Genomic DNA, 57,198 nt, shown 5'->3' on the forward strand with positions numbered 1-57,198 from the left:
GGTGCTGATGGGCCTGCTGCTGGTCTGGCGCCACAGCGCCAATATCAAGAAGCTGATGAATGGCACCGAAAGCCGTCTGGGCCAGAAAGCGGCCGTGGCACCGCCCGCCGGCAGCAGCAAGAAACACCCGCATGGTCCCGAGGCAGCCCATGCCCACGGCCATTCGCACAAGCATCCCAAAAAGAAGGAAAGGCAAGCAACCAAATGACGACGATCCAACGATTTGATGTCGGCGCCCGCATGTCCGAGATGGCCGTGCACAACGGCGTGGTCTACCTGGCCGGCCAGGTGCCCGAAGACGCCAGCCAGGACATCACCGGCCAGACGGCCCAGGTGCTGGCCATGATCGACGCTCTGTTGGCTCGTGCCGGCAGCGACAAGAGCAAGATCCTGCGTGCGCAGATCTACATCGCCGACCTGGCCGATTTCCCCGGCATGAACGCCGCCTGGGACGCGTGGGTGGTACCCGGCCACACGCCGCCGCGCGCCACGGTCGAGGCCAAGCTGGCCCGGCCGGAGTGGAAGGTCGAGATTGTTGTGACTGCTGCGGTTTGAGCGGCCATTCTCAAGACAACAAGAAGGCGGGGTCGAAATGAGTCGACGCCGCCTTTTTTCTTTTGGGGCTGTGGCCTGGCGCGAGCTCTGGCCGCTGCTGGCGATCGTCGCCGTGGTGTGGGGGCTGAGCACTTGGGCCCGCCAAGGCCTGCATGAGGGCCAGGCGCAAAGCCTCCGGGAGAGGGCAAAGCCGGGCGATATCGTGATGCTGTCCAGCCGCAGCTGTGCCTACTGCAGCCAGGCACGCGAGTGGTTTGAAGCGGAGCGCATTCCCTACGCCGAGTGCTTCATCGAGAGCAATGCGCAGTGCGCGCAGCGTTTCCGGGAGACCCTGGCACAAGGCACGCCCACCTTCCTGGTCCGAGGTCAGGTCATCGTGGGTCTGGATCGGGCGCGGATGGTGGCGCTGCTGGAGCAGGCGGGGGCTGTGCAGCGCTAGCTTTGTCGCTGGCACCGGTGTGTGCGAACTCAGGCGGCCCGCAAGCATGCGGGCCGTCCTGAACGAGGCAGGCAAAGCCGCGCAGGCGGCCATACAAGACCTTCAGCCGTCCCGCAAGCATGCGGGCCGTCCTGAGTTAGCCACAAGGTCCTGCGCAGGCAGGACCTTGTGCGCGAACTCAGTCCTCGCTGCTGAAGACGAGTTTGACTTCGTGGCTTTGCTTTTCGCCGTTGCCTTCGAAGCGCCACTCCATCAGGGCTTCGGTCACGGCGCGGTCAAAGATGCGCGGCGGTTCGGATTCCAGGATCTGCACATCGATGACCTTGCCGTCGGGGCCGATGTTCATCTTGGCCTTGACCGAGCCGGTCTTGATGTTCTTCTTGGTTGCAGCCGCGGGGAACTCAGGCGGCACCTTCTTCAGGACCTTGGGGGAGGCCGTGGCGCTGGTCGCGATCAGGAGGGCGCCGAGCAGGCCAGCCGATGCGCGCAGCATCTGGGTGAGCAGCGTGGGTCGATTCGAAGGGGTCATGTCTTTCCTCTGCTGTGGTCTTGAAATGAGTGGCAAAACTGGGTGTCGCTCTGCACTCAGTGATGGGTGCGGAAGAAGCCGACCGCTTCCAGCAAGCGCGAGGAACTGCTGGTCAGCGCTTCGGTCGAGTGGCTCAGCTCACTCACCAGGCTGGCGTTCTGCTGGGTGCTGCGATCGAGTTCGTTCATGGCGTTGTTGACGATGCCGACGCCCGCAGCCTGTTCCTGGGCCGAGTGCGAAATTTCCTCGATCAGCTGGCCCATGTCGTTGACTTCGTTGACCACGCTGCTGATGGTTACGCCGGCGTTGTTCACCAGATCGGTGCCGGTTTCCACCTTGACCGTGGATTCTTGGATCAGCACCTTGATTTCCTTGGCGGCGGAGGCGGCGCGCGAAGCCAGGGCGCGCACTTCCGAGGCCACCACGGCGAAACCGCGGCCATGCTCGCCGGCGCGCGCCGCTTCCACGGCAGCGTTCAGGGCCAGGATGTTGGTCTGGAAGGCGATGCCGTCGATCACGCCGATGATGTCGCCGATCTTGCGCGAGCTGGCGCTGATCTCTTCCATCGTCGCCACCACCTGGGCCACGGCCTTGCCGCCGGCGCTGGCTGAATTGCGGGCCTTGCTGGCAATGCCGGCCGCCTTGCGGGTCAGTTCGCTGGCGCCGCTGAGGTTGGCGGCGATCTGCTCCACCGATGCGGCGGTGGTCTGCAGGCTGGAGGCCGAGCGCGCCGTGCGATCGGACAGATCGTTGTTGCCGCTGGCAATCTGGCTGGAGCTCTGGGCCACATCGGCGGCGGCCGCGCTGACGCTGCTGACCACGCCAGACAGCGCCTCCTGCATGCCTTGCATCACTTCCAGCATCTGCCCCAGTTCATCACTGCCGGCGGCGCCCACGCTGTGCGTGAGGTCGCCATTGCGGATGGCGTCGGCCGCGGCCTGGGCCTGTTTGACCGGGTTGATGATGGAGCGCGAGATCGCCAGGCCGCCAGCGCCTCCGATCACCACGGCGGCGATCACCAGCACCACGGTCACCAGCACCGAATTGCGGGCCAGCTCGCCACCGGCCACGGCCAGATCATGGGCGTTCTCGAACTGCATATCCACCAGGCCCTTCAGGCCGTCCTGATAGGCTTGTTGGGCCGGGCGCACATCGGTGATCAGACTCTCGCGCGCCTCATCAGGGCTGCCGTCCTGCTGCACCTTGCGGAACTTGTTGACCGAGGCAAAGAACTTGGCCTGGGCTTCCTTGACCTTCTCGACCTGAGCGGTTTCTTCACTGCCGTCCAGACTGCTTTGCAGGCTGGAGAGCTGTTTCTCGCTCTCCTGCACGGCGCCGTCGATCGCAGCTTTCTGCTTTTTGATCTGGCGGGCTTCGTCCAGCAGCAGCAGATCGCGTGCGGCGCGGGCGATCACATTGACATTGCCTTCCAGCGAGTTCGCTGCGGCGATCTTGACCAGGCTCTGATTGGCCGTGGTGTCCAGATCCTTGGCCAGGCGGTTGGCGCTGTAAGCGCCATAGCTGCCGATGATGATCAGCAAGACGATCAAGACGGCATAGCTCAAACCCAAGCGCTGGCTGATACGCAGTTTTGAGAGAAGACTCATGGCGGGCGCTTTCTTCCTAATGACAACAAACATCCACGGCTGACGCTGCCACCCTGTTATTTCTTGTGTGTGCAGCCTACCCGTGGATCTTCGGCAGGCTGCTGGAAGACTTAAGGATCATCGCAAAGCCCATCCGGCGGTCACGTTAAAAAAGCCCCAGACTTGCCGCATTTCCGCGCCCCTGGCGCAGCAATTCCGGGTTTTCGTGACTCATGTCGATGATGGTCGTGGGCTCTCGCGCGCAGGCGCCGGCGTCCAGGATGACCTGAAGCTGCTTGTCCAGGCGATCGGAGATCTCTTGCGCGTCATTCAGCGGCTCGCTGTCGCCGGGCGCGATCAAGGTGGTCGCCAGCAGGGGCTGGCCGAAGATGGCCAGCAGGTCCTGGGTCACCCGGTGATCGGGCACGCGCAGGCCGATGGTGCGGCGCGAAGGGTGGGAGAGGCGGCGCGGCACTTCCTTGGTCGCCTCCAGGATGAAGGTGAAGGGCCCCGGTGTCGCCATCTTGAGCAGGCGGTACTGGCGGTTGTCCACGCGCGCATAACTGGCCAACTCGCTGAGGTCGCGGCAGAGCAGGGTCAGGTGGTGCTTGTCGTCGACGCCGCGAATGCGCCGCAGCGCTTCGGCCGCCGCCTTGTCGTCCAGATGGCAGACCAGGGCGTAGCTGGAGTCGGTGGGGATGGCGGCGATGCCGCCGCCGTGCAGGATTTGCGCCACCTGCTTGAGGAAGCGGGGCTGCGGGTTGTCCGGGTGAACTTCGAAGAACTGAGCCATGGGCCATTGTGGCGCTGGCTCCAGCGCGCGTGCGCGGGGCGGTGCGAAAAAGACACGCGCGTCCCGCGGCCAGGGTTCACACCCTCACTGCGGCGGATGCACCCGGTCCGCCAGCTCCAGCCAGATCGGCTGCAGGCGGCCGGACAGGGCGTCCAGGCGGCCGAGGTCGATGCGGCTCTCGTCGGGTGAATGGAAATCGGAGCCGCGCGAGGCCAGCAGGCCGAACTCCAGCGCCGTCTCGGTGTACTTGGCGGCCTCAGCGGCCGTGTGGCTGCCGGTCACCACCTCGACGCCGCGGCCGCCATGGGCGATGAACTCGGTGAAGAGGGCGTACTCCTCGGTGGGCGTGAAGCCATAGCGCGCCGGGTGGGCGATCACAGCCATGCCGCCGGCCTCGCGCAGCCAGCGCACGGCGTCGCCCAGGCCGGCCCAGCGGTGTTCGACATAACCGGGCTTGCCCTCGGTGAGGAAGCGGCGGAACACCTCGCTGATGTCGCTGCAATGGCCGGCTTCCACCAGGAAACGGGCGAAATGGGTGCGCGAGATCAGCTCCGGGTTGCCCACATACTGCAGCGCACCTTCGAAGGCGCCGGGGATGCCCACGGCTGCCAGACCGGCCGCCATCTCTCGGGCACGCGGCTCGCGGCCGCCGCGGGTGGCGCGCAAACCCTGGATCAAGGCCTCGTTGTGGTGGTCAAAACCGAGGCCGACGATGTGCACCACGCGGCCTGCGAAGCTGACCGAAATCTCCACCCCGGTCAGGTAGGCCAGGCCCAGGGCCTGGGCGGCTTCCAGCGCGCGCTGCTGGCCGCCCACCTCGTCGTGGTCGGTCAGGGCCCAGAGCTCGACGCCATTGGCCTTGGCCCGCGCCGCCAGTTCCTCGGGCTGCAAGGTGCCGTCGGACACCCGCGAGTGGCAATGCAGATCGGCATTGCTGAGGTGGTGGAGGGCCCACTGGTGGACGGGTTGGCAGTCGAGGTTTGGATTCACCGGGCCATTTTAGGCGCCGGCCTCTTCCGTCATCGCCTCGACGATCATCTGCACCCGCTGCTGACCCTGGTATTCGTCCAGGCTCAGGCGGTAGGCCAAGAGGCCGCGCTCGGGCACCGGCTCGATGTGGCCGAACCAGATCGCATCGCGCAGGGCACCCCCCTGGCGCAGGCGCAGCTTGAGGTGACGCTCGCCGACGATGCGCTGCGAGATCACCTCGACCCGGTCGCAGAACAGCGGCGCTTCGAAAGCCTGGCCCCAGACCTGGGCGTCCAGGGCGCGCACGGTGTCGGCGGTGAACAGCTCCGGGGCCAGGGGGCCATCGGTGCGCAAGGTGCGGGTCAGGGCGGCAGCATCCAGCCATTCGGCCGCCACATCTTGCAAAGCCTGGTCGAAGCGCTCGAAGCCGTCGTCGGCCAGGGTGCAGCCGGCCGCCATGGCGTGGCCGCCGAACTTCTTGAGCAGCTCGGGGTGCCGCTTGCTGACCAGGTCCAGGGCGTCGCGCAGATGAAAGCCTGGGATGGAGCGGCCCGAGCCCTTGAGTTGACCGTCGGCGCCACGGGCGAAGACGAAAGTGGGCCGGTGGATGCGGTCCTTGAGGCGCGAGGCAATGATGCCGACCACGCCCTCGTGGAACTCGGGTTCGAACAGGGCCAGGGCGGCGGGGGGCTCACCCTTGAGGCGCGGGTCTTGCATCAGTTCGTCGAGCTTGAACTCGGCCTGCTCGCGCATATCGGCTTCGATCTCGCGCCGCTCGCGGTTGATGGCGTCGAGCTGACGCGCCAGTTCCAGGGCGCGGGTCGGATCGTCGCTGAGCAGGCATTCGATGCCCAGGGTCATGTCCGAGAGCCGGCCGGCGGCATTGATGCGCGGGCCCAGGGCAAAGCCGAGGTCGAAGGCATTGGCGCGGCTGCAGTCGCGGCCGGCGGCGGTGAACAAGGCAGCGATGCCGGGCTGCACCCGGCCGGCGCGCATGCGCTTGAGCCCTTGCGCGACCAGGCGGCGGTTGTTGGCGTCGAGCTTGACCACATCGGCCACCGTGCCCAGGGCCACCAGGTCCAGCAGGCCGTCGAGCTTGGGCTGTGGCGCGTTGTCGTAGCGGCCGCGCTGGCGCAGCTCGCTGCGCAGGGCCAGCAGCACATAAAAAGCCACGCCCACGCCAGCCAGGTTCTTGCTGGCAAAGCCGCAGCCGGGCTGGCTGGGGTTGACCAGGGCGTCGGCCGCGGGCAGCTCGATCCGGCCTTCGACCATGGCGGGCAGGTGGTGGTCGGTCACCAGCACGCGCAGGCCCAGGGCCTTGGCATGGGCCACGCCGGCCATGCTGGCAATGCCGTTGTCCACGGTCATCAAGAGCTGCGGCCGTTGCGGCAGGGCCAGCTCGACGATGGCCGGCGTCAGGCCGTAGCCATGGATGGCGCGGTCGGGCACCACGTAGCAGAGCTGCTCGGGCGCCGCGCCCAGCAGGGCCAGGCCGCGCAGGGCCACGGTGCAGGCGGTGGCGCCGTCGCAGTCGTAATCGGCGACCAGGCAAATGCGCTGGCGCTGCTCGATGCAGTCGGCCAGCAGGCGCGCGGCCTCCTGGATGCCTTTCAAATCCTCGGGGGGCAGTAAGCGGGCCAGGCCGTCGTCCAGCTCCTCGGCCGAGCTGACGCCGCGCGAGGCGAACAGGCGCGCCAGCAGGGGCGCAACGCCGGCTTGTTCCAGCGCCCAGGCGGTGCGAGGCGGCACCTCGCGCGTCAGCAGGCGGGGCGCGTTCACAGGGCCCCCAGCAGTTCGGTGGTGTTGGCGCGCGGTGGGCTCAGGCGCTGCCACAGGCCTTGCAGGGCGCCGATGTGGCGCAGGCTGTAGCACTGCGCGAAGCGCTCGCCACACAGGGTCAGGCGCAGCGAGGGGTGGGACTTGCGCGCCAGGTCGAGCGCGCGCGCCACCGGGCCGGCGTCCAGGGCCACCCAGGCTTCCGACCAGGCGGCCCAGTCACCCGCCAGCAAAGGCGCGCGCAGGCGCTCGTCCAATTGCAGCTGCGCGGGCAGTTCGCCGCCCTCGGCGCGGCCGCAGCCGCTGATCCAGACCGAATTGACGGCCAGCACGCCGCGCTGCTCGCGTGCCTGGTTGAGCGGGTGTTCGTGCAGCAGCATCTGGATCTCGTTTTGCAGGCGGCGCAGCAGGCGGGCCTCGGGCATCCAGGCCGCCACATTGCGGGCCAGGATGCGGTCCAGGCTGGCGCTGGCCAGGCCTTGCAGGCTGGCGTGGCCGATCAGCCAGGTCTGGCTGTCCACCCAGTGCGCCGCCCAGCCCTCCTGGCTGGGCCAGAGCTCGGCCAGGGCCTCGAAGAGGGCGCGCGAATCGAATTCGCTGAGCTGCAGGTCCTCGGGGTTGTAGGCGGTGATGTGGTCGGCGCCCACGGCCAGATGCAGGGGCGTCAGGCGTGCCCAGGCCAGGCGCTCGTCCAGCCCCAGGCTGCGGGCCAGCCAGGCGGCGGTGGGCAGCTCGCCCGGCGCGGCCTGGCTGCCGCGCAGCTGGGCCAGGGCCAGTTCCTGCGGGGTGTTGAGGCTGTACTCGTCCTCGCCGATGGCCGCGCCGTCAAGGCTCAGGCGGCCCAGCAGTTCGCTCAAATGGGGCAGGTTCAGCTCGCCCAGGCTGTGCTGGCAGGCCTCGCCCAGGGCGCTGGCGTGGGGAATCATCAGATGCATGGGCGTGATTATCGAGGCGCGGGCGCGCCGCTGCCGCAGGGCTGGCGTCATGGAAGCGTCACAGGCCTGCCATGGCCGCGACATGGGCCCGGTCGAGACTGCCCGCCATGCCGCACGACCCCGCCACCTCCCGCGCAGACTGGGCCTTGGCCGCCCACCCTCCCGAGGCCGAGGAAGGCCCGGCGGAGCCGCCCAGCCGGCGCTACCGCACGGTCTGGATCTCGGACCTGCACCTGGGCACGCCGGGCTGCCAGGCGGTGGCGCTGCTGGAGTTCTTGCGCGAGGTGGAGTGCGAGCAGCTCTTCCTGGTGGGCGACATCATCGATGGCTGGCAGCTGCGCCGCAGCTGGTACTGGCCGCAGGCCCACAACGATGTGGTGCAAAAGCTGCTGCGCAAGGCGCGCAAGGGCTGCCGCGTGGTCTTCATTCCCGGCAACCACGATGAGTTTGCGCGCAAATACCTGGGCCACAACTTCGGCGGCATCGAAGTGGCCAAGGAATGGGTGCATGAGACGGCCGATGGCCGCAAGCTCTGGATCACCCACGGTGATCTGTTCGACGGCGTGATCCAGTGCGCCAAGTGGCTGGCCCATGTGGGCGACACCTTGTACGAGCTGACGCTCAAGCTCAACCGCCACCTCAACAGCCTGCGCGCCCGCCTGGGCCTGCCCTACTGGAGCTTGTCCAAGTACCTGAAGCTCAAGGTCAAGCGGGCGGTCAGTTTCATTTCCGATTTCGAGGTGGCGGTGGCGCGCGAGGCGCGCAAGCGCGGCGTGCACGGCGTGGTGTGCGGCCACATCCACCATGCCGAGTTGCGCGAGATCGACGGCATCCTCTACGCCAACGACGGCGACTGGGTCGAGAGCCTGACCGCCCTGGTCGAGCATGCCGACGGGCAGCTGGAAATCCTCGACTGGAGCGCCCACAGCACGGTGCTGGCCGGCCGCAGCGTGGCCCCGCCGCGCACGGAGCTGGCGCCGCAGGGGCGCTAGCCGAACATGCCTGCACGGCAGGGCTGCTGGCGTAGTCCGTTCGGCTCACGGAACTGTCATATTTCATCCATAGAATGAATCGATGACCGTTCCTCAAGTGCCAGTCCAGCTGCTCAATCGCGAGCAGGCCATTCTTGAATTCAACCGGCGCGTGCTGGCCCAGGCCCAGCGCGCCGACGTGCCCTTGTTGGAGCAGCTGCGCTACATCTGCATCGTCTCGTCCAACCTCGATGAGTTTTTCGAGGTGCGTTTCGCTGACATGCTGGACGCCGCGCGCGACCCCGAGAGCCTGGTCAATAACCGCGATGTCGAGCGGGTGGGGCGTGCCGCCCACGCCCTGATCGACGAGCAGTACTCGGTCTTCAACGACCTGGTCATGCCGGCCTTGCGTGCGCAGCGCATCGTCGTGCTCAACCATGCCGACCGCAACGAGGCGCAGCGCCAGTGGGTGGCCAAGTTCTTCGAGCGCGAGGTGCGGCCGCTGCTGGTGCCGGTGGGTCTGGACCCGGCCCACCCCTTCCCGCAGGTGGCCAACAAATCCCTGCACTTCATTGCCCGGCTCTCGGGCAAGGATGCCTTCGGCCGCGACAACCGCATCGCCATCGTCAAGGTGCCGCGCGTGCTGCCGCGGGTGATCAAGCTGCCGGCCTCCATCAGCGATGGCCAGCAGGCCTTTGTGCTGCTGACCAGCGTGATCCGCGCGCATCTGGAAGAGCTGTTTTCGGGCCGCAAGGTCGAAGCGTTTTCGCAGTTCCGCGTCACCCGCGACTCCGACCTCGAGGTCGATGAGGAAGAGGTGGCCAATCTGCGCCACGCCCTGCGCTCGGGTCTGACCACGCGCCACTTCGGCCGGGCCGTGCGCCTGGAGGTGGTGAACACCTGCCCGGCCGAGTTGTCGCAGTTCCTGCTGGAGCAGTTCGGCCTGCCGGCGGCGGCCCTGTACCGGGTCAACGGCCCCGTCAATCTGGTGCGTCTGAACGAGCTGATCGACCAGACCGAAGCGCCTGAGCTGCGCTTCGCCGACCATGAGCCGATCTGGCCCCAGGGCCGCCTGCCGCGCCAGAAATCGCTGTTCGACCGCCTGCGCAAGGGCGATGTGCTCTTGCACCACCCCTTCGAGAGCTTCGATCCGGTGGTGGAGTTCCTGCGCCAGGCCGTGGAGGACCCGGACGTGCTGGCCATCAAGCAGACCATCTACCGCACCGGCAGCAAGTCGGTGCTGATGGATCTGCTGATCGAGGCGGCGCGGCGGGGCAAGGAAGTGATGGCCGTGGTGGAGCTCAAGGCCCGCTTCGACGAAGAGGCCAATATCAACTGGGCCGAGCGGCTGGAGGCCGTGGGTGCGCAGGTGGTTTACGGCATCGTCGGCTACAAGACCCATGCCAAGCTGCTGCTGGTGACGCGCCGCGAGGGCGCCAGGTTCCGGCGTTATGCCCATCTGTCCACCGGCAACTACAACCCGCGCACGGCACGTTTTTACACCGATCTCGGTTATCTCACGGCCGACCCGGAGCTGACCTCGGACGCCGATGCGGTGTTCCGCCAGCTCGCCTCGCTGGGCAAGATCAAGCCGCCCAAGCGCTTGCTGCTGGCGCCCTTCAATATGCACAGCCGCATGTTGGAGTACCTGGCTCAGGTGGAGCAGGCGGCGCTGGCCGGCAAGCCCGCCCGGGTGGTGATCAAGATCAATGCGCTGACCGATCTGGAGTTGATCCAGACCTTGCTGCGCGTCTCGCAAGCCGGGGTCAAGGTGGACCTGATCGTGCGCGGCGCCTGCATGCTGCCGCCGGGTCTGCCCGGTGTCAGCGACAACATCGTCGTGCGCTCGGTGGTGGGGCGCTTCCTGGAACACACCCGCATCTGCTACTTCCGCTGGGGCCCTGGCGAGGAAGATGAGGCGCTCTACCTCTCCAGCGCCGACTGGATGAGCCGGAATATGTTCCGTCGCATCGAGGTGGCCTGGCCGGTGGTCGACGCCCGCCTGCGCCAGCGCGTCATCGACGAGGGCCTGCTGCCTTATCTGCATGACAGCCTGGACGCCTGGCAGCTCGGCCCCGATGGCCGCTCCAGCCGCATCTCCGACCAGGGCTGCAGCGCCCAGCAGGCGCTGATGAAGCGCTATCAGTCCGACAACTGAGCAGGTGGAGCGCGGGCCGTGGATCTGATTCTCTGGCGCCATGCCGAGGCCGAGTTGCTGCCCGAGGGCGGCACGGATGTGGCCCGTCGGCTCACGCCCAAGGGTGAACGCCAGGCTCAGCGCATGGCCGCCTGGCTGAACAGCCGCCTGGCCGAGAACTGCCGGGTGATCGCCAGCCCGGCGGTGCGCACGCATCGCACCGCCCTGGCCCTGGGGCGCGATCTGCAGCTGCTGCCGGCCTTGCTGCCCGATGCGCAGCCGCAGGCACTGCTGGGGGCGGCGGGCTGGTCAGTGACGGGCCCGGGCCCGGGCGCCGACGCAGCCCCGGTGCTGCTGGTCGGTCATCAACCAACCCTGGGCCGCGTGGCCGCGCTCTTGCTGAGCGCGCAGGATCAGGCCTGGGCGGTCAAGAAAGGGGCCATCTGGTGGCTACGAGCGCGGGAGCGCAACGGCCGCCCTGAGGTGACCCTGCACACGGTGCTGGCGCCCGATCAGCTCTGAGCCGATCAGGCGCGGGCGTTGCCCGGCGGTCTCAGGCCAGCAGCAATTCCAGCACCCCCGAGCGGGCCCAGGCCTGCGCTTCTTCCTGCAGCAGGTAGAGCGCACGCGGCTGGGTGTTGGGCAGGGCCTTGGGCAGGCTCAAGGTGATCTGGCGGCCGTCTCGGCGAAGGCTCAGGGCCTTGGGCTCGGTCACGCCGCGGGCATGGCAGGCGATCACCGCCAGGCGCAGGCTCAAGAGTTGCCAGAGCAGGCTTTCGTCGCTCATCTGCGCTTCCAGCTTGCGCAGGCCGCCCCGCTGGCCCAGGGCCAGATCGGCCAGGCGACGCAGCTGGTCCTGCGAGAAACCGGCCGCGTCCACATGGGAGAGCAGGTAAGCGCTGTGGCGGTGGTGGTCGTGGTGCGAGACCATCATGCCAATCTCATGCAAGGCGGCGGCCCAGGCCAGCTCGCGCTGCAGGGCTCGGCTGGCGCGCGGTGCCAGCTGCTTGTGCAGACGCAGGGCCAGGTCTTGCACGCGGGCAGCCTGGGGCAGGTCGACGCTGAAGCGCTTTTGCAGCGCGGCGACCGAGGCCTCGCGCATGTCCAGCACGGTGGCGCCCTCGCCGGCGCGTTCGGTTTCCAGGCGTTCGACCAGGTCGAAGATCACGCCCTGGCGCAGCGCGCCCTTGGCTGGCCGCAGCTCGGGGATGCCGAATTGGGTCAGCAAGGTGTAGAGGATGCACAGGCCGCCGCCGACCACGGCGCGGCGGTCTTCCTTGAGGCCGGGCAGGTCCAGGCGGTCCATGCTGCCGGCTTCCAGCGCGCGCTCGATGCACCAGCGCAGGGCTTCGGGCGTGATGCGGCCATCGGTCTGGCCGCTGGCCGCCAGGATTTGCGCCACCGCGCCCACGGTGCCCGAGGAGCCCAGGGCCTCCTGCCACATGGTGGGTTTGAACAGGGCGAAGGCTTCTTCCAACTCAGCGCCGGCCGCGACCTGGGCAGCGCGGAAGGCCTCGGGCGTGAACTGGCCGTCAGGGAAAAAGCGCAGCGACAGGCTGACGCTGCCCACCTGGAAGGATTCGGCCGTCAGCGGCTTGCGGCCCCGGCCCAGAATCATCTCGGTCGAGCGGCCGCCGATGTCGATCACCAGGCGCGGCAGGTTGGAGGGCTGCAGGCGTGCGACGCCGGCGAAGATCAGGCGTGCTTCTTCGCGGCCCGAGATCACCTCGATCGGGTAGCCCAGGGCTTCGCGGGCGCGGGCCAGGAAGGCATTGCGGTTGCGCGCTTCGCGCAGGGTCTGGGTGGCGACGGCGCGCACACGCGCGGCCGGGAAGCCCTCCAGGCGGCTGGCGAAACGGCGCAGGCAGTCCAGGCCGCGCTGCATGGCCGCCTCGGTCAGCATGCCTTCGCTGTCCAGGCCGGCACCAAGGCGCACGGTCTCTTTCAAGTACTCCAAGCGCTTGTACTGGCCGCGCGGCAGGTGGGCGATCTCCAGGCGGAAGCTGTTGGAGCCCATGTCGATGGCGGCAAGCGGGGCGGTGGCCGGCGGCGAGAACTCGGCGGCGCGGGGTGCGGCAGGAAAATTCATGGCGGCATTGTCGGCGCAAATCGAGGCAGCTCTGTGTCGGCGTGCCATCGGTGTGGCGCTGCGTGGCGCGGCGTGGGGATCATGGCGCTTGACAGGCTTGCTAAGATGAAAGCCAGAGCTCAGGTGGCGGCCGTCCAGGCCGGGCCACCGTAGCTGCAGGGAGGCTGTCTCAGCCTCCCCTTTGTTTTTATGACCGGTTGTGGGCGGGCGCTTGTCTCGCGCCGCGGCCGGTGTGGGCACCCGCCGGCACCCACCACCTGGAATGACATGACTCTGTTTTATATCGTGCTGGCCACTTTCAGCGGCGGCCTGCTCTCGGTGCTGATCGCGGCCAGTGTGACCGTCACCTTGCTGGGGAGGGTGGTGAAGCATCTGGTGGGTCTGTCCACCGGCGTGCTGCTGGGCACAGCCTTGCTCCATGTCTTGCCCGAGGCGTTTGAGAGCCAGGCCAGCCCGCATGCCTTGTTCATGACCCTGCTGGGCGGCCTGCTGTTCTTCTTCCTGCTGGAGAAGGCCGAGCTCTATCGCCACAACCACCACCACGAGGGCGATGGTCACCACCACCATCACCATTTCGATGTAGAGCAGGCGGGGCGCGGCGGCCTGAGCGTGCTGGTGGGCGACAGCATCCACAATTTCTGTGACGGCATCATCATCGCGGCGGCCTTTCTGGCCGACCCGCATCTGGGCCTGGTCACCTCGCTGGCCATCATTGCGCATGAGATCCCGCAAGAGGTGGGCGACTACATCGTGCTGCTCAACGCGGGCTTCTCGCGCGGCAAGGCGCTCTTGTTCAATGCCATCTCGGGCCTGTCGGCGGTGCTGGGCGGGGTGCTGGGCTATTTTGTGGTCGGCCCCTGGGAGAGCTTGTTCCCCTTCCTGCTGGTGGCGGCCAGCAGCAGCTTCATTTACGTGGCGGTGGCTGACTTGATCCCGCAACTGCAGCGCCGTTTGCCGCTGCGCGAGACCTGGCTGCAGCTCTTGTGGCTGAGCGCCGGTTTGGCGATTCCGCTGGTGGTGGTGGCGGTGTCAGGCCATCACTGAGGGTCATCACGGAGGTCGAGCGCGATCTCGCGCGCCCGTGAAAAAGGCCGGTGCTGCGCTTTGCAGCCCGGCCTTTGATTTTTTGTGCGAGGGTGAGCGTTCAGCGAACCACCAGCACCGGCACCGTGCAGTGGGTCAGCACCTTCTGGGTCTCGCTGCCCAGCAGCAGCGCTTGCACGCCGCGGCGGCCATGCGAGGCCATGACGACCAGATCGCAGTTGTTTTTGCCCGCGTGTTCGATGATGGCCTCCCAGGCGTGCAAGGCTTCAAGGGTGTGGCCCTCGTGGGGCACGCCGTCCGCCTCGGCCAGAGTCAGCACGGCCTTGACGCGGGCGCTGGCGATGCGCTCCTGCGCGTCGAAGAACTCCTGCGGCGGCGTCGGCTGCATTTCCGACACGGCGCTGTAGGGGAAGGGCTCCTTGACGCTCAGGGCGTAGATCTTGGCGCCATGCACCTTGGCGAGGGCGATGGCCGTGTGGATGGCCTTGGTGGAAATGTCAGAACCGTCAGTGGGCACCAGAATGCGCTTGAACATGGCAAACCTCCGTTGTTGTGGGGTTCAGTTTCAGGGCAGGACCGCCCGCCCATCTTGCGCTATGTCAAGTGAAATGCCCAGTCAGGTTTTCAGCCCTGGGCCACCGGCCGGCTTGGGTCCGAGGACCATTCGCTCCAGGAGCCGGGGTAAAGGCGCGAGCCGCTCAAGCCAGCATGCTCCATGGCCAGCAGGTTGTGGCAGGCGGTGACGCCCGAGCCGCACTGATGCACCACCTCCGCCGGGGCGAACGGCGCCAGCAGGCTGTGGAACTCCTGGCGCAGCTGCTCGGCCGGCTTGAAGCGGCCATCGTCCTGCAGATTGGTCTTGAACAGGCGGTTGCGGGCACCGGGGATGTGGCCGGCCTTGGCGTCCAGCGGCTCCACCTCGCCTCGGAAGCGCTCGGGCGCGCGCGCGTCGATCAGGCGCAGGCGGCCGAGCTGACACTGCAGCGCATCGGCATCCAGGTGGGGCACCAGGCTGTCGGGCAGGGGGAGGGGCGCGGTGCGGGTGTTTGCTTCCGTCAGCGCCGGGGCGGTGCTCAGCGCGCCACCGTCCGCGACCCAGGCGGCATGGCCGCCGTCCAGCACCGCCACCTCGGCATGGCCGATCCAGCGCAGCATCCACCACAGGCGGGCGGCATACATCCCGCCTTGGCCGTCGTAGGCCACGACCTGCAGGCCCGGGCGCAGGCCAAGTGCGGCCATGCGGGCGGCGAACTCGGCGCGGTCGGGCAGGGGGTGGCGGCCGCGAAAGCGGCCATCCGGCCCGGTCTTGGTGGCGCTCAGATCACGGTCCAGGTGCAGGTAATGCGCGCCGGGCAGGTGGCCCTGGGCATGGCTGCGTTCGCCGGCAGAGGTGTCGGCGAGGTCAAAGCTGGTGTCGATCAGCAGCAGGGCCTGGCCGGCGGCCTGGGCCTGCTGCAGTTCGGTGGCGGTGATCAGGGTCTGAAAGCGAGCGGGGTTCATGGCGTGCGCGATTCCTGGGCTGCGGTGGATTGCGGCGTTGATTGTCTACCGGCTTGGGCCCAGCTGGCGCCCACGCCGGCGGCCACGATCAAGCCCATGCCGATCAGCGCGCCAGCATCGACCCGCTCGCCAAAAAACAGCAGGGCGTAGCCCACGGAAAACACGATGCCCAGATACTGCAGCGCCGCGTTGACCAGGGCTTTGCCGCGGCCGTAGGCGCGCGTCATCAGCAGCTGGGCCGCGGTGGCCAGCAGGCCGACGGCCAGCAGCAGGCCGGCGCCTTTCAGGCTGTGCGCGTGCAGGCCCTGGCTCAGGCCGAGTTGCTGCATGCCGGATGTGATCAGCGCCCCGGCCAGCACGCCGCCCAGTGAAAAGTAAAACACCACGCGGTACTCCGGCTCGCCGGCCCGCCCCAGGCCGGCCACCTGCAGATAGGCCAGGGCCGAGAGCATGCCGGCGACCAGGCCGATCAGGCCCGCCGTGATCTGGTCTTGCGCCAGGGTCGGGCGCAGCACCAGGGCCACCCCAACAAAGCCCAGCAGCACCGCGGTCACCAGGCGCGGGCGGACCGGCGCCGTCTTGAGCAGCAGGGCGCCCAGAATCATGAACACCGCCATCCAGACCGAGGACATATAGCTCAGCGTCATGGCCGTGCTCAGCGGCAGCTGGCTGATCGAGTAGAACCACAGCGAGAGGGCCAGCACGCCCGCCAGGCTGCGGCCGAAGTGTTTGAGCGGCACGGAGGTGCGCAGGCTTTTGCCTTGCGCCAGCGCCATGCCGCCGACGAGCAGCACGCCGATCAGGCTGCGGTACATGACGATCTCGCTGGCGTCGTAGTAGGCCGAGGCCAGCTTGACGCAGACGCCCATGCTGGCGAACAAGAACGTGGCGGCGACGATCAGCAAGGAGGCGGACATGGCGGGCAGAGCAATCGAGGGCAGGGCTCAGAAAAGACAACGCCCCGGCAGGACGGCTGCGCAGGGCGTTGCGAGGGCTTGGGCAGAGGGTGGCTGGGCGCTCAGCGATCCAGTTTCATCTCACGCCGGTACCACTGGTGGAAATGGCGCATGCCGTCTTCCATCGGGCTCTGGTAGGGGCCGACTTCGTTGTCGCCACGCTCCATCAGGGCGCGCCGGCCCTGGTCCATGCGCAGGGCGATTTCGTCATCTTCCACGCAGGTTTCCATATAGGCGGCCTGGTGGGCCTCGACGAAGTCGCGCTCGAAGGCGGCGATTTCCTCGGGGTAGTAGAACTCGACGATGTTGGCGGTCTTTTGCGGCCCTTGCGGGAACAGGGTGGACACGACCAGCACATGCGGGTACCACTCGACCATGATGTGCGGGTAGTAGGTCAGCCAGATCGCGCCGGACTCGGGCGGGCGGCCTTCGCGGTACTTGAGCAGTTGTTCATGCCAGCGCTGGTAGACCGGCGAGCCAGGCTTGGCCAGATCCTTGTGAATGCCCACGGTCTGCACCGAATGGTGCTCACCGAACTCCCAGGCGAGATCGTCGCAGGTGACGAATTGACCCAGGCCCGGGTGGAAGGGGCCGACGTGGTAGTCCTCGAGGTAGACCTCGATGAAGGTCTTCCAGTTGTAGTCGCACTCGTGCACATGGACCTTGTCCAGCACATAGCCCGAGAAATCGAGTTGGGCAGCTGCCCCTAGATTCTTCAGCGAGGCGGCGACATCGTGACCGTTGTCTTCGAACAGCAGGCCGTTCCACTCGCGCAGCTTGTAGTTGTTCAGGTTCAGGCAGGGATCGTGGTCGAAATGCGGCGCGCCGATCAGCTCGCCCTGCAGGCTGTAGGTCCAGCGGTGCAGGGGGCAGACGATGTTGCTGCGGGTGTTGCCGCGGCCGCGCAGCATCACGGCTTGGCGGTGGCGGCAGACGTTGGAGATCAGCTCCAGGCCTTTGGGGGTGCGCACCAGGGCGCGGCCTTCTTTTTCCTGTGGCAGGGCGTAGTAGTCGCCCACCTCCGGCACGGCCAGGGCATGGCCGATGTAGCGCGGGCCGGCCTGGAAGATCAGCGCCTGCTCGCGCTGGAACAGGGCTTCATCGAAATAGGATGTCACGGGCAGCTGGGTGACGGTGCTGGCGTCTGCCGAGTTGGCAGGGCTGGCGCCGGAGCTGTGCGGTGTTTCAATCACTGAGAGGGCGATGCTCAGGTCGGACATGATCCAAGTGGGTCTCCTAGGAACCGGGGTGTCGGCCCATGCCGACACCGGCCGCGCCAGATGCGCGCAGGCCTGCTGTGGGAAAGAAAAGGATGAAAAAGCATGCAGCCCAGGAGAAGCAAGCCGGGGCGCTGCCGATCGGCGCCCCCTGCGGGTTTCTACTCTGGGGCTTGCCGTGCTGCGAGCAGGCAAGGAGGCGGGATTGTACCCAGGCCAGCCTTCAAGCGCCCCGGCCTGTCAAGTTACCCGCCGTTTCAGTCGTGGCGGCCGGCTGACATTGCCGCTGCGGGCGGGCGTGGCGCACTGACTACAATCGCGGTTTGCTTGTCTCGAACAATGACCCGATCCAGCAGCGCGTCCAAAGCCGCATCCAAAGCCGCCGCTTCCCAGGCGGAGGAGGATTTGGCACACCTCAGCTACGAGCAGGCGCTCGCTGAGCTGGAGCGTTTGCTGGCCGATATGGAGGGTGGCCAGTTGCCGCTCGATCAGTTGCTGGAGAGTTACAAGCGGGGTGCCGGCCTGTTGGGGCTGTGCCGATCGCGACTGCAGGCCGTAGAACAACAAGTCAAGGTGCTGGAGGGCGAGGGATTGAAACAATGGGGAGAGTCCTGAGCGTGGATGCTGGTGTGTTTGAACAATGGATGCAGCGCTCGCTCGCTGCTTGTGAATCAGCGCTGGACGCCTTTGTCCCCGAGGATGCCCCGGCCGGTCTGGGCGAAGCCATGCGCTATGCGGTGCTCGATGGCGGCAAGCGCTTGCGACCCTTGCTGGTGCTGGCTACCTGCGAAGCCGTCGCTGGTCATGCGGGCGCGGCCATGCGCGCGGCCTGTGCGGTGGAGTTGATTCATGCCTACTCTCTGGTGCATGACGACATGCCCTGCATGGACGACGACGTACTGCGCCGTGGCAAGCCCACCGTGCACGTCAAGTTCGGCGAGGCCCAGGCCATGCTGGCGGGCGACGCCATGCAGGCTCTGGCCTTCGAGGTGCTGACGCCGGACGAGGCGGACTCCGACATGGCGCCGGCCTTGCAAGCCCGCTTGTGCAGCCTGCTGGCCCGCTCGGCCGGCCATGCCGGCATGGCCGGCGGCCAGGCCATCGACCTGGCCAGCGTGGGCAAGCAGCTCGATGAATGCACGCTGCGTGATATGCACCGCCGCAAGACCGGCGTCTTGCTGCAAGCCAGCGTGATGATGGGCGCAGCCTGCGGCGACATCAGTCTGGCCGCGCGCCAGGCCTTGTCGGATTACGGCGCGGCCCTGGGCCTGGCCTTCCAGGTGGTCGATGACATCCTCGATGTGACCCAGGACTCCACCGTGCTGGGCAAGACTGCCGGCAAGGACCAGGACGCCAACAAGCCGACCTATGTGTCGGTGCTGGGCCTGGAGCCTGCCCGCGCCCTGGCTCGCCAGCTGCGCGACGACGCCCACCGGGCCCTGGCGGCCACTGGCCTGCGCAACACCGCCTGGCTGGGTCTGCTGGCCGATATGGTCGTGGAACGAGACAACTGAGCAAACGCGGCACCATCATCCATGAGTGACTCTCTGCTGCACACCATCAACAGCCCGGCCGATCTGCGCTGCCTGCCTCGCACCGAGCTGCCCAAGCTGGCCGGTGAATTGCGCGCCTATGTGCTGGACACCTTGTCCAACTCGCGCATCGGCGGCCATTTGGGCTCCAATCTGGGCACGGTCGAGCTGACCGTGGCCCTGCACTATGTGTTCAACACCCCGCACGACCGTTTGGTCTGGGACGTGGGTCACCAGACCTATCCGCACAAGGTGCTGACCGGCCGTCGCGACGCGCTCGCCACCATCCGCCATTTCGGCGGCATCAGTGGATTTCCGCGTCGCGACGAGAGTGAATACGACACCTTCGGAACGGGCCACTCGAGCACCTCCATCTCGGCCGCCCACGGCATGGCCATGGCTGCCAAACTCAAGGGTGAGGACCGCAAGGCCGTGGCCATCATCGGCGACGGGGCGATGACCGCCGGCATGGCCTTCGAGGCCCTGAACAACGCCGGTGTCGCCCACGGCGGCGTGATGGGCGATGTGCTGGTGATCCTGAACGACAACGACATGTCGATCAGCCCCCCGGTCGGCGCGCTGAACAAATACCTGGCCCGTCTGATGAGCGGCAGCTTCTACGCCTCGGCGCGCGAAGGCGCTAAGTCGGTGTTGAAGAACACGCCGCTGTACGAGTTCGCCAAGCGCTTCGAAGAGCACACCAAGGGCATGGTTGTGCCCGGCACCATCTTCGAAGAGTTCGGCTTCAACTACGTCGGCCCCATCGATGGCCATGACCTCGATGCCCTGATCCCGACCCTGGAGAACCTGCGCGGCAAGAAAGGCCCGCAGTTCCTCCATGTGGTCACCAAGAAGGGCCAGGGCTACAAGCTGGCCGAGGCCGATCCGGTCAAGTACCACGCGGCACCGGGCAAGTTCGACCCATCGGTCGGTTTCGTCAAATCGGCGGCGCCGGCCAAGGTCAGCTTCACCCAGGTCTTCGGCGACTGGCTCTGCGATATGGCCGAGGCCGACAGCCGCCTGATCGGCATCACGCCGGCCATGCGCGAAGGCTCGGGCATGGTGGAGTTCCACAAGCGCTTCCCGACTCGCTACCACGATGTCGGCATCGCTGAGCAGCATGCGGTGACGGTGGCCGGCGGCATGGCTTGCGAGGGCATGAAGCCGGTGGTGGCGATCTATTCCACCTTCCTGCAGCGTGCGTATGACCAATTGATCCACGACGTGGCCCTGCAGAACCTGCCGGTGCTGTTTGCCCTGGATCGTGCCGGTCTGGTCGGTGCCGACGGTGCCACCCACGCCGGCAACTACGACATCGCCTTCACCCGCTGCATCCCGAATATGGCGGTGCTGACCCCGGCGGATGAAAACGAATGCCGCCAGGCGCTCTTCACCGGCTACCAGCACAGCGGCCCGGTGACGGTGCGCTATCCGCGTGGCGCTGGCGTGGGCGTGGAAGTCCAGAAGACCATGAGCCTCCTGCCCTGGGGCAAGGGCGAGCTGCGCCGGCAATCGAGCAAGCCGCAGCTCGCGGGCGCGGCAGGTGCGCCGCGCATCGCCATCCTGGCCTTCGGTACCTTGCTGTACCCGGCCTTGGAAGCGGCCGAGCAACTCGACGCGACCGTGGCCAATATGCGTTTTGTGAAGCCGCTCGATGTCGAGCTGGTCACCGAGTTGGCGCGCACGCACGATGCCCTCGTCACCGTGGAAGACGGCTGTTTGATGGGTGGCGCGGGCTCGGCCGTGATGGAGGTCTTGCAAGCGGCCGGGCTCAATCCGCCGGTGCTGGTGCTGGGCCTACCCGATGAATTCATCGAGCACGGCGAGGTGCCCAAGCTGATGGCGGCTTGCGGCCTGGACGCCAGCGGCATCGAACAAGCCATCCTCAAGCGCTTCGGCGCCCGACCCAGCCTGCTGCGCCCCGCCGCCAATCAGTGAAGCATGGCCGCCAAGACCTTGCCGCGGCAAGGTTGGCGGCTTGCTGGCAAGCTGAGGGCTTCAGGGTTATCCCGTAATTTCTGCGGCCACATCGACGGGCCGCGCACCCGATTGCATGAACCAAGTCACCAGCGCCCTCCACATTCCCGACACCCAGAGCGAGCGCGATGAGCGCCACCTCGTCATCCAGCGCGTCGGCGTCAAGGATGTGCGCTACCCGCTGCAGATCCAGGTCGGCACGCAGGCGCAGCCCACGGTGGGCACCTGGACGCTGGACGTCAGCCTGCCGGCAGAGAAGAAGGGCACGCACATGTCCCGCTTCGTTGCCTGGCTCGATGCCTTGCAGGCGCCGCTGGATGCCGCCTCGCTGCGCGAGCTGCATGGCCAGATGCTGGCCAAGCTGGAGGCGTTCGAGGGCCGCATCGAAGTGGCGTTCAGCTTCTTCATCCGCAAGCGCGCGCCGGTCTCCGGCATCGAGAGCCTGCTGGACTACCAGGGCCGCCTGATCTCAGAAACCCGCGCCGGCCAGACCACGGTCTGGGCCGAGGTGGCCGTCCCGGTCAAGAGCCTGTGCCCCTGTTCCAAAGAAATCTCCGACTATGGCGCTCACAACCAGCGCTCGCTGGTGACGGTGCGTGCCGAAATCGGCGCCCAGCCGGTCAGCTGGCAAGAGCTGGTGCGTTTCGCCGAAGAAAGCGCCTCCAGCGAAATCTGGCCTCTGCTCAAGCGCAGCGACGAAAAGTGGATCACCGAGCATGCTTACGAGAACCCCAAGTTCGTCGAGGATCTGGTGCGCGATGTGGCCCTGCGCCTGAACGCCGATCCGCGCATCGGCCGCTACACGGTGGACGTTGAGAACTTCGAGTCCATCCACAACCATTCGGCTTACGCGCGCATCGAGCGGCTCTGAGTCAGCGAAGGGCGAGTTCTAGAGCCTGGCTCATGCGGCTCGCTTGATGCTGTAGGGCTTGCAGAAAGCTTTGCGCCAGCGGCTGCGCCGGCCGGTACATCGGCAGCAGGGCCGAGACCTGGAAGGGCACGGACAGGCTGAAGCGTCGCAGCTGCAGCCCAGAGCCGGCCAGGGCCAGCGCCGTCAAGGGATTGACGATGGCCAGGCCCAGGCCTTGCTGGACCATCGCGCACACGGCCACGGCGCTGTGGGTTTCCACGCGCAGGCGGCGTTGCACGCCGGCCTCGGCGAACAAGGCATCCAGCTGCAGGCGGTAAGGGTCCTCGGCCGAAAGGCTGATGAAGTCCTGGCCTTCGAAGTCGGCCGGCTGCAAGACCCGTCGCTCCAACAGCGGGTGGCCCGCCGGCAGCACACACACCTCATCCAGGGTCAGCACCGGCACCCGCTGCGTGCCCTCGGCGCTGTGCGCCTGCTGCTCGCTCAGGCCCAGGTCGAAGCGCTGCGCCCCCATCCATTCCTCGAGCAAGGGCGATTCCTGGGGTGTGATGGACAGCTGCGCCGCCGGGTGGGCGGCCAGAAAGTCGGCGCAGGCGGCGGGCAGCAGGGCATGGCTGAGGGCGGGCAGGCAGAGCACGGCCAACTGCACCTGTTCGTCGCGACCCAGCTGCGCGGCGCGGCTGCGGATTCGGTCCAGGCCCTGGTAGCTGCGCTGCACCTCGTCGAACAAGGCCAGGCCCCGCGCGGTGGCGCGCAGGCGGCCGCGCTGGCGCTCGAACAGGGCATAGCCCAGCAGTTGCTCCAGCCGTGCCAGCTCACGGCTCAGTGTCGGCTGCGAGCTGCGCAGCAACTGGGCCGCTTCGGTGACGCTGCCGGCCGTCATGACGGCGCGGAAGACTTCGATATGGCGCAGGCTGATGTCCGGGTTCACGAAATAGGCATATCCAAAATGAATGAGTCGTTTATAAATCAATATTTGAATGAATGGCGCAGGGCAGGCATGCTTCTGCCATTCCCTGAACCCTGCCCGAGAGAGCCCGCCCATGCCTGCTGCCACCCTGACCCCCAACCGCCTGCAAGCCCTGGCTCAGACCTTCGGCACGCCTTTGTGGGTCTACGACGCTGGCACCATCCGTGAGCGCATCGCCGCGTTGCGGGCCTTCGATGCCATCCGCTTTGCGCAAAAAGCCTGTTCCAACACCCACATCCTGCGGCTGATGCGGGAGCAGGGCGTCAAGGTCGATGCCGTCTCGCGCGGCGAGGTGCTGCGTGCCTTGGCGGCCGGCTACCGCGCCGATGGCTCGGTGCATTCGGACATCGTCTTCACGGCAGACCTGCTGGACCGCGAGACCCTGGCCACCGTGATCGAGCACCAGGTGCCAGTCAATGCCGGCTCCATCGACATGCTGCACCAGCTGGGCGCTGCCTCACCCGGCCACGGCGTCTGGCTGCGCATCAACCCCGGCTTTGGCCACGGCCACAGCAACAAGACCAACACCGGCGGTGAGCACAGCAAGCACGGCATCTGGCATGCCGACTTGCCGGCCGCCCTGGCCGCGGTGCAGGCGCACGGCCTGCGCCTGATCGGCCTGCACATGCACATCGGTTCGGGTGTGGACTACCGCCATCTGTCCGAGGTCTGCGGCGCCATGGTGGAACTGGTGCGCCAGGTGCAGGCGGCCGGCATGGACTTGCAGGCGATCTCGGCCGGCGGCGGCTTGTCGATTCCCTACCGCGATGGCGAGCCCGTCATCGACACCGAACATTACTTCGGCCTCTGGGATCAGGCGCGCCAGCAGGCGCAAACCCTGCTGGGCCACGCCTTGCAGCTGGAGATCGAGCCGGGCCGCTACCTGGTGGCCGAGAGCGGTGTGCTGCTGGCCGAGGTGCGCGCCAGCAAGGATGTGGGCCGCAATCACTTTGTGCTGGTGGATGCCGGCTTCAATGAGCTGATGCGCCCGGCCATGTACGGTGCTTTTCATGCCATGAGCTTGCTGCCGGCCGATGGCCAAGCGGACCGCGCCGAGCGGCCCACGGTGGTGGCCGGCCCGCTGTGCGAATCGGGCGATGTGTTCACGCAAGTGGACGGTGGCGTGGTCGAGCCTCGCCTGCTGCCGGCCGCCCAGGTCGGTGATCTGCTTGTGATTCACGACACCGGGGCCTACGGTGCCTCCATGTCCAGCAACTACAACAGCCGTCCGCTCGCGGCCGAGGTGCTGGTGGTTGGCGATCAGCAGCACCTGATCCGCCGCCGGCAGACGGTGGAGGAACTGCTCGCCTTGGAGCAGGGGATCTGACCTGATGGTGTGACAAGGGTGTGGCGACCGAGCCTGGTTCTTGATAGTCCAGCTCAATAGGCGCAAGCAATGACAGTGATTTGATTAATCAAACCTGCAAGCCGGGGCTTGCTTTTATGATTCATCCATCGCAGGTTTTCAAGCTTGTGCCACCCTCTCTACCAACCCAAAGGAAATGTCATGTCCTTGATCAACACCCAAGTCCAGCCTTTCAAGACCGAAGCCTTCCACAACGGCAAGTTCGTCACCGTCAGCGACGAGAGCCTGAAGGGCAAGTGGTCCGTGCTGATCTTCATGCCGGCGGCTTTCACCTTCAACTGCCCGACCGAAGTCGAAGACGCGGCCGACAGCTACGCTGAGTTCCAAAAGGCCGGTGCCGAGGTCTACATCGTCACCACCGACACCCACTTCTCGCACAAGGTCTGGCACGAAACCTCGCCGGCCGTGGGCAAGGCCAAGTTCCCCCTGGTCGGCGACCCGACCCACAAGCTGACCCGCGCTTTCGGCGTGCACATCGAAGAAGAAGGCCTGTCGCTGCGCGGCACCTTCGTGATCAACCCGGACGGCATCATCAAGACCGCCGAAGTGCACTCCAACGAAATCGCCCGCGACGTGTCGGAAACCCTGCGCAAGCTGAAGGCCGCCCAGTACACCGCCGCCAACCCCGGCCAAGTGTGCCCGGCCAAGTGGAAGGAAGGCGCCAAGACCATCGCTCCTTCGCTGGACCTGGTCGGCAAGATCTAAGTCTGCGTCAGACTGGATCGAATGACGATTGAATTCGCAGGCCCGGGAGGGCTTGCGATTCCCCTTCAGCGAGATCTGTTGTTCAAGCTCCGCTGAAAGCGCCCAGGCCTCTCCGGCTGAACCTCAGGGCGTTTTCAGAGTGGCTTTGCAGCGCCACGCCTGTACACCCCGAAAACGGAGAAGCACCATGTTGGACGCACAACTGAAGACCCAGCTCAAGGCCTACCTCGAGCGCGTCACCCAACCTTTCGAAATCATCGCCAGCCTGGATGAGCGCGAGGCCTCGAGCGAGTTGCTTGGCCTGCTGCAAGACATCGCGGCGATGTCGGACAAGATCACGCTCAAGACCGACGGCCAGGCCGAGCGCCGCCCGTCTTTCAGCCTGAACCGCATTGGCTCGGACCTGAAGCTGAGCTTCGCAGCCATTCCGCTGGGCCACGAGTTCACCTCCCTGGTGCTGGCCCTGTTGTGGGTGGGCGGCCATCCGCCCAAGGTCGAGCCCGAGGTGATCGAGCAGATCCGCGGTCTGGACGGTGACTTCAGCTTCGAGGTCTATATGTCCTTGAGCTGCCACAACTGCCCCGATGTGGTCCAAGCTCTGAGCCTGATGGCGGTGCAGAACCCGCGGGTCAAAACCGTGGTCATCGACGGCGGCCTGTTCCAGGACGAGGTCAATGCCCGCGAGATCATGGCCGTGCCCAGCATCTACCTGAACGGCCAGTTCTTCGGCTCGGGCCGCATGACGGTGGAAGAGATCGTGGCCAAGCTGGACACCGGCGCCGCCGCCCGCGATGCCGCCAAGCTCAGCGAGAAGGCGCCCTACGACATGCTGATCGTCGGCGGTGGCCCGGCCGGCGCGGCTGCGGCCGTGTACGCCGCCCGCAAAGGCATCCGCACCGGTGTGGCGGCCGAGCGTTTTGGCGGCCAGGTGAACGACACCCTGGCGATCGAGAACTATGTGTCCGTGCTCGAAACCGACGGACCCAAGTTCGCCGCCGCGCTGGAAGGCCATGTCAAAGCCTACGACGTGGACATCATGAATCTGCAGCGCGCCGAGAAGCTGATCCCGGCGGCCGAGCCGGGCGGCCTGATCGAGGTGCAGCTGGCCAATGGCGGCACGCTCAAGTCGCGCTCGGTCATCCTGTCCACCGGCGCGCGCTGGCGCAATGTCAATGTGCCCGGCGAGCAGGAGTACAAGAACAAGGGCGTGGCCTACTGCCCGCATTGCGACGGCCCCTTGTTCAAGGGCAAGCGCGTGGCGGTGATCGGCGGCGGCAACTCCGGCGTGGAAGCGGCCATCGACCTGGCCGGCATCGTCGCCCATGTCACCCTGATCGAGTTCGGCGAAGCCTTGCGTGCCGATGCGGTGCTGGTCAACAAGCTCAAGAGCCTGCCCAACGTCACCATCCACACCTCGGCCCAAACGACCGAATTCACTGGCGAAGGCGGCAAGCTCAACGGCCTGAACTACACCGACCGCAACAGCGGTGAAGCCCACCGCATCGAGCTGGAAGGTGTGTTCGTGCAGATCGGCCTGGTGCCCAACACCGAGTGGCTCAAGGGCGTGGTCGAGCTGAGCAAGCACGGCGAGATCATCGTCGATGCCAGAGGCCAGACCTCGCTGCCCGGCGTGTTTGCCGCCGGCGATGTGACCACTGTGCCCTTCAAGCAGATCATCATCGCCACAGGTGACGGCGCCAAGGCGGCCCTCGGCGCCTTTGACTACCTGATGCGGCAGCCGGTCCTGTGAACCCGAGGCGCCTGGCTGGCGCTTGGGGCTGGTGAGACGGGCATCAGCCCGCGTCAGCCCCAAGGTAGCGCCACACGGGGGCCAAGCCCCAGTGCCAGGCGGCCAGGCCCAAGGCAGCGCTGTAAATGCAGGCCAGCAGGCCCGCAGCCCATGCGTAAAGCAAGAGCAAGCCATCCCGCAAGGCCAACCCCAGGCCCAGCAGCGCCATGCACATGGCTGGCAGCACATTGCCCAGCGGCAGGGGCAAGAAAATCAAGGCGCCCATCAAAGCCACGAGTGCGGCCATCCAAGGGCGCGGCCCGGCCTGTGTGAGTGAACCGAGCCCGTGCTGGCCTCGCGCAAAGCGGGCCGCTCGCTCATAGAGCCAAGCCATCATCAGCAATGCGCGGCGTGCCCAGCGAGCTGGCATCTGAAAAGCTGCCACGCGCGCGGGCAGGGCGCCGACTGGGTCGCCGCGCCAGATCGGCACGGCCAGCATCATCAGCGCCAAGCCCATGACGTTGCCTACACCGGGCACGGGCAAGACACAAGGTGCGGCCAGCACCAGCAGCAGCGAGCCCAGGCCGGCAGAGCCTTGCAGCGTCGCGAGCTCAGCCAGGCTCACCGCTTCAGCGTTCAAGCGCCCTGCGGCTTCCCGCAAGCGCAGGTGAGGCGGCTGAAAAGCTCCGGGCGGCGAAGTCTCATATTGGGTCGAAGATGAAGGGTCGGTCGTCATTGACTCCGTAGTTTGGGCTGCCCGTGTGACGGCCATGCCATGCCTTCATGCGTGGACCGTGAACCGACCTGCTTCTGTCTTGACGGCGTCACGCCGGTTTCATCATGCCTGCCTAGACTCGCCGGCCATCGGTCACTTGACCACACCGCCCCAAGCCCTGATGGCCAGATTGATTGCCTTGTTGCTGCTGGCCAGTTTGCTCAGCGCTTGTTCGCCACGGTTGATGCTGGTGCGCAGTGTGGCGGACGAGCTGGCCAGCCAAGGTCCGGCGGAAGAGGAAGATCTGGGCCTGGCGCGTGAATCCGCCGCCTTTTACCTGAAGCTCTCGGAATCTCTGCTGCGCCAGACGCCGGACCATCTCGCTCTGGCCGAATCGGTGGCCGGCGGTTTCACCCAGTACGCCTTTGCTTTCGTGGCCTTCGAGGCCGAGCGCCTGGAGAGCCGCGACGCCCGCACCGCGTTGCAGCTGCGCCAGCGCGCCGCGCGCTTGTACTTGCGCGCCCATCGCCATGCCATGGCGGCCTTGGAAGCCCGGCATGGCGGCGGCTTGCGTCAGGCCTTGCAGATGGCACAGCCGCTGCCGCCCCTGCCGAGCGATCAGGTGGGCCTGGCCTACTGGGCCGCAGCCTCCTGGGCGGCCTACATCTCCTTGTCCAAGCACAACCCCGACATCGTGGCCGATCTGCCGCAGGCCCAGCGCCTGGCTGAACTGGCCTGGGCCACCCAGCCCCTGCATGGCGAGGGCGCATTGGCCGCGCTGCTGGGCACGCTGGAGGCTGCGCGCCCTGGCGGCAGCAGCCGCCGTGCCGAGGCCTTTTTCGCGCAAGCGCTGACGGCCGCGGCCGGCCGCAATGCCGGCGTGTATGTCGGCCAGGCCGAGTCGCTGGCCCAGCCCGCTGGCGACCGCCCGGCCTTTGAGGCCTTGCTGCGCCAGGCCCTGGCCGTTCCAGGCAACAGCCTGGGCAATCAGCTGATGCGCCAGCGCGCGCAGTGGCTGCTCGACAGTGCCGACGATTTGTTCTGAGGCCGCGGCGGCTCGTCACCGCGGCTTGCGCTGCAAACACCTAACTTCGACAACACCATGACCCGAATCCACCGTCGCCATGCCGCCGCCTGCCTCCTGGCCCTGTGCACCGCCGGCGCGAGCTGGGCGCAAGCACCGGTGCAGTTGCGCATCGGCAGCCTGGTGCCCAAGAACTCGCAGTACCACCAGCAGCTGATGGAGATGGGCGAGGGCTGGCGCGCCGCGCAGGGCAGCCAAGCCCGGTTCACGGTCTTCACCGATGGCAGCCAGGGCGGCGAGGCCGAGCTGGCGCGCCGCATGCGCATCGGTCAGCTGCAAGGCGCGCTGATGTCGGTGGTGGGCTTGCGCGAGATCGAGCCCACGGTGGCGGCCTTGCAGAACCTGCCCTTGTTGTTCCGCAGCTGGGAGGAGGTCGACCATGTGCGCGAGAAGATGCGCCCCGCCATGGAGCAGCGGTTTCTGGAGCGGGGCTTTGTGGTGGTGGCCTGGGGCGATGCCGGTTGGGTGCGCTTCTTTTCCAAAGAGCCAGCGTCGCGGCCCGAAGACTTCAAGCGCATGAAGTTCTTTGCCTGGGGCTCGGAGCCCGAGCAGCAGGCCATCATGAAGAACCTCGGCTACACGCCGGTGCCGCTGGAGACCGCCGACATCCTGCCGGCCATGCAGACCGGCATGATCCATGTGGTGCCCGCAACCCCGTACTTCGCGCTGGCCAGCCAGATCTACAACACGGCATCGAACATGCTGGACATCAACTGGGCGCCCATCGTCGGCGCCCTGGTGGTCACCAAAAAGGCCTGGGACGCCATGAGCCCGGCGGCCCAGCAGGCGCTCAAGGTCGGCGGCGAAAAGGCCGGCCTGGCCATGCGCCAGCAAGCGCGCCGCGAGGTGGATGAAGCGGTCGAGGCCATGAAGAAGCGCGGCCTCAAGGTCAACAAGCCCACACCCGAGCAGATGCGCGAGTGGAGCGAGCTGGCCGAGCGCCTCTATCCGCGCATTCGCGGCAGCATGGTGCCGGCCGAAACCTTTGATGAGGTCTTTCAGCACCTCAAGGCCTACCGCGCCAGCAGGGGTCTGTGAGCATGCGCTTGGAAGTGGCGCCGAACCTGTCCCGCACGCCGCCGACGGTCAACCCTCTCACTCAAAGCCTGAGTCGCTTTGACGAAGGCATGGCTTCTCTGGCTCTGGCGCTGATGGTGCTGCTGCCGCTGGTCGAGCTGGCGCTGCGCCCCATGATGGGCCGGGGCATCGAGAACGCGCCCGTGCTGGTGCAGCATCTGGGCCTGCTTCTGGCCATGTTCGGTGCGATCGCGGCCGAGCGCCACGGCCACCTGAGCACCCTGGGCAGCAGCCTGGCCCAGCGGGGCGGCGAGCGCCAGCAGCGGTGGGTTCAGGCCTTCGCCAAAGGCGGCTCTGCCCTGTTGTGCGGCATGCTGAGTTGGGCCAGCTGGCGCTTTGTGGCCAGCGAGATCGAAACCGCGCATCCGCTGGCCTATGGGCTGCCGGTCTGGTGGGTGCAGGCCTGCATGCCTCTGGGCTTTGCCTGGCTGGGTGTCAAGCTGGGCATGCGCTGCGCAACCAGTCCTTTGCCTCAGATTGCCTGCGGCTTGCTGCTGACGCTGGGCGGCTGCTTGCTGGCCGCCGTGGTCGATGGTCAGGGCGGCCGGCTGTGGCCGCCCTTGGCGCTGCTCCTGCTTGCTCTCGTGGCCGGTGCGCCGGTGTTCGCGGTGCTGGGCGGCCTGGCGCTGGCCTTGTTCTGGAGTGATGGCCTGCCGCTGGCGTCCATCGCTTTGTCGCACTACCAGATCACGGTCAACCCCTCGCTGCCGGCGCTGCCCTTGTTCACCTTGGCCGGTTTGGTGATGGCGCGCACCGGCGCAGCGCAGCGCCTGGGCGCGCTCTTTGTGGCCTTGTTCGGCGGCGGCGCGCGCGGCACGGTGCTGGCGGCGGCGGTGCTGTGCTCGGCCTTCACGGCCTTCACCGGTGGCAGCGGCGTGACCATTCTGGCGCTGGGTGGCTTGCTGCTGCCCTTGCTGCGCAATGCCGGCTACCCGGAGCAACGCGGCATCGGCCTGGTCACCAGTGCCAGCGCCCTGGGTGTGCTCCTGGCCCCCTCGGTACCCTTGATCATGTATGCAGTGATCGCCCGGGTGCCCATCATGGACATGTTCCTGGCCGGCTTGCTGCCGGCGCTGGTGATGGTGGTGTGCCTGCTGCTGTTCGGCGGCTTTCTGCGGGGCAATGCCAGGGCGGATCCGGTGCTCAGCTCGCGCCCGAATGCGCGTCAGGCGCTGGCGGCGGCCTGGACGGCCAAATGGGAGCTGCTGGCGCCGGTGGTGGCGATCGGCTCCCTGGCCGGCGGCCTGGCCACCCCCACCGAGAGCGCCGCATTGACGGCCGCCTATGCGCTGCTGACCCAGGCTGTGGCGCACCGTGAGCTCAGCTGGCGCCTGCTCGGGCGCTGCCTTTCGGAATGCGCGCAGCTGATCGGCGGCGTGATGCTGATTCTTGGCATGGCGCTGGCGCTGACCAATTTCCTCGTCGATGCGGGCATTCCCGATCTGGCCGTGGAGTGGGTGCAGGGGGCGATTCCCAACAAATACCTCTTTTTGCTGGCGCTGTGCGCCTTCCTGTTTGTGGCTGCCGCCTTGATGGAGATTTTTGCGGCCATCGCCGTGCTGGTGCCCTTGCTGCTGCCGCTGGCGCAGAGCTACGGCATCGACCCCGTGCACTTCGGCATCATCTTTCTGGCGGCGATGGAGGTCGGCTTCCTTTGCCCGCCGGCGGGCATGAACATCTACTTCGCCGCCGCCATGTTCGGCAAGTCCATTCGCTATGTGGGCCGGGCGGTCTTGCCGGCCATGCTGGCCATCTTTGTGGGCACGCTGCTGATCGCGCTGCTGCCGGCGCTGAGTACCGGGCTGGCTGCGCTCATGGCCCGAGCCCCTGCCGTCTGAATCACACGCCCGAGGGCCGCACGGCCATGATTCAAGCCGCTGCGGCCGCAGCCTGCCTGCTGCGGAGCAGGCCTTCGATGCTGTAAATCGCCAGGGCTGCCCAGATCAAGCCAAAACCCACCAGTCTCGTGGCTGCAAAAGGCTCGTGGTACAGCCACACGCCCAGCATGAACTGGATGCTGGGCGAGATGTACTGCAGCAGGCCCAGCGTGGCCATGGGAATGCGCCGCGCACCGGCGGCGAACAGCAGCAGCGGCGCGGCGGTCAGCGGGCCGGCGAAGAGCAGCCAGAGCAGGGTGGAGGGCGCCTCGGCGCCATGGGACAGCGCGCTCTGGCCCTGCCAGGTCCACCAGGCCATGGCCGCGGCCGCCAGGGGCGCCAGCAGCAAGGTCTCCAGGGTCAGGCCTTCCAGCGCGCCCAGGCTGGCGATCTTGCGCAGCAGGCCGTAGACGCCGAAGCTGGCCGCCAGCACCAGGGCCACCCAGGGCAGGCGGCCGGTCTGCAGCGTCAGCCACAGCACGCCCGCCGCCGCCAGGGCCACGGCCAGCCACTGCAGCGGCCGCGGGCGCTCATGCAGCACCGCAAAGCCCAGGGCCACATTGACCAGGGGGTTGATGAAGTAGCCCAGGCTGGCATCGAGCACATGGTCGTTCTGCACCGCCCAGACGTAGGTCAGCCAGTTCACCGACAGCAGCAGGGCCGAGAGCAGAAAGGCCGCCAGCACCTTGGGCTGGCGCAGCACCTGGCCCAGCCAGGCCCAGCGCTTGAGCACCGTCAGCACCCCCAGCAGGAACACCAGGCACCAGAGCGTGCGGTGGGCCACCACCTCCAGCGAGGGCACCTGGGCGATCTGCTTGAAATAGAGCGGGAACAGGCCCCAGAGGGTGTAGGACAGGGCGGCGAAAAGCACCCCGCGGCTGGCCGAGGTGGCGGCTGAAGAGGAGGGGGCGGGGCTGCGGTTCATGCCTGCATTGTCGGCCCAGGCCGGTGCGCGGGCAGCGGTCAGGTGTGCCAAGGATGTCAAAAGTCATGTCGGGCAAATACGTGCTTCGCAAGGGCCAGCGCGCATGGCCCAATCGCGAATCCTGTGGCGTGTAAGGCTTGAGGGTCAGGTCTTGCCAATGGCCCGGGACGCCGGCTCAGCTCCTGGCGCCGACTTCGTGACTCTGCACACCTCAAGGTCTCTTCATGCCCATGCGCTCTTCTTCGCCGGTGGCGTCCGCCGCACTGTTTGCTTGCTTGCTCTTGGGTTCTGGCGCGGTGCTGGCTCAAGCAGCCGGCTCTTCGGGCAGCGCCGCCCCGGCGCCCTATGACTTCAAGGCCAACTACACCAAGTACGAGTACCGCATCCCGGTGCGCGACGGTGTGCGCCTGGCCACCACGGTCTACGTGCCCAAGGACAGCAGCAAGAAGTACCCCATCCTGATGACGCGCACGCCCTACAGCTGCGCGCCCTACGGCTCCGACCGCTACAGCGGCCGCCTGGCGCCTAGCGAGGATTTCCTCAAGGCCGGCTACATCCTCGTCTGCCAGGACGTGCGCGGCCGCAATATGTCGGAGGGGCGCTTTGTCGAGATGACGCCCCATGTGCCGAACAAGAAGAGCAAGAACGATGTTGACGAAAGCAGCGATATGCACGACAGCGTGCAGTGGCTGCTGGACCATGTGGCCGGCCACAACGGCCGGGTCGGTATCTGGGGCAATTCCTACCCCGGCTTCTACAGCGCCGCGTCCATCATCGATTCGCATCCGGCCATCAAGGCAGCATCGCCTCAAGCGCCGATTGCCGATTACTACAAGGGTGACGACGGCTACCACGGCGGTGCCTTCATGCTGGCCCATAACTACGGCTTCTTCACCAGCTTCAAGCCCCAGCCCAACCCCACCTCCGAGCCTTCGCGCTGGGGTGATTTCCGCTACAGCAGCGGCGATGCCTACAACTACTTCCTCAAGCTCGGCAATCTCAGCAATATCGCCAAGACCCTGGGCACGCCGGGCAACCCCTACTTCAACGACCTGATCGAGCACGACAGCTACGACGAGCACTGGAAGCCGAAGTCCATCACCCCGCACCTCAAGGGCATCCGCGCCGCCGTGCTGACCGTGGGCGGCTGGTTCGATGCCGAGGATCTGCCTGGCCCTCTGGCCATCTACCGCAGCATCGAAACCCGCAACCCCGGCATCAGCAACCAGATCGTCATGGGCCCCTGGCGCCACGGCGGCTGGTTCCGCACCGCGGGCAAGTCCATGGGCTCGGTCAGCTTTGGCGGCAACAACAGCGAGTACTTCATGAAGCAGGTGATGCTGCCCTTCTTCGAGCAGCATTTGCGCGGTCAGGGAGAGGCCAAGATCGCCGAAGCCACCATGTTTGAGACCGGCAGCAATGTCTGGCGCCACTACCCGGCCTGGCCGCCGGCCGAAGCCAAACCGCGCCAGCTCTACTTCCAGGCCGGCGGCAAGCTGGACTGGAAGCGGCCCGAGGCCAGCGCAGGCACCGAGGCTGTCGACCGTTATGTCAGCGATCCCAACAAGCCCGTGCCCTTCACCAGCTACGCCGCCCAGGGCATGCCGGCCGAGTACATGGTGGGCGATCAGCGCTTTGCCGCCACCCGGCCCGATGTGCTGGTCTACCAGACCGAGGTGCTGGAACGCGACCTGACCGTGGCTGGCCCGATCAAGGCCCGGCTGTATGTGTCCACCACCGGCAGCGACAGCGACTTCATCGTCAAGCTGATCGATGTCTACCCGCACGACATGGAAGACGAAAGCCCTTCAGGCCCGCCGCCCAGCGACGTGCCGCCGCCGCGCCAGACCCTCAACAGCTACCAGCAGCTGGTGCGCGGCGAGCCGCTGCGCGCCCGCTTCCGCAAAGGCCTGGACAAGCCCGAGGCCGTGGTGCCCGGCGAAGTGATGGCCCTGGACATCGAGCTGCCCGACGTCAACCACAACTTCCGCCGCGGCCACCGCCTGATGATCCAGGTGCAAAGCAGCTGGTTCCCCCTGCTGGACCGCAACCCCCAGCGCTTTGTGCGCATCAAGGATGCGGCACCCGAGGACTTCCAGCCGGCCACGCAGACCCTGTTCCGCGCGGGTGAACGGGCGTCGCAGCTGGAGATGCGGGTGATTGAGGGGCCGTGAGGCTGGATCGGTACTGCGGGCCCTGTTGATTCTTTGAATCCACGGAATCAGAGATCGCTAGGCGCCTCCAACAGACGCATCAGGCCAAAGAACAAAGTTACTGCCGTGGATATTGTGAGTACGTCAAATGCCTTGAGAGCATGTGCGGTGGATGGAAGCGCTGGTCAAATATGCGGCAGATTTTGTTAACGATCCGCATGTAACCAAGTTAGGGCCCAGAACAATGGAAGACCCAGTAGAGCTGCGCAAAGGTTTCGAGCGGGCTGGTCGCGCAGCAATCCGCGTCCAGCAAGAAGCCAATCGAGCTACTGGCGCACCTATGCAGGACCGGGAGATAGAAGCGCGTAAGTGGCTAGCCGAGCTCGATGAGGCTGATGCCAAAGAAGCAGCATCCAAACGAGACGCCCGGGAAGAGGAAACCTTGGCAATCGCCCGTGAGGCCAACAAATATGCGCGCAAAGCGAATATCTGGGCGGCAATCGCGGCACTCATTGCTGCTGTTGCCATGTATTTCGCCAAGTCGTGACGAGTCGTGTCGCGTTGCCTTAGCTTGCCCTTGCAGCGGACTGAATGCGGCGGCCGCTGGCGCACGACTTTGAGCTGCCCCATTCCGGCCTCCCGGCCGAGCACGCGCAGATCAGCGGTTCAACGGTAGCCGCCCGCTATGCGTCTGCCCTCTGGTGTTCACCGCCTTTACTTATCGCGCCAAGGTCCAAAGGCTCTGCAGCCCTAGCTTCAGCCCCACCCGAGCTTCTCCCTCCAGCCCGCCTGCCCCCAAGCCTCCCCCTCACTCGTCCGCCACTCCCCGCGCCCCAGCATCGCCTCCCACTCCGGCCCCGGCGCCGCGCGCAGCTGCAGCGCCTCTCCAGTCCATGGGTGCCGGATGTTCAGCTCCAGCGCGTGCAGCCACAGCCGCTGCTCGCCCAGAAAAGCCGCCACGGCGCGGTTGTGGGCACCCTTGCCGTGCGTGGCGTCGCCGATGATGGGGTGGGCGATGTGCTTGAGGTGGCGGCGGATCTGGTGGCGGCGGCCGGTGAGGGGGCGGGCTTCGAGCAGGCTGTAGCGGCTGGTGGCAAAGCGCGCGTCCACGGACAGCGGCCATTCGACCCGGGCCAGGCTGCGCCAGTCGGTGCGTGATTCCAGGAGGGGCTGGCCGGCCGAGGGCAGCTCGGGGTCACGGGCGAGCGGGTGCTCGATGCTGCCTTCCGCTGCCGCCGGCCAGCCGCGCACCAGGGCCAGGTAGCGCTTGCGGGCCTGGCCTTGCTCAAAAGCCTGGCCCAGCTGCGAAGCGGTGTCGGCGTCGAGCGCAAACAGCAGCAAGCCAGAGGTGCCTCGGTCCAGGCGGTGGGCCGGCCAGACGGGGCGGCCCAGCTGATCGCGCAGCAGCTGCAGGGCGAAGACCTGTTCCTGCGCGGCAATGCTGCTGCGGTGGACCAGCAGGCCGGCGGGCTTGGCGATGGCGACGAGGTGTTCGTCGATGTGGATGATCTGCAACATGGTTGGGGGTGAGTATTACCTGCGGCGCGGGGCGCGGGCAGAAACCGGCACGGCTAACGCAGGGTGTCCGAGCCCATGGATGGGGCTGTTTTCTCCGGTAGCCATGAGGAAAACCTCGCGGCTGTGCGCTGTGCAAGCGCGCCCCACCTTTCGGGGGGGATGGTGGGGCGGCGCCACGGTCGAAACAATCCTGTCATCGCCAGAACCCATCATTTGATTGCTGAAGAGAGCGCCGCAGCTTGGCGCAGTCAAGGAGTCCCCACCATGCCGCAAGTCTTTCACGTCGGATATCGCTCACCCTGGGTCAGTGCCGTGGCCTGGGTCTTGATGTTGCTGGGCCTGGCCGGTTTGGGGCTGATGGGCTTTTGGCTGGGCAGTGGGGTGGGCGCCGGCCTGCCCAGCTTGCGCAGCGTCTGGGGCCTGGGCTTGATGCTGGCGCTGCTGCTGGCCTCGGGCTTGTGCATCACCGGGGGTCAAGGCTTGCTGCGCCGCTACGAATGGGCGCGCCGCCTCTGCCGCGGCCTGCTGGTCGCCTTGCTGCTGGCTTCGCCCATGCTGCTCTGGGTCAGCGGTTCGCACCTGCTGCTGGCCGCCCTGTGCCTGGTCTGGAGTGCCGCCATCCTGTGGACGGTGCACACGCTGAACACTCGCAGCGTGCGCCAGGAATTTGCTTGATCGGCCGCTTCAGCCGAGCTCGCCGTCCAGATAAAACCAAGCCCCGTTCTCACGCACAAAGCGGCTGCGTTCCTGCAGGCGCTGGGCCCGCCCGCCGAGCTTGCAGCGGGCCACAAACTCCACCCAGGCATGGTCAGCGTCGAGCTGGCCATGCTTTTTCACCTCCAGGCCCAGCCATTTCAGGCCCGGCTCATTGGGGCTCAGCTCGGCCGGCCGTGTGCTGGCATGCCAAGTCGCTTGCAGATAGGCCAGCTCATCGAGCACATAGGCGCTGTAGCGCGAGCGCATGAGGGTCTCGGCGCTGTCGGCTGACAGCTCGCCGCTGGCGGCAAACTGGGCGTGCAGCCGGCCACAGCAGTGGCGGTAGGAGGCGGCGCGGCCGCAGGGGCAGGGCAGGTCTTCGGTGGCTTTCATCGGCCGCATGATGCCGCAAACCTAAAATGCGGCGATGAACCTGCCTCATGACCCGCGCCCCGAAGCCCCGCCCGAAGAACTGAACGAGGACCTGTTCGCCGCCGCCGAAGGCCCGGACACCCATCAGCTGGCCGCCGAGGCGGCGGAAAACGCCGGTCAGGCCTTGGCCTCCAGCGGCCTGCTCAAGAACCTCAACCCCGAGCAGTACGCCGCCGTGACCCTGGGCCAGGAGCCGGCCCTGATCCTGGCCGGCGCCGGCTCGGGCAAGACCCGGGTGCTGACCACCCGCATCGCCTGGCTGATGCAGACCGGCCAGCTGACCCCGGGCAGCGTGATGGCCGTGACCTTCACCAACAAGGCCTCCAAGGAAATGCAGACGCGCCTGGGCGCCATGCTGCCGGTCAATGTGCGCGGCATGTGGATCGGCACCTTCCACGGCCTGTGCAACCGCTTCCTGCGCGCGCACTGGAAGCTGGCCGGCCTGCCGCAAGGCTTCCAGATCCTCGATGCATCGGACTCTGTCTCGGCCATCAAGCGCGTCATCAAGGCCATGAAGCTCGATGAAGAGCGCTTCGTGCCCAAGCAGGTCAGCTGGTTCATCGCCGGCGCCAAGGAAGACGCGCAGCGCCCCGGCGACATCGAGCCGCGCGACGAGCAGACCAAGACCCTGATCGAGATATACAAGGCCTACGAAGACCAGTGCCAGCGCGAAGGCGTGATCGACTTCGCCGAGCTGATGCTGCGCTCCTACGAGCTGATGCGCGACAACCCGGCCGTGCGCGACCATTACCAGCGCCGCTTCAGCCACATCCTGGTCGATGAGTTCCAGGACACCAACAAGCTGCAATACGCCTGGCTCAAGATGTTCGCGCCCCCGGGCCGCGGCCAGGGCGTGATGGCCGTGGGCGACGACGACCAGAGCATCTACGCCTTCCGCGGCGCGCGGGTCGGCAATATGGCCGATTTCGAGCGCGAGTACCGCGTCAAGAAGGTCATCAAGCTGGAGCAGAACTACCGCAGCTACTCCAACATCCTCGATTCCGCCAACGAGCTGATCAGCCGCAACAGCCGCCGCCTGGGCAAGACCCTGCGCACCGATGCCGGCCCGGGTGAGCCGGTGCGGGTGTATGAAGCCGCCAGCGATTTCGCCGAGGCCCAGTGGCTGATCGAAGAAGCCCAGGCCCTGCACCGTGCCGGCATCGACCGCAAGGAAATCGCCGTGCTCTACCGCAGCAATGCGCAGTCACGGGTGATCGAGTCGGCGCTCTTCAATGCCGGCATTCCGTACCGTGTGTACGGCGGCCTGCGCTTCTTCGAGCGGGCGGAAGTGAAGCATGCGCTCTCCTACCTGCGCCTGCTTGAGAACCCCAACGACGACACCAGCTTCCTGCGCGTGGTCAATTTCCCGACCCGCGGCATCGGCGCGCGCGCCATCGAGCTGCTGCAGGACGCCGCCCGCATGTCCGGCCGCAGCCTGTACCAGAGCGTGGGTGCGGTGGCCGGCAAGGCGGGCAGCAATCTGCAGGCCTTCACCGGCCTGATCGATTCGACCCGCAACCTGACCCAGGGCCACACCCTGCGCGAGATCATCGAGCAGATCCTGGAGATCTCCGGCCTCAATGAGTTCTACCGCAACGACAAGGACGGCGCCGAGCGCCTGGAGAACTTGGGCGAACTGATCAACGCCGCCGAAGCCTTTGTCACGCAAGAGGGCTTCGGCAAGGACGCCGTGGCTCTGCCGGTCGATGAACTCTCGCCCGGCGCCATCTCGGAGGGATTCCCGGCAGCGGTTGCGCCCGCCAACTTCACGCCCGATGCCGAGACCGGCGAGATCATGTCGCCCCTGGCTGCCTTCCTGACCCATGCCTCGCTGGAGGCCGGCGACAACCAGGCGCAAGCCGGCCAGGACGCTGTGCAGCTGATGACGGTGCACTCCAGCAAGGGCCTGGAGTTCGACGCCGTCTTCATCACCGGCCTGGAAGAAGGCCTGTTCCCGCACGAGAACTCCATGTCCGACAGCGACGGCCTGGAGGAAGAGCGCCGCCTGATGTATGTGGCCATCACCCGCGCCCGCCAGCGCCTCTACCTGGCCTTCAGCCAGACCCGCATGCTGCACGGCCAGACCCGCTACAACGTCAAGAGCCGCTTCTTCGATGAGCTGCCGGAGCACGCGCTCAAGTGGCTGACCCCGCGCAACCAGGGCTTCGGCTCCGGCTTCGCCAAGGAGTATCAGAGCGCCTGGGAACGCGGTTCGGGCCTCAAGTCGGTGGTCGGCGCCGGCCGGGTCGAGAAGCCCGCCTACGACACCACGCCGGTGCCCAAGAGCATGAAGCAGGCCGCCGCCCAGAAGGTGGCCGACGAGCATGGCGGCCTCAAGGTTGGCAAGGGCGTGTTTCACACCAAGTTCGGCGAGGGCGTCTTGCTAACGCTGGAAGGCAGTGGCGCCGATGCCCGCGCGCAGGTCAACTTCGGCCGCCACGGCATGAAGTGGCTGGCGCTGTCGGTGGCCAAGCTGACGCCGATTGATTGATTGGTTGGTTGGTTAAGGGGCTGCGCCCCTGGTTTGTGCGTAGTCCGTACGAGTCACTGGACTGTCATCTGCGGGTCACGTGGGTTTCACGGCCGCTACATAAGCTCTGGCGGATCCCTCAACCTGAGCTGATGCCAGCTGAAGCAAGCCATGACCAAATCCAACGATGTCTCCGTTCGTGACTTCAACGAAGAAGACTCCAACACCTCTGCCAACCCGAGCTTCGACAGCGTGCTCGCCGCACGCCTGAGCCGCCGCAACATCCTGCGCGGCTCCATCGGCAGCGTGGCCACGGCCGTGCTGGGTGGCGCGTCCCTGAGCGCCTGCGGTGGCGGCGACGATCCGGCGCCCGCACCGGCGCCGGCTCCTGCCCCCGCGCCGGCTCCTGCCGAAAAGCTGCTGGCCTTCACGGCCGTGGCCAAGAGCCTGGAAGACAAGGTCACCGTGCCGGCTGGTTACACCGCCACCGTCATTTACGCCCTGGGCGATCCGCTGCGGGCCGCCACCGCTGACTACAAGAACGACGGCACCGATGGTGACTTCGAGAACCGCGCCGGCGACCACCATGACGGCATGGAATGGTTCGGCTTGGGTGCTGACGGCAAGGCTTCGCTGACATCGAACGACCGTGGCCTGCTGGCCATGAACCACGAAGCGACGACCGATGAAAAGCTGTCGTCCTTCTTCTTGCACGCTGATGGCGGCAAGAGCACGCTGCCGCGTCCGGCTGCGGAAGTTGACAAGGAAGTCAACATCCACGGCATCTCGGTCGTGGAAGTGAAGAAGGCTGCTGACGGCAAGTGGTCCTACACCAAAGACTCGGCCTTCAACTTCCGCCTGACGCCCTGGAGCGATGTTGAGCTGGGCGGCCCGCTGCGCGGCCATGCTCTGGCCAAGACCAAGTATTCGCCCACCGCCGTCAAGACCCGCGGCACCATCAACAACTGCGGCACGGGCAAGTCGCCCTGGGGCAGCTTCCTGACCGGCGAAGAAAACTGGGCCGGCTACTTCTCTCGCGGCGCCGCTGACGATGCAGCCCGTGGCGACAAGTCGGTTGTGGCCCTGAAGCGTTATGGCAGCTCGCAAGGCGGTGCTTCGCGCCACGGCTGGGAAACCGCCGGCACCGATGACAAGTACCAGCGCTTCAACATCAGCAAGACCGGCGTGTCAGCCGATGGCTCGGACGACTATCGCAACGAGCTGAATACCTACGGCTACATCGTCGAAATCGACGCCTACGACAAGACCAAGGCTGCCAAGAAGCGCAGCGCACTGGGTCGTTTCGCCCACGAAAGCGCTGTGTTCGGCAAGGCCGAGGCCGGCAAGCCCCTGGCGGTGTACATGGGTGACGACTCGCGCGGCGAGTACATCTACAAGTTTGTCAGCGAAGCCGTCTGGGACGCTGCCGACGCCACTCCGGCCAACCGCATCGCCGCTGGCGACAAGTACCTGGACAAGGGCAAGCTGTTCGTTGCCAAGTTCAATGCCGACGGCAAGGGCGAGTGGATCGAGCTGGCCATGAGCAATGCCGCCATTGCTGCCTACGCCAACTACAAGTTCGCCGACCAAGCCGACATCTGCGTCAACACCCGTCTGGCTGCCGATGCCGTGGGTGCCACCAAGATGGACCGCCCGGAGTGGTGCTCGGTCAACCCGAAGAACGGCGAGATCTACTACGCGCTGACCAACAACAACGCTCGCCGCGTTGAGCCAGCCAGCGCCAAAGAGTTCGCCGTGGACAGCGCAAACCCCCGCGTCTACAACGACGTCAAGGGCACTTCCAGCATCCAGAATGGAAACTCCAACGGCCACATCCTGCGCCTGAAGGAAGACGCCGCTGGTGCAGCCGCCACGGGCTTCACCTGGGACGTGTACCTCTTCGGTGCCGAGTCCAGCGCTTCGCCTTCGACCATCAATCTGTCCAATCTGACCGGCGACCAGGACTTCTCCAGCCCGGACGGCCTGGCCTTCAGCCCCTCGACCGGCATTTGCTGGATCCAGACCGATGACGGCGCCTACACCGACGTCACCAACTGCATGATGCTGGCGGCCCTGCCGGGCGCCGTCGGCGACGGTGCCAAGAAGACCTTGAGCTACACCAAGGCTGACGGCAGCAAGCTCAATGTCGACACCTACGTCGGCAAGGCTGCGTCCGCCGACACGCTCAAGCGCTTCCTGGTTGGTGCCAAGGACTGCGAGATCACCGGCCTGGCCGAGACGCCGGACGGCAAGGCTCTGTTCGTCAACATCCAGCATCCGGGTGAAGGCACGTCCATGGCCAATATCGCTGACCCGACCAAGTACACCAGCCAATGGCCCAGCAACGCCGGCTACGGCGCCGGCAAGCGTCCCCGCTCGGCCACGGTGGTCATCACCAAGAACGACGGCGGCCGCATCGGTTCCTGATGAGATTCTCCGCTTGCGGCACCCTCGGGTGTCGCAAGTGGATGCCTGAGTGAACAAAGACAAAGCCCCGGCATGCCGGGGCTTTGTCTTTTTGGGGCCGGCGATGCTGGCGCTGCAGGCTGCTCAGCGCTCGGCCGCCTGCCAGGCTTGCACCAACTCTCTCGCCCGTTCGCCCACCACGCTCGCGCTGTCACCCGCGCGGTAGATCGCCGAGCCCAGGCCGGCGCCCGTGGCACCGGCGCGGCGGTAGGCCGCCAGGTTGTGCAGGCCCATGCCGCCGACCGGGTAGATCAGGGCCTCGGGCAAGACCGTGCGCCAGGCCCGCAAGGCCTCGGGCGGCAGGGCGTCGTTGGGAAAGGCCTTGAGCGCATGGGCACCCGCGCGCAGCGCCGCAAAGGCCTCGCTGACCGTGGCCACGCCGGGCATGGTCCACAGGCCCAGGCCCACGCTGTGGCGCACCAGATCGGGGTCCAGATGGGGCGAGATGGCCAGCGTGCCGCCGGCCTCGCTCAAAGCGTCCGCCTGCTCGGGCCTCAGCACCGTGCCGGCGCCCAGGTGCGCATCGGCCGGCAGGGCCTGGCGCATCAGGCTCAGGGCCTGCAAGGCACCGGGGCGGTTCAGCGGCACCTCGATCAGGCGCAGGCCGGCCGCGTACAGGGCCAGGCCGACTTCGGCCGCTTCTTCGGGCTGCAGGCCGCGCAAGATGGCGACCAGGGGCGGGTAGGCGGGCGTGGGTGCAAAGGGGTTGGTGTTCGCTTTCATCGCGGTCCTTTCATTCGCCCAGGCCTTCGAGCGCACGCAGCGCGGCCAGATGCGCCTCGCGCGGGTCCAGGCATTGCAGGCTCAGGCTCAGTCGTTCGGCAGCGCGTGCATACCAGGCGCAGAGCCGTGCCTCGCCCACGGCCAGCAAGGGCAGGGCGCGCAGGGCAGGCTGGCGCCGCAACTGGCCCAGCTCGCTGCCGATCAGCAGGCCCGAGAGGCGGGCCGCCGCCTGCAGGCGCAGCGCGTCCACAGCGCTGCCTGGTGTGTGGGGCGGTGGTGCCAGCAAGGCCTCGGCGCGCACGCGGAAGAGCTGGGCCAGCAGCGATGAAGCATCGTCCTGCGCCCAGTCCACACCTTGATCAAAACCTTGCTGGGCCAGCGGGTGCTCGAGCAGGGGCAGGGTGCTGTCGATCAGGCTGCCCAAAGCGCCCTGCTGGCTCAGCAGGCGGAACAGCTCGCCGGTCATGAAGGTCTGGAAGCTCTGCACCTGGGCCAGGCCCCGATCGCTGCGCAGATGCGCCCATTTGCTGTGCGTGCCGGGCAGGATGAACAGGGCTTCATCGCCCGCCGCCGTGCCGCTGGCTTGCCAATGCCGCCAGGCGCCCAGCAGCTGGGTTTCTTCGCCGCGCATCACATCGGCCGGGCCGGCTTCGGGCAGCTGGCTCAGGCCGGGCAAGAGGCGCAGGCGCGGCGGCTCGGCGCACACCATGCGGGCGGCGGGCCAGTCCAGATCCAAGGCCTGCGCGCCCAGCTGATCCAGCGCCAAGGGCACCGGCAGGTAAGGCGCTTCACGCCAACCGAGGCGGCTGCCGATCATGCCGGACAGCCACACCGTGCGCGGGCCCTGGCGCAGCCAGTCGCCGATGAAGCCGGTCAGCTCGGCGCCGAAATCGCGGCGCTGCCCGGGCTTGCAGTTCAGCGCGGCGTGCAGCACGCCGGCCTGGTCGTGGCGCTCGGCCAGCAGCTGGCCGTTTTCATCAAGCGCATAGGCGCGCCGGCTGCTGCTGCCCCAGTCAATTGCTATACATCTCATCGTAAACCCCAGTCTGTTCACGGGCCGTGGCCCTTGTCATGCAGCGCGAAGCTGCGCACAATGAGATAACGTTAACACATTGCAATCACAGCTGTCCGGAAGGCGGGTGTGGATGCGTTCAAGAACAGGCTCAAGCAGCAAAGGCGGCCCCGCATGTCGAACGATTCGAACAGCAACAACAACGGCAACGACAGCCACAACAAGAAACCGGCGCGCCGCTCCCAGCACTGGTTCGGTGGCAACAGCAAGGACGGCTTCATCCACCGCTCCTGGATGCGCAACCAAGGCCTGGGCAGCGAGGCCTTCGACGGCCGGCCCATCATCGGCATCTGCAACAGCGGCTCCGATCTCGTGCCCTGCAACGCCCACTTCCGCGGCCTGGTCGACAAGGTGCGCGAAGGCATCCTGCAAGCCGGCGGCGTGCCGCTGGAGTTCCCGGCCATGGCCCTGGGCGAGAGCAATCTGCGCCCCACGGCCATGCTGTTTCGGAACCTCGCCGCCATGGAGGTGGAAGAGTCCATCCGCGCCAACCCCATGGACGGTGTGGTGCTCATGGTCGGCTGCGACAAGACCACCCCGGCCCTGCTGATGGGTGCGGCCAGCGTCAATCTACCCACCCTGGTGCTCTCGGGCGGCGCCATGCTCAACGGCCGCTACCGCGGCCAGGCCATCGGCTCGGGCACCCATGTCTGGAAGTTCTCTGAGGCGGTGCGCGCCGGCCAGATGAGCGAAGCCCAGTTCCGCAGCGCCGAGGCCTGCATGTCGCGCAGCGCCGGCCACTGCATGACCATGGGCACCGCCTCCACCATGGCCTGCATGGTCGAAGCCCTGGGCATCGCCATGCCCGACAACGCGGCTCTGCCGGCCGTGGACGCGCGCCGCCACGAGCTGGCCCGCCAGGTCGGGCGCCGCATCGTCGCCCTGGTGCAAGAGAACCGCCGGCCCAGCGACATCCTGACCCGCGAGGCCTTCGAGAACGCCATCCGCGTCAACGCCGCCATCGGCGGCTCCACCAATGCCGTCATCCATCTGCTGGCCCTGGCCGGCCGCCTCGGTGTGCCGCTGAACCTGGACGATTGGGACCGCCTCGGCCGCGATGTGCCCACCCTGGTGGACCTGCTGCCCGCCGGCCGTTTCCTGATGGAAGAGTTCTGCTATGCCGGCGGCCTGCCCGTGGTGATGCGCCGCCTGGCCGAGGCCGGCCTGCTGCACCGGGAGGCGCCCAGTGTGGCCGGCGGCGCCATCGGCCCGCACATCGAGGCGGCCGAGTGCTTTGACGACGAAGTCATCCGCCCGCTCGAGCGCCCCGTGGTAGCCCAGGGCGGCATCGCCGTGCTGCGCGGCAATCTGGCGCCCGATGGCGCGGTGATCAAGGTCTCGGCCGCCTCGCCGGCCCTGATGCAGCACACCGGCCGCGCCGTGGTGTTCGAGACCATCGAGGACTACAAGGCCCGCATCGACGACCCCGCGCTGGACATCGACGCCAGCTCCATCATGGTGCTCAAGAACTGCGGCCCCAAGGGCTACCCCGGCATGGCCGAGGTCGGCAATATGGGCCTGCCGCCCAAGCTGCTGGCGCAGGGCGTGAGCGACATGATCCGCCTGTCCGACGCGCGCATGAGCGGCACCGCCTACGGCACCGTGGTCCTGCATGTCGCGCCCGAGGCCGCGGCCGGCGGCCCGCTGGCCCTGGTGCAAAGCGGCGACCTGATCACCCTCGATGTGGCCGAGCGCCGCCTGCATCTGCATGTGGACGAAGCCACCCTGGCCGAGCGCTGCAAGGCCTGGGCGCCGCCGCCCAAGCCGGCCTCGGGTTGGGCCCGCTTGTATGTGGACCATGTGCTGCAGGCCGACAAAGGCGCGGACATGGATTTCTTGGTCGGCCAACGTGGCGACCATGTGGCGCGCGAATCCCATTGATTCCCATCGATCTGAGCCACCCGCAGTCACGACACCCGCGATGAATATGAGTATCGAGTCCCCATCTTCCGCCGCCATCCCGCTGGCCAGTTACCCCAGCCTGCGCGGCCGCGGTGTCCTCATCACCGGCGGCAGCTCCGGCATCGGCGGCGACATGGTGCGCGCCTTCGCCCGCCAGGGCGCGCGCGTGGCCTTCACCGGCCGCAATGCCGCGTCCGCCCAGCAGGTGTTGGACGACTGCAGCGGCGCGACCTACAAGCCCTTGTTCCTGCGCTGTGATATGAGCGATGTGGCCCAGCTGCGCGATGCCGTGGCCGAGGCCGATGCCTGGACCCTGGGCCTGAGCGCGCTGCTCAACAACGTGGCCGATGACGACCGCCACGCCTTTCTCGAGGTCACGCCCGACTACTTCGACAGCCGCGTGGCCATCAATCTGCGCGCGCATTTCTTCGCCGCGCAAGCGGCCTTGCCCAGCCTGCAGCGCCAGGGCGGCGGCAGCATCATCAACCTCGGCTCCACCAGCTGGAAGAACAAGGTGGCCGGCTACGCCGCCTACGCCACTTGTAAATCGGCCATGACCGGCTTGACCCGCAGCCTGGCGCGCGAGTTCGGCCCCGCCGGTGTGCGCGTCAACACGCTGACCCCCGGCTGGGTGATGACGGACAAGCAGCTCAGCACCTGGGTCGATGCCGAGGGCGAGCGCGCCATGGACGAACACCACTGCCTGCCCGGCCGCATCAGCGGCAGCGATGTGGCCCAACTGGCCCTGTTCCTGGCCGCCGACGACAGCCGCATGATCACCGCGCAAGAGTTCGTCATCGACGCCGGTTGGACCTGAGCATGAGTCAGCAAGACACCCTGCCGCGCTACAGCGCCCGCTGCCTCTGGCCGGCCGAATGCCAGCTCGGCGAAGGCCCGCTGTGGCTGGCCGACGCGGCCCAAGCCTCGGCCGGCCGCCTGCTCTGGCTGGACATCCACGGCGCCGCCGTTCATGGCCTCGACCTGCCCTCGGGCCAGCGCCACCGCTGGGCCTTGCCCTGGCGCGTGGCCTGGCTGATCGCCAGTGAAGGAGAGGAGGGCGTCTTCCTCGCCGGCCGTGTCGATGCCGTGCTGCGCCTGCGCCTGTGGCCGCAGCTGGAAGTGCTGGGCCCCGGCCTGCCTATCCATGAACCCGCAGCCCCGGGCCAGGGCCTGCGCCTGAACGACGCCAAGCTCGACCCCTGGGGCCGGGTCTGGTTCAGCGGCATCTACGAGCCCGACCCCAGCCAGCCCCGCGCCGAGCTGCTGCGCCTGGACGGCCGCGGCCAGCTGCGCACCATGGACCGCGGCTACCGCATCGGCAACGGCCCCTGCTTCAGCCTCGACGGCCGCACGCTCTGGCATGCCGACAGCGGCCTGGGCTGCGTCTGGGCCTATGCGCTGGATGAAAGCGGTGAACTGCAAGGTGCGCAACAAGGCACGGCGCCGCGCCGCCTCTGGCGCCAGTTCCCGCCCGAAGAAGGCGTGCCCGACGGCATGTGTGTCGATGCCCAAGGCGCGCTCTGGATCGCCCACTGGGGCGGCCACCGCGTCACGCGCTACAGCCCCCAGGGCGAGCCCCTGGCCCGCATCGATCTGCCCGTCAGCCAGGTCACCAGCTGCTGCTTCGGCGGCGTCGATGGGCGCCAGCTTTTCATCACCAGCGCCCGCACCGGCCTCAGCCAAGCGCAGCTGGCGCGCGAGCCTTTGGCCGGCGGCCTCTTTGTGGCCGATCTGCCGGTGGCCGGTGCGCCCCTGGGCCGCTTTGCCTTCGATGCCGCGGCCCTACGCGCGGGCACGCCTTGGGCATGAACGCAAGTCGCTTTTCCTCCGGGGTGGGCGCGCCAGGCTTGGCGCGACAATGCCGCCCGCCAGGCCTCGCGCTCCGCGCGGCGCCTGGCCCGCGTCCATTGAGGGAGAGAAAAGCATGTCAACGATGAAGAGCAACAAGCCTGTTCCGAAGAGCCGCGCGCCGCGCGAAGGCGAAGCGGCTGCGCCCGCCGTTTCACCCGCTGCACCGGCCGCAGAGCCCACCCAGGCCGGCCGCATCACCGTCAGCGACATCGCCGCCCGTGCCGGTGTGTCGGTGATGACGGTCTCGCGTGCGCTCAGCGGCAAGGGCTATGTGGCCGAGGCTACGCGCGAGCGCGTGCTGGCCATGGCCCAGGCCATGGGCTATGTGGCCAATCTGGGCGCCAAGGCGCTCAAGGGCGGGCGCACCCATGTGCTCGGCCTGCTGGTCACCGACTTCGAATCCCCCGTGGTGGCCGCCATCATCAACGCCATCAGCCGCGTGGTGAAGCAGGCCGGCATGGACTTGATCATCTACGACATCGCCCCCAACGAGGGCGGCCAGGCGCGGCCCGAGGTGGTGCCCCTGCTCAGCAGCTTGTGCGATGGCCTGCTGCTCATCCTGCCCGGCCAGCATGCCGAGCAGCTGGAGCATTTCCAGCGCACCGAGCTGCCCGTCGTCTTGGTCAATTACTGGCGCGCGCCCACGCCGCTGCCGGTGGTGCGTGCCGACAATTACGAGGGCGCCTACGCCCTCACGCGCCACCTGCTGGACCTGGGTCACCGCCGCATCGCCTTTGTGCGCGGCACGGCCTACTCGGGCCAGAGCCAGGAGCGCGAGCGTGGCTTCGCCGCGGCACTTGCCCAGGCCGGCCTGGCGCCCGCGCCCGAGCTGGTGGTGGAGGGCAACTTCGGTCAGCGCTCGGGCTTTGAGCAAGGCCTGCAGCTGCTGGACCTGGCCGAGCCACCCACCGCCGTCTTCTGCGCCAATGACTTGATGGCCCTGGGCCTGCTCGACGCCGCCCGCGCCCGCGGCCTGCAGGTGCCCAAGGACCTGTCCCTGGTCGGCTTCGACGACATCCCCGCCGCTGCCCACACCCACCCGGCCCTGACCACCGTGCAGCAAGACTACGAGCAGCTGGGCGGCAGCGCCGTGCGCCTGCTGCTGCAGCAGATCGAGGCCGGTGTGCAGCGCGGCATCCGTGTCGAGCTGCAGAGCAGCTTGGTGATCCGTGAATCTACGGCCGTGCCGCCGGCGGCCAAGGCCGCGCGCGGCGCTTCCTCTTCCTCTGTTTCTTCTTCCACCGCTGCTACGCGCAAGGTGGCTTCTGCGCCTGCCCAGCCCGAACGTAAAAAACGTTAGGCCGCCCAAGCAGCGCGTAGTCACGATGCGGCATGCGGGGCGGCCTGTTCTTCAGCTCTCTTTTGTTTCCGCCCCCGCCCATGAGTTCCTTGCCCACGTCCGCGTCGTCGTCTGCGTCTCCGCCCATCTTGCCCTCGGGCCCTGTGCCTGTGGCTAGCACCTGGCGCGATCGCTGGGCGCAGGGCCGCTGGAGCAATGGCACGCTGGTCTACGGCAGCTCGGGCCTGGTGCTGCTGTTTGCTTTGCTGCTGCTCGGTGATTTCGCGTGGAGCCTGAAGGAGCGGGCCGTCACGCCCGTGGCCCAGGTGCTGTTGAAGCAGATGCAGGCCAGCGATTTGTTCATCGCCCTGGTCGTGGGCTCGGTGCCGGCCGGCCTGGGACTGCTGCTCGGGCCCATCGTGGCTGTGCGTTCGGACCGGCACCGTGGCCCCTGGGGCCGGCGCATCCCGTATCTGTTTCTGCCCACGCCCTTCATCGTCGTGTCCTTGGTGGGCATGGCTTTCACGCCCGACCTCGGTGCGGCGCTGCACAGCGTGCTGGGCGGGGCTTCACCGGGCGAGCGCGTCTGTGCGCTGATCGTGTTCTCGCTGATGTGGAGCCTCTTCGAGGTTGCCTCCGTCACCGCCAATGCCGTGTTCGGCGGCCTGATCAACGATGTCGTGCCGCCCACCCTGGTGGGCCGCTTCTACGGCCTGTTCCGCGCCACCAGCCTGCTGGCCGGCATGGCCTTCACCTTCCACCTGATGGGCCGGGCCGAGCAGCACTTTGCGGCCATCTTCATCGGCATCGCCCTGATCTACGGTCTGGGCTTTGCGCTGATGTGCTGGCGTGTGCGCGAGGGCGAGTACCCGCCGCTTGAAGACGCGCCGGCTGCGCACGATGCCACCTCTGCCGCCGGCGGCGCCCTGGGCCGCTATTTGCGTGAGTGCTTCACCCAGCCCTACTACCTGTGGCTGTTCCTGGCCATGACCCTGGGCCTGGTGGCCGGCAACCCGGTCAACAGCTTCGGCGTGTTCTATGCCAAGCATGTGGGCCTGGGCCTGGACGGTTATGGCAAGTACCTGGCGCTGACCTACGCCATCTCCCTGCTGCTGGCCTTGCCCGTGGGCTGGCTGGCCGACCGCTGGCACCCGCTGCGCGTGGGCCTGACTGCCATCACCGCCTACGGCCTGGCCATGCTGGCCGCCGGCACCCTGGTGCGCGAGGGCGGCCAGTTCGCCCTAGCCTTTGTGCTGCACGGCGTGCTCTCAGGCATCTACCTCACCGGCACCGCCGCCCTGGGCCAGTACCTGTTCCCACGCACCCGCTTTGCCCAGTTCCAGTCCGCCATGAGCCTGATGGCCGCCCTGGGCTATATGGTCGTGCCCCCGCTCATGGGCGCCTGGCTCGACGCCACCGGCAACGAGTACCGCCACACCTTCATCGCCAGTGGCGCCCTGGCCCTAGGTGCCGCGCTGGCCTTTGTGATGGTGCACCGGCACTTCCAGCGGCTCGGTGGGGCGGGGGGGTATCGGGCGCCGGAGTGACGGGAAGTTATGGGCTGTGTACTGCCTGTTCGGCGTAAATGTAAGGTTTGTTTGCACTAGATCGCTCGAATTCACTCGTCACCAGTAGCTTGTGCGAGAGCTTCTTGCCACCTCGGTCAACCGATGCAGAACTTTGAGTTCGACGGCTGCTCAGAGGGCAGAGCACTCGATGCGCGTGGGCTGTCGGTTCAATTCTGAGTGTTTGCAGCTGACTAAACTGCTCCCACTTACAACAAATATGCACAGCGGAGGGCGAATTGGCTTACTACGATCTGAGGCGACGGTTTGTAAAGAGAGAAACCTACGACCATGACGAACTCGTCACTGCGCAACTGCGTGGCAAGCAGGTGACGTGGGCCAAGGTGCTCAAGAATCGCAGCAGCGTCATCGTTGCAGCGGCGAACTTCGGCAAGACCACCGAGATGCGCCAACAGGCGGCGCAACTGCGTGCGAGTGGTGAGACCGCCGTGTTCATCGCGCTGCGCCAACTCGCGGATCGAGGCAGTCTCGACAGGGCATTGACTGGCGATGACCGCGACGCCTATCGCGCGTGGAAGGCTGCGCCACTCGGCCCCATCACGGTGTTTGTCGACTCATTGGATGAGGCCGCCGCCGGCGGCAAGGCCGAAAGCATCAGCCACCTCGTCGGAGACGTTGCCGACGAACTGAGCTGGCCCAATGAGCATGTCCGGTGGGTGATTTCGACTCGGCCGGCCGTCCTCACAGCAGGCGTCTTCGAGAAGCTCTCGGAGTTGCTTTCTAAGCCGGCTCCGAAGACTATCGGGAGCTCGGGCGGACCGAGCGGTCTCGATGCGGGCGGTGCGGTCAGCGTAGCAGTGGAAGCCGAGGCGCCGGAGCCGGTGCCGCTGAGCCTGTTCTCCATGGCTCATCTGGAAGACCACCAGGCTGCCGTGTACCTCACGGGGCGATACCCAGCGCTGGATGCCAAGCAACTGATCGAGATTGCCAGTGAACGCGGTTTGTCGGGCTTCGTCCGCAGCCCGGGCGGCCTGGATATCCTTGCTCGCATTGACATGGTGGCCAGCCCGCCAGAATCCTTGACCGAGGTGTTCGAGCGCGTCGTGAACGCCATCGGCACCCTGCGTGGGGCTGACCATCGGCTCGTTGCCGCCGGCAGCCCTGCACAGGACGTCCTGAGCGGTGCGGTTCAGCGCCTGGCCTCAGCATCGGTTGTGTGCCAGCTGGTGAACATCGAGATGCCCGAGGCGACCCTGGCTATTCCTGAAACGGCCTTGTCAGCCCGGGTGATTGCGTCGCCGATTCTTCACGAGGCGGGCATCAAGGCGCTGTTGAACTCCCAGCTCTTCATCGACGCCGGTTTCCATCAGGTCAAGGTCTATCCCGATGAGCTCGCGCCGTTCCTCGCGGCCAAACGCCTCTCCGGTTTGGTGGCCTCGCCGGATCAGGCGGAGCGGCTCCTTGAGAACTTCACCTGGGCTGCGACCAGCGGCGAGCAAGGGGTGCAGCGCGCCTTCTTGCCGATGTTGGGATGGCTCGCCACGCTGAACGCGCATTGCCGCGAGGTCATCCTGCAGAAGGATCCTCAGGCGTTGGCGTTCTTCGGTGACCTGCGCAATCCGGCCGTCCCGACCACGGCGGCGCAGGAAGCTCTGACGGAGAGCATCAAGCGCTTGGTGGAAAAGGGCGACCACATCGGCCGCACCATGTTCCGGCTGACGTCTGAGAACTTCTGGCAGGCGGGGCCCGACCGATTGGCTGGGACCATCGCGAGCCTTTACGACCAGTACCAGGACAACTACTGGGCGCGAGACGTCCTGCTCGATATTGCTACCGCGTGCAAGATCGAGCCTTTGCGGGCAAAGCTTCTCAAGCGTCACGGGTCGAAGTTTGACCGCGTCCTTTCTGACAGCAGTGACGTTGGCTACTTCCTTGCATTGCGTCGGCCCGCCGATCTTTCCGCTCTCGCCGCCGCTGCGGTGGTGAGCACCACTGTGCGCGAAGGCGTCATCAGCCTCCTATTGCGAGAGCTGGGATGGAGCTATTTCTCGCCCCGTGATGTCGCCGTGATGGTCGACAACCAGTTCCAGGCGGGTCCGCGTGGATTCCAGCTCTCCTATTCCCTCGAGAAGGGAAGCATGCTCGCCGATGCAACGGATGGCCAGCTGTATCAACTGGCGCGCGGGCTCGTTGTGCGCATGGTTAAGAGGGAGCTGACTCACAAGCTAAATCGAGAGGATCAGCAGTACGTCGACCTCGTTGCCACGGTTCTTGAAGCCTTGGTCGTGCGAACGGATGGCGCCCAGGCGGTCAAGGTCGCTCGCCTGTACCTCGTCGTAACCCGGGCCATCCAAGACCGCTATCTGCAGAGCAGCGCAATCGAGGAGCTGTGGTCTTCGGTAGAGGAAAATGCCGCCGTCCGCCTGGCACTGCTGCGGGCCACCCTCGAGCGGCAGCTCAATGATGACGAACTGCTGCTCGCGGTTGTTGGCTTTCGCCGGCCCACCACGTACACACCCGAGGACGTGGTTCAAGTGAACGACGCGCAGCTCACCCGCGTGTACGCAGAATCGCAAGCTAAACGCGCGAGAGCCATCGCACAGCAGCCGGCGCCTAAGCCAGTCAAGCCAAAGAGCGAGAAGCTCACTGTCGACGCCAAGGTGAAGCGGCAGCTTACCAAGCGCTTGAGCGCATTGGCTGATGGAACGGATACCCGGGCGCTCGAGTGGATCGCCGAGTGGCTGCTTCAGACGAATCGCACCTCAAGATATGGCGAGGTCGACTTCGAGGCGTTCGAGAGGGCCGTCGGCGCGAAGATCGCTGCGGCTACCCGACAGGGCATGAGTCGCCTGTGGCGCGACAAGGCCCCGACCTTTAAAGAGAGCGAGCCGAACTCGACTTTCCACATCACTGCGGCCGGCCTGCAGGGTCTCAAGCTTGAACTCGGGGACGGGGCGGTGCTTCCCGCCCTCACTGAGCTTGAGGTGCGCAAGGCTCTGCGTTATGCGCTCTTCGAAATCAACGGCTATCCGAAATGGTTCTGGGCCCTCGTCAAGGCATATCCGGCCGTTTCGGTTCCTGAGTTGGTATCAATCGCCGGCGAGGCAGGGAACGGCGCTACGTCCAGTGAGCATGCCGAAGAGCTGCTGGCATCCATTCCAGACGCACCTGCACCGGTCCAAGAAGCACTCGCAGGCCTCGCATGGACGCACCTGCTAAGCGTGAATCCATCCCGCGACTACGTCGTGAATCGGTTGCTGCAGGCGGCCCTGTCGGTGCCGGGCAAGGCCCCGCAAGGTGACTTCGAGCGCTTGGCGCTTCACAAGATGAAGGCCGCCTACTGCTCGCCGCTGGCTGAACCAGTCGACGAGGCCCTGCGCGCGCGGCGCGAACATGCACTGACTTGGGCCACCCGCTGGTTCATTCAGAGTCCGTTGCGGTGGCGCAATGCCGTCAACGCCTGGGGACCGTTGGACCCGCTAGCCGTCAAGAGTTTCATCTTTGACCTTGCCGCTACGTTTGGTCGTGACCGCGAGGGCATCGCGGCGCGAATCGCCACCGAAAGCGACCACGGCATTTTGGCGCTGGAGGACCTGTACCTATGGACGAGGTGGGCAGTCGACCCGAAGGATGATGTGGACAGACCGGCTGGTGCTACCTACAGCCCTGGCCCCAGGGACAACGCAGAGCGATTCCGCGGGGTAATCATCAGCGGAATTGCTGCTGCTACATCGCAAGCTGCGTACAGCGCGTTGGAGCGAATCCGGCTGGCGCTACCCGCCGGCGACTTCACCATCGAGTACATCAAGAAGACGCAGTTCGAACTTCGTGAGCGGCAGCTCACCCGGGAGCCCCTTGCCCAAGTGAACTACCCAAAGTTCGAAGAGAACTTCCGTGGAGATGTCACCGATACGACCGCGTTCGCTATGGCCGTGCATGCTGACCTTCGTGCCGTTCAGTATGACGTCGAACGCGGCGAGCACAGCTTGCGCAGCTTCTTTAGCGAGGTCAATTTCACGCGAGTCAACAAGAAGGGACAGGAAGGCGAGAAGGCGGGCTTGGCGCTAGAAGCGCACTTCCAGAAGCTCCTAGCCAGCGAGCTGAACCATCATGCGCGCGCTCGGTACTCCGTGACCGTCGAATCCCACACCGCCGAGGCGAAGCGACGGGACATCCTGTGCAGCAAAGATGAATGGCGAGCTTCCATCGAACTGAAGATGTCCGAGCGCTGGACGTTGGATGACTACCTGGTCGCGTTGGAACGCCAGCTGGTTGGTCAGTACATGCGCCACCGAAAGGCGACAACCGGCTTCCTGGTGCTGGTCTTGCAGACCAAGGGGCGCGAGTGGACTGACCCGGCCACGAAGAAGAAGCTGAACTTCCAGCAGGTCCTGGCGATCCTGACGGATAAGGCGCAGCAGCTCGAGGCCAAGGACCGAGCGCGCTACCTGCGGGTCATCGGCATTGATGCGACGACGCCGGAAGATTTCCGGGTTCGCGCGAGGGTCAGACATTAAATCTCAAGGCCCCATCTGCTCCGCGATGACGTTTGTGGCAGGCCCTCGAACGGCAGTTCGGGGCAGAGGCTGTGTGAAAACTCGATCTGCAAGTTCAGAGTCAAAAAGTCGGCCGCTCAGATCGGCCCAGGATCGTCGATCGGCAACGAACTAAGGGTTGAATGACCCCGGAAAAAGCAAGCCAAGCGAGTTTTCACACGGCTTCGGCACGAAGCTGCCCCACGAGCGTCAAGTGCGAGCGGCTGCAAGCGCTGCATCGCAGCAGCACGCGTAGTCGCCGTTCCGACGACCTCGTGCGCAAGGTCGCACCCCCAACCCCATCCTGACCCCTCCTCAGGGCTTGCCCTAGCCCCCGCTTGTGTTTAACATGTTATCGTTATCACACATTGAACATAAGCAAACATGAGTCACACACACTTCCACGCCATCCCCACCGCCCCGGGCCACCATGTGCTGCAAGGCGCGAGCTGCCGGCTGCTGGGTTTTGAAAAGCTGGTGCTGCTGCCGGGCCAGGCGCACAGCGGCCAGGTGGCGGGTGACCGTGAGCAGATGTTGGTGGTGCTTTCGGGCACGGCCGAGGCGGTGGAAGTCGTGGGTGGCCCACGCTTTGCGAATGTGGGCGGCCGGGCCAATGTGTTTGTGGGCAACCCGCACAGCGTGTACCTGCCGCGCGGCAGCCGCTTCACGGTGACGGCCGGCAGCCGCTTCGAGGCGGTGCTGGTGAGCGCGCCGTCCAGCCTGGACACCGAGGCTTACGAGGTGCGGCCCGAGCAAGTGCGCACCGGCACCTGGGGCACGCTGAACTACACACGGCATTTCCGCGAGATCCTGACCCAGCCCGATGGCCGCCCGGCCAGCAGCCTGATCGTGGGCGAGACCATCACGCCCTCGGGCAACTGGAGCACCTTCCCGCCGCACAAGCACGAGCGCGAGGAAGGCGGCGAGGTCTTCCACGAGGAGATGTATTACTTCCGCGTGGCCTCGCCCGAAGGCTTTGGTCTGGCGCGCCACTTCAGCCCCGAGCACGGCTTCGACCACACCCACACGGTGCGCGACGACAGCCTGCTGTCGATTCCCTACGGCTACCACACCTACGCCGCCGCGCCGGGCGCCAAGAGCTACTACCTCTGGTTCCTGGCTGGTGACGGCCGCCGCCAGGGCGTGGCACTGCAGCCCGAGCTGGCCTGGACGCAAAAGCTGGTGGGCATGTGCTGAGCGAATGAATAAACGAATGAATGCGTGAGTGAGACGAGCAGCATGAGCACCAACACCCCATCCCAACTTCAATCCCTGTTCTCCCTGCAGGGCCGCGTGGCCTTGGTGACGGCGGGGGCCAGCGGCATCGGCCAGGCCCTGGCCATCGGCCTGGCGCAAGCGGGCGCCGATGTGGCCATCACCCGCCACAGCCAGAGCAGCGAGGACACCGAGGCGGCGGTGCGGGCCCTGGGCCGCCAATGCCTGGTGATCGCCACCGACCTGGCCCGGCCCGAGGCGCCGGCCGAAGTGCTGGCCCAAACCCTGAAGCACTACGGGCGCATCGATGTGCTGGTGAACAACGCCGGCATCATCCGCCGCGCGCCGGCCGCCGAGGTGCGCGACGAGGACTGGGACGCCGTGCTGGACCTGAACCTCGACGCCGCCTGGCGCCTGTGCCAGGGCGCCGGCCGCCAGATGCTGGAGCAGGGCAGCGGCCGCATCATCAACATCGCTTCGCTGCTGAGCCTGCAAGGCGGCATCCGCGTGCCGGCCTACGCCGCGGCCAAGCATGCGCTGCTGGGCCTGACCCGCGCCCTGGCCAATGAATGGGCGGGCCAAGGCGTGGGCGTGAACGCGATTGCCCCCGGCTATATCGAGACTGCCAACACCGCGCCGCTGCGCGCCGACCCCGAGCGCAGCCGCCAGGTGATGGAGCGCATCCCGGCCGGCCGCTGGGGCCAGGCGCAAGACCTGGTGGGTGCGGCGGTGTTTTTGGCCTCGCCCGCGTCTGCCTATGTCCACGGGCAGTTGCTCGTCGTCGATGGCGGCTGGATGGCCCGCTAAGCATCGCCCGCAAAGCCCCCGTACCCAAACCCATACCTGCGTCCGCAGCCGCAGCGCTGCGCCGCCCCATGCCTGATCGAGACATGACGACCACCGTTTCTCTTGTTGAACACCCCGAGGCCGGCGCGGCCAGCGCAGCATGTACGGCGCAGCCCTCCATGGTGGTGCGCGCCGAGCAGGCAATTGCCGCCGCCTGCGCCCAGCTGGGCCGCTGCCTGCAGCAGCTGGGCCC

The 57,198-nt window shown here is 66.7% G+C and carries 49 protein-coding genes (2 of these 49 only partly in view); 31 read left to right on the plus strand and 18 right to left on the minus strand.

The window, feature by feature from the left end:
• The 3 genes in view from plsY to C1O66_RS02935 are tightly spaced (at most 37 nt apart) and all read left to right on the plus strand, a layout consistent with a single transcriptional unit that may run on beyond the window.
• Positions 1-208, plus strand: partial view of a glycerol-3-phosphate 1-O-acyltransferase PlsY gene (plsY, locus tag C1O66_RS02925; protein WP_102766481.1) — the 3' end only. The gene continues 521 nt to the left of window position 1, outside the view; the window shows 208 of its 729 coding nt (coding positions 522-729); the start codon falls outside the window, past its left edge; it ends in the stop codon at positions 206-208.
• Positions 205-555, plus strand: a complete 351-nt coding sequence (locus C1O66_RS02930; RefSeq protein ID WP_102766482.1) for a RidA family protein — start codon at positions 205-207, stop codon at positions 553-555. The genes plsY and C1O66_RS02930 overlap by 4 nt, the downstream gene beginning before the upstream one ends.
• A gap of 37 nt (positions 556-592) precedes the next feature.
• Positions 593-994: a glutaredoxin family protein gene (locus tag C1O66_RS02935; protein ID WP_133155077.1), complete on the plus strand. Its 402-nt coding sequence runs from the start codon at positions 593-595 to the stop codon at positions 992-994.
• Between the two features lie 178 nt (positions 995-1,172).
• On the opposite strand, the gene C1O66_RS02940 is transcribed toward C1O66_RS02935, so the two are convergent.
• From C1O66_RS02940 to C1O66_RS23825, 6 genes are all read right to left on the minus strand, one after another.
• Positions 1,173-1,523, minus strand: a complete 351-nt coding sequence (locus C1O66_RS02940; protein ID WP_102766484.1) for an energy transducer TonB — start codon at positions 1,521-1,523, stop codon at positions 1,173-1,175.
• A gap of 56 nt (positions 1,524-1,579) precedes the next feature.
• Positions 1,580-3,130, minus strand: coding sequence for a methyl-accepting chemotaxis protein (locus tag C1O66_RS02945; protein ID WP_165794437.1), 1,551 nt, complete (start codon positions 3,128-3,130; stop codon positions 1,580-1,582).
• A gap of 145 nt (positions 3,131-3,275) precedes the next feature.
• A complete protein-coding gene (locus C1O66_RS02950) occupies positions 3,276-3,902 on the minus strand; it encodes an L-threonylcarbamoyladenylate synthase (RefSeq protein WP_102766486.1) in 627 nt (208 codons plus the stop codon).
• Positions 3,903-3,986: 84 nt separating this feature from the next.
• Entirely contained in the window at positions 3,987-4,892 is a 906-nt protein-coding gene (locus C1O66_RS02955) for a 3',5'-nucleoside bisphosphate phosphatase (protein WP_102766487.1), read from the minus strand.
• A gap of 9 nt (positions 4,893-4,901) precedes the next feature.
• Positions 4,902-6,650, minus strand: a complete 1,749-nt coding sequence (recJ, locus tag C1O66_RS02960) for a single-stranded-DNA-specific exonuclease RecJ (RefSeq protein ID WP_102766488.1) — start codon at positions 6,648-6,650, stop codon at positions 4,902-4,904.
• Positions 6,647-7,582, minus strand: a complete 936-nt coding sequence (locus C1O66_RS23825) for a hypothetical protein (protein WP_165794438.1) — start codon at positions 7,580-7,582, stop codon at positions 6,647-6,649. Before C1O66_RS23825 ends, recJ begins: the two co-directional genes overlap by 4 nt.
• 107 nt (positions 7,583-7,689) lie before the next feature.
• Between C1O66_RS23825 and C1O66_RS02975 the strand changes: the two genes are divergently transcribed.
• From C1O66_RS02975 to C1O66_RS02985, 3 genes are all read left to right on the plus strand, one after another.
• On the plus strand, positions 7,690-8,574 hold the full coding sequence (locus tag C1O66_RS02975) for a UDP-2,3-diacylglucosamine diphosphatase (RefSeq protein ID WP_102766490.1): 885 nt from the start codon (positions 7,690-7,692) through the stop codon (positions 8,572-8,574).
• A gap of 82 nt (positions 8,575-8,656) precedes the next feature.
• Positions 8,657-10,711, plus strand: coding sequence for a polyphosphate kinase 1 (gene ppk1, locus C1O66_RS02980; RefSeq protein WP_102766491.1), 2,055 nt, complete (start codon positions 8,657-8,659; stop codon positions 10,709-10,711).
• An 18-nt stretch (positions 10,712-10,729) separates the two neighbouring features.
• Positions 10,730-11,212, plus strand: coding sequence for a SixA phosphatase family protein (locus C1O66_RS02985; RefSeq protein WP_102766492.1), 483 nt, complete (start codon positions 10,730-10,732; stop codon positions 11,210-11,212).
• Between the two features lie 31 nt (positions 11,213-11,243).
• Here the strand turns inward: C1O66_RS02985 and ppx are convergent, their stop codons facing one another.
• Entirely contained in the window at positions 11,244-12,779 is a 1,536-nt protein-coding gene (ppx, locus tag C1O66_RS02990) for an exopolyphosphatase (protein WP_102766493.1), read from the minus strand.
• A 267-nt stretch (positions 12,780-13,046) separates the two neighbouring features.
• Here ppx and C1O66_RS02995 point away from each other — a divergent pair, with 267 nt between their 5' ends.
• Positions 13,047-13,823, plus strand: a complete 777-nt coding sequence (locus C1O66_RS02995) for a ZIP family metal transporter (RefSeq protein ID WP_102766494.1) — start codon at positions 13,047-13,049, stop codon at positions 13,821-13,823.
• Between the two features lie 100 nt (positions 13,824-13,923).
• Here the strand turns inward: C1O66_RS02995 and C1O66_RS03000 are convergent, their stop codons facing one another.
• From C1O66_RS03000 to C1O66_RS03015, 4 genes are all read right to left on the minus strand, one after another.
• Entirely contained in the window at positions 13,924-14,358 is a 435-nt protein-coding gene (locus C1O66_RS03000; RefSeq protein WP_102766495.1) for a universal stress protein, read from the minus strand.
• Positions 14,359-14,447: 89 nt separating this feature from the next.
• The gene (locus C1O66_RS03005; RefSeq protein WP_102766496.1) at positions 14,448-15,323 is read right to left on the minus strand and encodes a sulfurtransferase; all 876 of its coding nucleotides are present in this window, start codon (positions 15,321-15,323) and stop codon (positions 14,448-14,450) included.
• A complete protein-coding gene (locus C1O66_RS03010) occupies positions 15,320-16,240 on the minus strand; it encodes a DMT family transporter (RefSeq protein WP_102766497.1) in 921 nt (306 codons plus the stop codon). The genes C1O66_RS03005 and C1O66_RS03010 overlap by 4 nt, the downstream gene beginning before the upstream one ends.
• Positions 16,241-16,341: 101 nt before the next feature.
• The gene (locus tag C1O66_RS03015) at positions 16,342-17,499 is read right to left on the minus strand and encodes an aromatic ring-hydroxylating oxygenase subunit alpha (protein ID WP_102766498.1); all 1,158 of its coding nucleotides are present in this window, start codon (positions 17,497-17,499) and stop codon (positions 16,342-16,344) included.
• A 336-nt stretch (positions 17,500-17,835) separates the two neighbouring features.
• Between C1O66_RS03015 and xseB the strand changes: the two genes are divergently transcribed.
• From xseB to folE2, 4 genes are all read left to right on the plus strand, one after another.
• Positions 17,836-18,111 (plus strand): exodeoxyribonuclease VII small subunit, encoded by a 276-nt coding sequence (gene xseB / locus C1O66_RS03020; protein ID WP_102766499.1) that lies wholly within the window; start codon positions 17,836-17,838, stop codon positions 18,109-18,111.
• The gene (locus tag C1O66_RS03025) at positions 18,096-19,010 is read left to right on the plus strand and encodes a polyprenyl synthetase family protein (protein WP_102766500.1); all 915 of its coding nucleotides are present in this window, start codon (positions 18,096-18,098) and stop codon (positions 19,008-19,010) included. The genes xseB and C1O66_RS03025 overlap by 16 nt, the downstream gene beginning before the upstream one ends.
• Positions 19,011-19,031: 21 nt before the next feature.
• Positions 19,032-20,966, plus strand: a complete 1,935-nt coding sequence (gene dxs, locus C1O66_RS03030; RefSeq protein WP_102766501.1) for a 1-deoxy-D-xylulose-5-phosphate synthase — start codon at positions 19,032-19,034, stop codon at positions 20,964-20,966.
• 115 nt (positions 20,967-21,081) lie between these two features.
• Positions 21,082-21,876, plus strand: a complete 795-nt coding sequence (gene folE2 / locus C1O66_RS03035; RefSeq protein ID WP_102766502.1) for a GTP cyclohydrolase FolE2 — start codon at positions 21,082-21,084, stop codon at positions 21,874-21,876.
• A 1-nt stretch (position 21,877) separates the two neighbouring features.
• Here folE2 and C1O66_RS03040 read toward each other — a convergent pair whose 3' ends face one another.
• Complete coding sequence (locus C1O66_RS03040; protein ID WP_243392695.1) at positions 21,878-22,756, minus strand: LysR family transcriptional regulator; 879 nt, start codon at positions 22,754-22,756, stop codon at positions 21,878-21,880.
• A 160-nt stretch (positions 22,757-22,916) separates the two neighbouring features.
• Between C1O66_RS03040 and lysA the strand changes: the two genes are divergently transcribed.
• From lysA to ahpF, 3 genes are all read left to right on the plus strand, one after another.
• Positions 22,917-24,170 carry a diaminopimelate decarboxylase gene (gene lysA, locus C1O66_RS03045; protein ID WP_102766504.1) on the plus strand — a complete coding sequence of 418 codons (1,254 nt, stop codon included), beginning with the start codon at positions 22,917-22,919 and terminating at the stop codon, positions 24,168-24,170.
• Between the two features lie 180 nt (positions 24,171-24,350).
• A complete protein-coding gene (gene ahpC, locus C1O66_RS03050) occupies positions 24,351-24,914 on the plus strand; it encodes an alkyl hydroperoxide reductase subunit C (RefSeq protein ID WP_102766505.1) in 564 nt (187 codons plus the stop codon).
• A gap of 187 nt (positions 24,915-25,101) precedes the next feature.
• Positions 25,102-26,664, plus strand: a complete 1,563-nt coding sequence (ahpF, locus tag C1O66_RS03055) for an alkyl hydroperoxide reductase subunit F (RefSeq protein WP_102766506.1) — start codon at positions 25,102-25,104, stop codon at positions 26,662-26,664.
• Between the two features lie 43 nt (positions 26,665-26,707).
• Here ahpF and C1O66_RS03060 read toward each other — a convergent pair whose 3' ends face one another.
• Positions 26,708-27,415, minus strand: coding sequence for an exopolysaccharide biosynthesis protein (locus C1O66_RS03060; RefSeq protein WP_102766507.1), 708 nt, complete (start codon positions 27,413-27,415; stop codon positions 26,708-26,710).
• Between the two features lie 124 nt (positions 27,416-27,539).
• On the opposite strand from C1O66_RS03060, the gene C1O66_RS03065 reads away from it, so the two are divergent.
• From C1O66_RS03065 to C1O66_RS03075, 3 genes are read left to right on the plus strand one after another with little or no spacing between them, the layout of a single operon-like run.
• Positions 27,540-28,403 (plus strand): TRAP transporter TatT component family protein, encoded by an 864-nt coding sequence (locus C1O66_RS03065; protein WP_102766626.1) that lies wholly within the window; start codon positions 27,540-27,542, stop codon positions 28,401-28,403.
• Between the two features lie 57 nt (positions 28,404-28,460).
• On the plus strand, positions 28,461-29,480 hold the full coding sequence (locus tag C1O66_RS03070) for a TRAP transporter substrate-binding protein (RefSeq protein WP_102766508.1): 1,020 nt from the start codon (positions 28,461-28,463) through the stop codon (positions 29,478-29,480).
• A 2-nt stretch (positions 29,481-29,482) separates the two neighbouring features.
• Positions 29,483-31,357 carry a TRAP transporter large permease gene (locus C1O66_RS03075; RefSeq protein WP_102766627.1) on the plus strand — a complete coding sequence of 625 codons (1,875 nt, stop codon included), beginning with the start codon at positions 29,483-29,485 and terminating at the stop codon, positions 31,355-31,357.
• Positions 31,358-31,388: 31 nt separating this feature from the next.
• Here C1O66_RS03075 and rarD read toward each other — a convergent pair whose 3' ends face one another.
• Positions 31,389-32,321: an EamA family transporter RarD gene (gene rarD, locus C1O66_RS03080; RefSeq protein ID WP_102766628.1), complete on the minus strand. Its 933-nt coding sequence runs from the start codon at positions 32,319-32,321 to the stop codon at positions 31,389-31,391.
• 230 nt (positions 32,322-32,551) lie between these two features.
• On the opposite strand from rarD, the gene C1O66_RS03085 reads away from it, so the two are divergent.
• Together C1O66_RS03085 and C1O66_RS23520 are read left to right on the plus strand one after the other, a co-directional pair.
• Positions 32,552-34,495: a CocE/NonD family hydrolase gene (locus tag C1O66_RS03085; protein ID WP_102766509.1), complete on the plus strand. Its 1,944-nt coding sequence runs from the start codon at positions 32,552-32,554 to the stop codon at positions 34,493-34,495.
• 151 nt (positions 34,496-34,646) lie between these two features.
• Positions 34,647-35,021 (plus strand): hypothetical protein, encoded by a 375-nt coding sequence (locus C1O66_RS23520; protein ID WP_133155078.1) that lies wholly within the window; start codon positions 34,647-34,649, stop codon positions 35,019-35,021.
• Between the two features lie 209 nt (positions 35,022-35,230).
• Here the strand turns inward: C1O66_RS23520 and C1O66_RS03095 are convergent, their stop codons facing one another.
• Entirely contained in the window at positions 35,231-35,992 is a 762-nt protein-coding gene (locus tag C1O66_RS03095) for a pseudouridine synthase (protein WP_102766511.1), read from the minus strand.
• Between the two features lie 264 nt (positions 35,993-36,256).
• Here C1O66_RS03095 and C1O66_RS03100 point away from each other — a divergent pair, with 264 nt between their 5' ends.
• Complete coding sequence (locus tag C1O66_RS03100) at positions 36,257-36,667, plus strand: hypothetical protein (RefSeq protein ID WP_133155079.1); 411 nt, start codon at positions 36,257-36,259, stop codon at positions 36,665-36,667.
• 9 nt (positions 36,668-36,676) lie between these two features.
• Here C1O66_RS03100 and C1O66_RS03105 read toward each other — a convergent pair whose 3' ends face one another.
• A complete protein-coding gene (locus tag C1O66_RS03105; protein WP_102766513.1) occupies positions 36,677-37,081 on the minus strand; it encodes a YchJ family protein in 405 nt (134 codons plus the stop codon).
• Positions 37,082-37,115: 34 nt separating this feature from the next.
• On the opposite strand from C1O66_RS03105, the gene C1O66_RS03110 reads away from it, so the two are divergent.
• Together C1O66_RS03110 and C1O66_RS03115 are read left to right on the plus strand one after the other, a co-directional pair.
• Positions 37,116-39,611, plus strand: a complete 2,496-nt coding sequence (locus C1O66_RS03110; RefSeq protein WP_102766514.1) for a UvrD-helicase domain-containing protein — start codon at positions 37,116-37,118, stop codon at positions 39,609-39,611.
• Between the two features lie 150 nt (positions 39,612-39,761).
• On the plus strand, positions 39,762-42,017 hold the full coding sequence (locus tag C1O66_RS03115; protein WP_102766515.1) for a PhoX family protein: 2,256 nt from the start codon (positions 39,762-39,764) through the stop codon (positions 42,015-42,017).
• Positions 42,018-42,140: 123 nt separating this feature from the next.
• Here C1O66_RS03115 and C1O66_RS03120 read toward each other — a convergent pair whose 3' ends face one another.
• Both C1O66_RS03120 and C1O66_RS03125 read right to left on the minus strand, forming a co-directional pair.
• A complete protein-coding gene (locus tag C1O66_RS03120) occupies positions 42,141-42,779 on the minus strand; it encodes a 2-dehydro-3-deoxy-6-phosphogalactonate aldolase (protein ID WP_102766516.1) in 639 nt (212 codons plus the stop codon).
• A 10-nt stretch (positions 42,780-42,789) separates the two neighbouring features.
• Positions 42,790-43,812 carry a 2-dehydro-3-deoxygalactonokinase gene (locus C1O66_RS03125; RefSeq protein ID WP_102766517.1) on the minus strand — a complete coding sequence of 341 codons (1,023 nt, stop codon included), beginning with the start codon at positions 43,810-43,812 and terminating at the stop codon, positions 42,790-42,792.
• A 153-nt stretch (positions 43,813-43,965) separates the two neighbouring features.
• On the opposite strand from C1O66_RS03125, the gene C1O66_RS03130 reads away from it, so the two are divergent.
• From C1O66_RS03130 to C1O66_RS03170, 9 genes are all read left to right on the plus strand, one after another.
• Positions 43,966-45,732: an IlvD/Edd family dehydratase gene (locus C1O66_RS03130; RefSeq protein WP_102766518.1), complete on the plus strand. Its 1,767-nt coding sequence runs from the start codon at positions 43,966-43,968 to the stop codon at positions 45,730-45,732.
• Positions 45,733-45,778: 46 nt separating this feature from the next.
• Positions 45,779-46,570, plus strand: coding sequence for an SDR family NAD(P)-dependent oxidoreductase (locus C1O66_RS03135; protein ID WP_243392681.1), 792 nt, complete (start codon positions 45,779-45,781; stop codon positions 46,568-46,570).
• A 2-nt stretch (positions 46,571-46,572) separates the two neighbouring features.
• Positions 46,573-47,562: an SMP-30/gluconolactonase/LRE family protein gene (locus tag C1O66_RS03140; protein ID WP_133155080.1), complete on the plus strand. Its 990-nt coding sequence runs from the start codon at positions 46,573-46,575 to the stop codon at positions 47,560-47,562.
• 115 nt (positions 47,563-47,677) lie between these two features.
• Complete coding sequence (locus C1O66_RS03145; RefSeq protein ID WP_165794440.1) at positions 47,678-48,904, plus strand: LacI family DNA-binding transcriptional regulator; 1,227 nt, start codon at positions 47,678-47,680, stop codon at positions 48,902-48,904.
• 128 nt (positions 48,905-49,032) lie between these two features.
• Entirely contained in the window at positions 49,033-50,430 is a 1,398-nt protein-coding gene (locus tag C1O66_RS03150; protein ID WP_165794441.1) for an MFS transporter, read from the plus strand.
• Between the two features lie 257 nt (positions 50,431-50,687).
• The gene (locus C1O66_RS03155; RefSeq protein ID WP_102766522.1) at positions 50,688-54,926 is read left to right on the plus strand and encodes an NACHT domain-containing protein; all 4,239 of its coding nucleotides are present in this window, start codon (positions 50,688-50,690) and stop codon (positions 54,924-54,926) included.
• A gap of 402 nt (positions 54,927-55,328) precedes the next feature.
• Complete coding sequence (locus C1O66_RS03160) at positions 55,329-56,141, plus strand: 5-deoxy-glucuronate isomerase (RefSeq protein WP_102766523.1); 813 nt, start codon at positions 55,329-55,331, stop codon at positions 56,139-56,141.
• 42 nt (positions 56,142-56,183) lie between these two features.
• On the plus strand, positions 56,184-56,966 hold the full coding sequence (gene kduD, locus C1O66_RS03165) for a 2-dehydro-3-deoxy-D-gluconate 5-dehydrogenase KduD (protein WP_207795885.1): 783 nt from the start codon (positions 56,184-56,186) through the stop codon (positions 56,964-56,966).
• Between the two features lie 83 nt (positions 56,967-57,049).
• Positions 57,050-57,198 carry the 5' end (the start) of a glycoside hydrolase family 88 protein gene (locus C1O66_RS03170; protein WP_165794442.1) on the plus strand. The gene runs 1,141 nt beyond the window's last position, so the window shows 149 of its 1,290 coding nt (coding positions 1-149); it begins with the start codon at positions 57,050-57,052; the stop codon falls past the right edge of the window.

The sequence above is a fragment of the Paucibacter aquatile genome (assembly GCF_002885975.1).
GTDB classification, from domain to species: domain Bacteria; phylum Pseudomonadota; class Gammaproteobacteria; order Burkholderiales; family Burkholderiaceae_C; genus Paucibacter_A; species Paucibacter_A aquatilis.

Coding starts and splice junctions, on each gene's coding strand:
- C1O66_RS02940 (WP_102766484.1), bottom strand. CDS start 1,523: ATGACCCCTTCGAATCGACCCACGCTGCTCACCCAGATGCTGCGCGCA.
- kduD (WP_207795885.1), top strand. CDS start 56,184: ATGAGCACCAACACCCCATCCCAACTTCAATCCCTGTTCTCCCTGCAG.
- C1O66_RS03125 (WP_102766517.1), bottom strand. CDS start 43,812: ATGAGATGTATAGCAATTGACTGGGGCAGCAGCAGCCGGCGCGCCTAT.
- C1O66_RS02935 (WP_133155077.1), top strand. CDS start 593: ATGAGTCGACGCCGCCTTTTTTCTTTTGGGGCTGTGGCCTGGCGCGAG.
- C1O66_RS03120 (WP_102766516.1), bottom strand. CDS start 42,779: ATGAAAGCGAACACCAACCCCTTTGCACCCACGCCCGCCTACCCGCCC.
- C1O66_RS23825 (WP_165794438.1), bottom strand. CDS start 7,582: ATGCATCTGATGATTCCCCACGCCAGCGCCCTGGGCGAGGCCTGCCAG.
- folE2 (WP_102766502.1), top strand. CDS start 21,082: ATGAACCAAGTCACCAGCGCCCTCCACATTCCCGACACCCAGAGCGAG.
- C1O66_RS03010 (WP_102766497.1), bottom strand. CDS start 16,240: ATGTCCGCCTCCTTGCTGATCGTCGCCGCCACGTTCTTGTTCGCCAGC.
- C1O66_RS03160 (WP_102766523.1), top strand. CDS start 55,329: ATGAGTCACACACACTTCCACGCCATCCCCACCGCCCCGGGCCACCAT.
- C1O66_RS03140 (WP_133155080.1), top strand. CDS start 46,573: ATGAGTCAGCAAGACACCCTGCCGCGCTACAGCGCCCGCTGCCTCTGG.
- C1O66_RS03040 (WP_243392695.1), bottom strand. CDS start 22,756: ATGACGGCCGGCAGCGTCACCGAAGCGGCCCAGTTGCTGCGCAGCTCG.
- C1O66_RS03100 (WP_133155079.1), top strand. CDS start 36,257: ATGCCGCAAGTCTTTCACGTCGGATATCGCTCACCCTGGGTCAGTGCC.
- C1O66_RS03025 (WP_102766500.1), top strand. CDS start 18,096: ATGGGGAGAGTCCTGAGCGTGGATGCTGGTGTGTTTGAACAATGGATG.
- C1O66_RS03000 (WP_102766495.1), bottom strand. CDS start 14,358: ATGTTCAAGCGCATTCTGGTGCCCACTGACGGTTCTGACATTTCCACC.
- dxs (WP_102766501.1), top strand. CDS start 19,032: ATGAGTGACTCTCTGCTGCACACCATCAACAGCCCGGCCGATCTGCGC.
- C1O66_RS02995 (WP_102766494.1), top strand. CDS start 13,047: ATGACTCTGTTTTATATCGTGCTGGCCACTTTCAGCGGCGGCCTGCTC.
- C1O66_RS03065 (WP_102766626.1), top strand. CDS start 27,540: ATGGCCAGATTGATTGCCTTGTTGCTGCTGGCCAGTTTGCTCAGCGCT.
- ahpC (WP_102766505.1), top strand. CDS start 24,351: ATGTCCTTGATCAACACCCAAGTCCAGCCTTTCAAGACCGAAGCCTTC.
- C1O66_RS03095 (WP_102766511.1), bottom strand. CDS start 35,992: ATGTTGCAGATCATCCACATCGACGAACACCTCGTCGCCATCGCCAAG.
- rarD (WP_102766628.1), bottom strand. CDS start 32,321: ATGAACCGCAGCCCCGCCCCCTCCTCTTCAGCCGCCACCTCGGCCAGC.
- C1O66_RS02950 (WP_102766486.1), bottom strand. CDS start 3,902: ATGGCTCAGTTCTTCGAAGTTCACCCGGACAACCCGCAGCCCCGCTTC.
- C1O66_RS03060 (WP_102766507.1), bottom strand. CDS start 27,415: ATGGCCGTCACACGGGCAGCCCAAACTACGGAGTCAATGACGACCGAC.
- C1O66_RS02975 (WP_102766490.1), top strand. CDS start 7,690: ATGCCGCACGACCCCGCCACCTCCCGCGCAGACTGGGCCTTGGCCGCC.
- C1O66_RS03005 (WP_102766496.1), bottom strand. CDS start 15,323: ATGAACCCCGCTCGCTTTCAGACCCTGATCACCGCCACCGAACTGCAG.
- C1O66_RS03105 (WP_102766513.1), bottom strand. CDS start 37,081: ATGAAAGCCACCGAAGACCTGCCCTGCCCCTGCGGCCGCGCCGCCTCC.
- C1O66_RS02945 (WP_165794437.1), bottom strand. CDS start 3,130: ATGAGTCTTCTCTCAAAACTGCGTATCAGCCAGCGCTTGGGTTTGAGC.
- C1O66_RS03085 (WP_102766509.1), top strand. CDS start 32,552: ATGCGCTCTTCTTCGCCGGTGGCGTCCGCCGCACTGTTTGCTTGCTTG.
- C1O66_RS03015 (WP_102766498.1), bottom strand. CDS start 17,499: ATGTCCGACCTGAGCATCGCCCTCTCAGTGATTGAAACACCGCACAGC.
- C1O66_RS03145 (WP_165794440.1), top strand. CDS start 47,678: ATGTCAACGATGAAGAGCAACAAGCCTGTTCCGAAGAGCCGCGCGCCG.
- xseB (WP_102766499.1), top strand. CDS start 17,836: ATGACCCGATCCAGCAGCGCGTCCAAAGCCGCATCCAAAGCCGCCGCT.
- ppk1 (WP_102766491.1), top strand. CDS start 8,657: ATGACCGTTCCTCAAGTGCCAGTCCAGCTGCTCAATCGCGAGCAGGCC.
- C1O66_RS02930 (WP_102766482.1), top strand. CDS start 205: ATGACGACGATCCAACGATTTGATGTCGGCGCCCGCATGTCCGAGATG.
- C1O66_RS03070 (WP_102766508.1), top strand. CDS start 28,461: ATGACCCGAATCCACCGTCGCCATGCCGCCGCCTGCCTCCTGGCCCTG.
- C1O66_RS23520 (WP_133155078.1), top strand. CDS start 34,647: ATGGAAGCGCTGGTCAAATATGCGGCAGATTTTGTTAACGATCCGCAT.
- C1O66_RS03130 (WP_102766518.1), top strand. CDS start 43,966: ATGTCGAACGATTCGAACAGCAACAACAACGGCAACGACAGCCACAAC.
- C1O66_RS03110 (WP_102766514.1), top strand. CDS start 37,116: ATGAACCTGCCTCATGACCCGCGCCCCGAAGCCCCGCCCGAAGAACTG.
- C1O66_RS03075 (WP_102766627.1), top strand. CDS start 29,483: ATGCGCTTGGAAGTGGCGCCGAACCTGTCCCGCACGCCGCCGACGGTC.
- ppx (WP_102766493.1), bottom strand. CDS start 12,779: ATGAATTTTCCTGCCGCACCCCGCGCCGCCGAGTTCTCGCCGCCGGCC.
- lysA (WP_102766504.1), top strand. CDS start 22,917: ATGCCTGCTGCCACCCTGACCCCCAACCGCCTGCAAGCCCTGGCTCAG.
- ahpF (WP_102766506.1), top strand. CDS start 25,102: ATGTTGGACGCACAACTGAAGACCCAGCTCAAGGCCTACCTCGAGCGC.
- C1O66_RS03115 (WP_102766515.1), top strand. CDS start 39,762: ATGACCAAATCCAACGATGTCTCCGTTCGTGACTTCAACGAAGAAGAC.
- C1O66_RS03135 (WP_243392681.1), top strand. CDS start 45,779: ATGAGTATCGAGTCCCCATCTTCCGCCGCCATCCCGCTGGCCAGTTAC.